This is a genomic window from Deltaproteobacteria bacterium (assembly GCA_013151235.1).
Taxonomy (GTDB): domain Bacteria; phylum CG2-30-53-67; class CG2-30-53-67; order CG2-30-53-67; family CG2-30-53-67; genus JAADIO01.
On the sequence record JAADIO010000033.1, the window covers coordinates 57,672 to 109,239 of the forward strand.

The following is a 51,568-nucleotide window of genomic DNA, read 5'->3' on the forward strand; positions in this document are numbered from 1 at the left end:
TCATGGATCGCCTCTTCATTTTCTTTTTCGGCCACGAGGAGCATTCTCTCCTGCGATTCGGAGAGCATGATCTCGTAGGGGATCATCCCCTCTTCCCGGCGGGGCACAAGCGACAGGTCGAGTTCCACCCCCGTCCCGGCCCGGCCGGCCATCTCGCAGGAGGAACTGGTCAGACCCGCTCCTCCCATGTCCTGGATACCGACGAGGAGATCCTTTTTCATGACCTCAAGACAGGCCTCAAGGAGCAGTTTCTCCATGAAGGGGTCGCCGACCTGGACGGTCGGTTTCTTCTGTTCCGAATCATCGACGAACTCCTCCGAGGCCATGGTCACCCCGTGGATGCCGTCCCGGCCGGTCCTGGATCCGACGTAGATCACCACGTTCCCGGGTCCGGAGGCATACCCCCGGAAGATCCCGTCCGATGCGGCGATCCCCAGCGTAAAGGCGTTGACGAGGCAGTTGCCGTTATAGCAGTCGGAGAAACAGATCTCCCCGCCGATCGTGGGAACCCCCATGCAGTTGCCATATCCGGCTATTCCGTCGACGACGCCGTCCAATAAATATTGGTTATGGGGTTCCGTCAGTTTTCCGAAACGGAGGGAATTCATGTTCGCCACGGGGCGCGCCCCCATGGTGAAGACGTCCCGCATGATCCCGCCGACACCGGTAGCGGCCCCCTGGTAAGGTTCAATGAAGGATGGGTGGTTATGGCTTTCCATTTTGAAGACCGCGGCGAGACCATCTCCGATATCGATGACGCCCGCATTCTCGCCCGGTCCTTCGATCACGTAAGGGGCTTCGGTCGGAAACTTCTTCAGGTGGAGACGGGAACTCTTGTAACTACAGTGTTCGCTCCACATCACGGAAAAAATCCCCAATTCCGTAAAGGTCGGCTTCCTTCCGAGGATCGACAGGATCCGCTCGTACTCCTCCGGAGAGAGTCCATGCTGCTGAACGATTTCTTCCGTGATGACAGGTTCCTGCATGACCGTTCCTTTGTTCCGGCGTTGTAAAAAGTCCGCCTGCGATCTTACTGAACGTGATGGAGGATCGACTCGAAAATTCCTCTTCCGTCTTCGTTGCCGAGAATCGCTTCGGCGCACCGTTCCGGGTGCGGCATCATCCCGAGGACATTCCGCTTCTCATTAACGATCCCGGCGATGTTCTCCCTGGAACCGTTGGGGTTGGCCGATGCATCGGTTTTTCCGTACGGATCGCTGTAACGGAAAAGGACACGGTCCTCTTCGTTCAACCGGGCCAGGGTTTCCGCATCGGCGTAATAGTTGCCGTCGGCATGGGCAATGGGAATCCGGAGGACCTCACCCGCCTCAAGTTGATTCGTAAAAGGAGTTTCTGAGCTTTCCGTACGTAACCATACGTCTTTACAGATAAATTTAAGGGATTCATTTCGCTTCATTGCGCCGGGAAGAAGGCCCGACTCCAGCAGGATCTGGAATCCGTTGCAGATCCCGAAGACCAGCCCGCCCCCTTCCGCAAAGTCCCGGACCGCCTTCATGACCGGCGAAAACTTTGCAATCGCCCCGGTACGCAGATAGTCTCCGTAGGAGAACCCTCCGGGGAGGATCAGACAGTCGATTCCGGTGATCTTCTCCTCCTTGTGCCAGATGAATTCCGCTTCCCCGCCCAGGACGTGCCGGGTCACATGATAGCAGTCGTGATCACAGTTGGAGCCGGGAAATACCACGATGCCGAATCTCATGCCTCGATCTCCACCCGGTAATCTTCGATCACGGTATTGGCGAGAAGCTTCTCGCACATCGAGTGTACGGCCTTCTCCGCATCTGCTGCGGACATCTCCCCGAGAGAGACCTCCATGTATTTACCGATCCGGACCTCCTGCACCCCCTCAAATCCGAGATTATCGAGGGCGTGCTTGACGGTCTTCCCCTGGGGATCAAGAACCCCCTCTTTCAGTGTCACATAGACCCTGGCCTTCAGCATCATTCGCCCCCTTCGCAGACAATCCCGCAGATCTCATTGTAGGCTTCTTCGACTCCGCCCAGGTCACGACGGAAACGGTCCTTGTCCATTTTCTTCAGGGTCTCCTTCTCCCAGAGCCGCATGGTATCCTGACAGATTTCATCGCCGAGGAGGATCTCTCCATGATGGCGCCCGAACTCAATCTTGAAATCAACGAGGATAAACCCCTTTTCATCGAAAAACCCGGAGAGCGTCGCATTCACCTTTTCCGTGTAACCGATGAGAAGGTCGATCTCCTCCCGTGCAGCCCAGCCGAGGGCCAGAACATGTTCGACCGTGATCAGCGGATCCCCCAGGTCATCGTTTTTGTAGGAAAATTCGATGACCGGCTGTTTCAGGAGGGTCCCCTCCTCCAGGCCGTACCGCCTTGCCATCGTGCCGGCCACCCGGTTACGAACGATCACCTCCAGGGGGAGGATCTCGAGACGTTTGACCAGCATCTCTCGATCGTTCAGCCGTTTCACAAAGTGGGTTTTGACCCCGGCCGCCTCGACCCGGCGGAAAAGCGCCTCGGAAATTTTGTTGTTTACGACACCTTTGTTGACGATGGTGCCCCGTTTCTGATTATTGAAGGCCGTGGCGTCATCCTTGAAATACTGGATCAGGTAATCGGGATCCTCCGTCTCGTAGAGGATCTTGGCCTTCCCTTCGTAGAGTTTCGCTCCCTTTTCCATTTGGTCTGCTCCCATCACGGACGTCCCGGAGACCGCCTGTCTTACTCCCCGAAGACCCGCTGAAAGATCGTATCCACATGGCGCAGGTAGAACTGCAGGTCGAAGCAGCCTTCGATCTCCTGCGCGTCAAGATGCTTCCTGACCCCCTCGTCGGAGAGAAGCAGGGCCTTGAAGTCCTCCCCTTCGTTCCAGGCCCGCATGGCGTTCCGCTGCACCAGGGCATAAGACTCCTCCCGCGAAACCCCCTTCGAGGCAAGGGCCAGAAGAACCCGCTGGGAAAAGACAAGCCCCCGTGTCCGCCCGATGTTCTCCTGCATCCGCTCCGGGTAGACGATCAGGTTTTCCACAACGCCGCAGAGCCGGTTCAGCATGTAATCGATCAGGATCGTACTGTCGGGGAAGATCACCCTCTCGACCGAAGAGTGGCTGATATCCCGCTCATGCCAGAGGGCGTTGTTCTCCATCGCAGCCAATGCATTGGAGCGGATCACACGGGCCAGCCCGCAGAGATTTTCCGAGGCGATCGGATTTCTCTTGTGCGGCATGGCGGAGGACCCTTTCTGTCCCTTCGAGAAATACTCTTCCGCCTCTCCAACCTCCGTCCGCTGGAGATGCCGGATCTCGAGGGCGATTTTTTCGATCATGGTGGCGATCAGCGCAAGGGCGTTCATATATTCGGCATGACGGTCCCGCTGGATGACCTGCGTGCTGACCCCGGCCGGTTTCAGCCCCGCCTTCTCGCAGACGTAGGCCTCAACGTCCGGGTCGATCTGGGCGAAGTTCCCCACGGCGCCGGAGATCATTCCGTAGGAGATGTTTTCCACGGCATGGTCGAAACGGCGGAGATTCCGCCCCGCCTCTTCATACCAGAGCGCCGGCTTGAGGCCGAAGGAGGTCGGCTCCGCATGGATGCCGTGGGAACGTCCGATCTGGACCGTATCTTTGTGTTCCAGGGCGCGCCGCTTCAGGATGTCCCGAAGGCGTGTCAGATCCTGACGGATGATCTGCGATGCCTCCCGGATCTGAAGAGCAAACCCGGTGTCGAGGATATCCGACGAGGTCATCCCCATGTGCATGTAGGCCGAGTCATCGCCGATATACTCGGCCACGCTGGTCAGGAAGGCGATCACGTCATGCTTGACGGTCTTCTCGATCTCAAGGATCCGGTCGACGTCGAAGGAGGCCTTCTTCCGGATCCGTTCCATTGCCTCCTGCGGGATACGTCCCTGTTTTGCATGGGCCTCACAGGCCAGCAGCTCCACTTCCAGCCATTTGGCATATTTGTTCTGCAGTACCCAGATTTTGCTCATTTCAGGTCGTGCATATCGGTCAATCATCTCTTGCGTAATATCCTTTATCTGCCGTGAGTGAGTCGGTTAACGAAAAAAGAGGGCATATTCACTGCCCTCATCTTCTCCTGGGTGATCCGAAAGTTATATAAAACACGATGGAAGGAAAGACTCTTTTCCCGGTGATCGTAGAGTACATAGGCGGCATCGGGATTCCCGTCACGGGACTGCCCCACGCTTCCGACGTTGACAATATAGCGGAACGTTTCATGAAATGTCAACAACCTTTCTTGGGTGATCGTGACTTTTTCCCCGTCCCATACGAAAGTCATCGGCCGGTGCGTGTGACCGCAAAGACAGATCGGAGTATCGAAGAAACCGAACTGTTCCGCAGCCCCGGTTTCCTCGACAACATAGTCCCAATCCGGTGGGGTACGGGGCGCTGCATGAACGAGGAAGAGGTCCTCCTCCCGCACGGTCATCGGCATGACGGAGAGCTTTTCCCGATTCGCAGCGGTCAGGACCGATCGGGTCCACCGGATTGCCTCCTGCGCCAGGGGATTGAAGGAGGAGAGATCACTCTCATTAAGCACCCCGGAATCGTGATTCCCCATGACAACAACATCCGCCGCTTCAAAGATTCGTTCCACACACGCATTCGGATCGGGACCATACCCGACGGCATCCCCGGCAAAAAGGATCCGGTCCGGCGCCTCCCGCCGGATTGCATCCAAAACGACGGTCAGGGCTTCAAGATTGCTGTGAACATCTGAAAAAACGGCGACACGCAACGATTCTGTTTCCTTCCGCTTTGTAATGATTTTTCGGCCTGCCTGCATACATGCGTCAGCGGAAATGCCGCCGGGGGCCTGCCGGTTTCAATCGGGGCAGAACCCTTTCGGCGTGGGTGCCGTCACCCCCTTCGGGTCGTACCCGCCGACTTCCGAATCAGGCGGTCCAGGAGCCCGTTGACAAAGGCACCTGAATCCTCCCCGCCGTACTGTTTGGCCATCTCAATCGCCTCGTCGACGGCGACCTTGTCGGGGATGTCGTCGCGGAAAAGGATTTCACAGACGGCAATCCGGAGAATCGACTTGTCGACCAGAGAAAGCCTGTTGATCTTCCAGTGAAGGGCCAGTTCCTCGATCGTCCCGTCGATCTCCTTTAAATGATTCAGCGTCTCCTTGAAAATCGACTCGGCATAATCGAGAATGTCGGGGTGAAGCTTCGGATGTTCCCCGCAAAACTCGGTCAAAAGTTCCGCCGCAGGCTCTTTCCGGATTTCGTACTGGTACAGCAGTTGCAGCACCAGAATGCGGCTCTTGCGTCGTTTTCCCATGATGTTTTCCGTTTCCGCACGTTAATAGATTGATCGACGGTTTTGCAGGAATTCCGACGGTTCTTTATTGGGTCATCCGTCGATAGAGATTCACCATCTCGATGGCACCGAGGGTCACGTCCGCCCCCTTGTTCCCGGCCTTGGTCCCGGCCCGTTCGATCGCCTGTTCAATGGAGTCGGTCGTGAGGATCCCGAACATGACCGGAATCGATGCCGACAGAGCCACCGCTGCAACCCCTTTGCTTGCCTCCGCTGCAACATAGTCAAAATGAGGGGTCGCACCCCGGATCACCGCACCGAGACAGATCACCGCATCGTAGCGCTTTTTTTTCGCCATAATCTTCGCTGCAAAGGGGATCTCGAAGGCCCCCGGGACCTTGACGATGTCGATATCCCCATCGGCGGCACCGTGCCGTTTCAGGACATCGAGCGCCCCCTCGACCAGTTTGGATGTAATGAAATCATTGAATCGACTGACGACGATCCCGAATTTGAACCCCTCGGCCTGCAAGGCCCCTTCAATAATGTTCGGCATGGTTCCTCCTATTGTTTTGACTGAATGCCGCCGGCGGCTGCTGAGAGCCGATCTTCATATCTGTTCCAGGAAATGGCCCATCTTCTCTTTCTTCGTTTTCAGATATTCAACATTGCATTTCCTCGACTTCATTTCAATGGGAACACGTTCCTGAATCTCCAGGTCATACCCTTTGAGACCGATGATTTTCTTCGGGTTGTTGGTTAACAGCCGGATTTTATGGACGCCTAAATCTACGAGAATCTGGGCTCCGATTCCATAGTCCCTGAGGTCGGCTTTGAATCCGAGCTTTTCGTTGGCCTCCACCGTATCGAGTCCTTCATCCTGCAGGGCATAGGCGCGGATCTTGTTGGCCAGCCCGATCCCCCTCCCCTCCTGCCGCATATAAAGGAGCACCCCCTTCCCTTCCTCGTCGATCCGCTCCATTGCGGCATGGAGCTGATCCCCGCAGTCGCAGCGTTTAGACCCGAGCACATCGCCGGTAAGACACTCCGAGTGGACCCGGACCAGGACCGCTTCGTCGGGTCTGATCTCCCCCTTCACGAGAGCAATATGTTCCTTGTTGTCGACATCGTTTTCGTAGACGATGACCCGGAAATCACCGCCGTAAACGGAGGGGAGAGCAGCCTCCGCTGCGCGACGTACGAAAGATTCATTCTGCATCCGGTAGGCGATCAGGTCCCGGATCGTGACGATCTTCAAATCATGTTCCCGTGCGAATTCGATCAGTTCCGGCATACGGGACATGGTGCCGTCCTCGTTCATGATTTCGCAGATCACCCCGGCCGGTTCCAGGCCGGCCAGCCTCGACAGATCGACGGAGCCCTCCGTCTGCCCGGCCCGCTGCAGAACACCGCCGGAGCGTGCCCGGAGGGGAAAGATATGACCGGGGCGGACCAGGTCGCAGGACCGGGCGTCCGGACTCGCCGCCGCCAGAATGGTCGTTGCCCGGTCGGCGGCGGAGATCCCCGTGGTTACGCCGTGCCGGGCCTCAATCGATACGGTAAAGGCCGTCCCGAAAGATGCCTCGTTTTCCCGTGTCATCTGCGGCAGATCAAGGGTCTCCACCTTCTCCGGCGTCAGCGAAAGACAGATCAGCCCCCGGCCGTATTTTGCCATGAAGTTGATCGCCTCGGGAGTCACCTTCCCGGCGGCCATCGTGAGATCCCCTTCGTTTTCCCGGTCTTCATCGTCCACGAGAATCACCATTTTTCCCTGGCGGATATCCTCGATCGCCTCTTCGATGGTATGGATATTCTTCTTCATCTCTGTTCCTTTCCTTTACATGATGGTCTCGTAAAAAGTCACAAAGCCCTTCGACAGGCTCAGGGCGAACGGTGTAAGTGATTGATGTTCCGTTCGTGGTGAGCTTGTCGAACCATGAACGGAATCCGGAAAACGACTTTTTACGACTTCATCTTACATAAACCCGTGTTCCGCAAGAAATCCCGAATCGATCCCCCGGCCCGCATCTTTGCTCCCTTCTTCCCGCAGATCCAGAAAACGGTAAACATATTTCCCGATCAGGTCCCCTTCGAGATTGACGCGGCTTCCAACCAATTTCTTCTCCAGTGTGGTTTTTCGAAGGGTGTGGGGAATAATCGAGACCGTAAACGTTTTTGCCTTGAGTTCATTCAACGTCAGGCTGACGCCGTCGATGGCGATCGATCCCTTCGGAATGGAAGAACGGAGGATCTCCTCCGGCGCCTGAAAGGTCATGATCACGGCATTGCCCACCGGCCTGCGGTCGGTCAGTCTTCCGATCCCGTCCACATGACCGCTGACCAGATGTCCACCAAACCGTCCGACGGCCGGTATGGCACGCTCCAGATTGACCCGATCCCCCGGCCGGAAATCCCCTAGGATCGTCGCAGAAAGGGTCTCCGGAGAAACATCCACAGTGAAAGAGGTTTTGTTGAACTGTACAACCGTCAGACAGGCCCCGCTCACGGCAATGCTGTCTCCCGGCCGCACGTCCTTCAGGACGGTTTTTGCCTTCACCGTCATACGGGCGCTCTCAGCACCAGTATGCAGCTCGGCGATCTCTCCGATCTCTTCGATGATGCCTGTAAACATTTCTCAGATCCGTTCCGATTTTTCCGTTTCCAGACCGACCGCCCGAAAAGGCGGGTCCGATACGGACGGGCGGAGATCCCCTTCCATCAAAAGATCTTCCCCGACCTTTTCAGTACGGACATTCCGGAGACGGATGACATCCTCCATCCGCTCGATCCCGATATCCCCGATGGCCTCCCGGCTCTCCCCACCCCCCATGATCTTCGGGGCGATAAAGAAGAGGAGATGATCGACAACCCCTTCCCGCAGGGCGGCGGCATGGATCGTTGCTCCCCCCTCGATGAGGAGACTGCTAAACTCCATCCGCCCCAGATCCTCCAGAACCTGGCCAAAGGAGATTCCGCCCGTCCCTTTACGGGCCACCATGACGGTCACATTCTTCTCCTGGTAGGCCCGCACCCGTTCCGGCGCCACATCGCTCCCCGCAAAGATGTAGGTCGGGGCCGCAGATTCATTGACGATGACCTTCGCATTCAACGGGGTTCGCAGATGGGTATCCAGGATAATCCGGACCGGGTCCTTCCCCTCTTCTCCCGGCAGCCGGGTTGTCAAACCCGGGTTGTCCGTGAGGACCGTATTGACACCGACGAGGATGGCATCTACACGGTCACGGATCTCATGCCCCCGGCGACGGGCGGGTTCACCGGTAATCCACCGGGAGGCCCCGGTCCGGGTGGCAATCCGTCCGTCGAGGGTAACGGCCGCCTTGAGAATCACATAAGGGGTCTTCGTCGAGATATATTTGATGAAAAATGTGTTCAGCTCACGGGCTTCCCGCTCCAGCAGACCGACCTCGACTCGGATCCCGGCCTCACGAAGTTTTTGAACCCCCTTGCCGTTCACGAGCGGATTGGGATCAAGCATGGCCACGACCACACGGGCAACGCGACTCCGGATAATGAAATCGGCGCAGGGAAGGGTCCGGCCCCGGTGACAGCAGGGTTCCAGCGTCACATAGAGGGTACTCCCGCGGGCCGCCATCCCGGCGTCGTTCAAGGCATGGATTTCGGCATGGGGGGTCCCGGCCTTCCGGTGATAGCCCCGGCCGATGATTTCTCCCTTCCGGACAACAACGGCGCCGACCATCGGATTGGGAGAAGTACGTCCCCTCCCTTTTGCAGCCAGTTCCAACGCCTGTTTCATAAAGGTGTGATCAAGCAGATCCATGACAAATTCCGTCAAACAGGTTTTCTGCACCTCAATGTGCCAAGGTATTCAATGAACTATGAATAACAAAAAACCCGAAGCACGGAAGCACTTCGGGCACACTTAACACAGAGAGATACACTCCAAGTGTAAACCTTCTCTCATCCAGACTTTCACTGTCGGCTCCTGATTTTCACAGGATCAGTCCCCGGCGGAACACCGGGGAGTCGCGGGCTTTGACCGCCGGTCGGGATTTTCACCCGGCCCCGAAGGTTTAACGATATTCAAATGCGTTTACAGGGTAATTTCCCACCCCGCAAAAGTCAAGCATTTTTTCCAACACGGATCCTGTGATGGAAATTAATCTTTGACGCCCTTTCGGGAATCCCCTATGATAGGCGCAAACTCGTCGCGGCTCAGGGATCTTCTCCAACTCCCGCAGGGCAGGAAGGGAGGAACGTCAAACCGGAGCCGTTACGAATCTCCAACCAAAAACGAGAAAACGGAAACTAATGCTGAATAAAAGAAAAGGATTTCTCTGCGCTCTTTTTGCGGTGAGCCTGGTATGGGCCGGGTCGGCTTCCGCAGACCGGGTCCGGGTCACGGTTCGCCAGGCGAATGTGCGCTCCGAACCGGGGAGCCGTCACCGGATCGTTGCCACCACAAAAGAGGGGGACCTGCTCTTTGTGGTCGATTCCGGAAAACGCTGGTGGAAGGTAAAGCTCCTCAATGGTAAGGAAGGATGGATCTACAAAAAAGCCGTCCACTATGAAAAAGACACCTATCAGACCCGAATCGAGTCCATGGTTGAATCGGTGCTTGGCCCCTATCTGAAATGGGCATCTCTCAACGAGGTTTATCTGGAACAAGAACAAACGATCCGTCTCGACATCATGGTTACATCGCAATGGAAACGGCTTTCACATGAGGAGCGAAAAGCGATGATGATCAAAACAGCGAAAGCACTGACGAAGCTCTGCCGGAAGGACGAACTCTTAAAAAAATACATCCGGAAGGCTCCTTACGCGGTCTTCTTCGACCGCTACAACACTCCCATCGGTCAGGCAAACGAAGTGGATGCAAGAATCATCCCGTGATCCGGAGACAATCCGTCCGGCTCTGGAAATTGTATATTACTCCTTGTCCGCCGGAATGTTCCATGCTATAAGTATCCGCTGAATCCATCCCGGAATCCATGGCAGGACAATCTTTACATGAAATCTTTCAGAAAAATTTTCTTTTCCTCCCCCTTTCCAGCCATAGCAGCGGTTTATCTTACGGTTTCTCTTCTCCTGCGCCTGGTCCTTTGGTGGTCCTTCGGACGGCCTTCGGGCATCGTTCCCGAACGCCTGCCGGTCATTCTCGGTCTCGGTGCCGTAAACGACCTCGCGGAACTTATCCGGCTCCTCGCACCGCTTGCTTTCTATCTCTTTCTGGTTCCCTCCCGTATTGTACGCACCAAATGGCACCACCGCCTGCTGGCCGGCGTCACCTATCTTTCCCTGGTGGGGATGCTTTACATTTCCGCTTCCGAATATTTCTTTTTCCAGGAGTTTGATTCCCGCTTTAACCTGGTGGCCGTCGATTATCTTGTCTATCCCCATGAGGTCTGGGGCAATATCCGGGCTTCCTATCCCGTGTTTCCCTTCCTGCTGGCCGCCTTTCTCCTGGCCTTGGCCTTCTATCAAACGGTCCGGCCGGGTTTGCGGGAATGGTTTCTCCACCCTCCCCGCTTCGCCAAGAGAAGCAAGGCTTTCCTCGCCTACCTTCTGGTAACGGCCCTGTTCTTTACGGGGTACTCCGACGATACTTTCGCTCGGTCCTCGAACCGGGTGGAAAACGAATTGACGGCAAACGGCATCAGCAGTTTTTTCCGGGCATTTGAAACCCATGAACTCGATTACCATCTTTACTATTCGACACTGAAACACGACCGGGCCTTCCGCATGATCCGGCGGCAGCTGGCCGGAGAGGGGGGAACTTTCACATCTACTACGGAAGAAAACCTCAACCGGGCCTTTCCCCCCGATCCCGCCGGACTCGGAAAAATGAACGTCGTCGTTATCGTGGAAGAGTCTTTCGGTGCGGGTTTCATCGGGGCTTACGGCGACCGACGGGGACTGACACCCGCGTTCGACAAACTGGCGGGAGAGGGTCTTCTCTTCCAAAACACCTATGCCACGGGGACCCGGACCGTGCGGGGACTGGAGGCGATCACGGCGTCCTTTCCCCCGATTCCGAGCGTTTCCATCCTCCGCAGGCCGGGAAATGAACGGATCGCAACCTGGGGAAAGGTGATGGCGGACAACGGTTATATCACGTCCTTCCTTTACGGCGGGTACGGCTATTTCGACAACATGAATCATTTCTACCGAAGCAACGGTTTCGCCATCAGCGATCGAAGGGAAATCCGGGAAGTTACATTTGCCAATATCTGGGGTGTCTGCGACGAGGACCTTTTTAACCATGCGCTCAAATATTTCGATGGGCCGGCACAACAAGGACGCCCCTTCTTCTCCATCATTATGACGACCTCCAACCATAAGCCGTTTACCTTTCCAAAAGGGATCCCCGGCATCCCCCCGAGTGGAGGGGGAAGAAAATCCGGTGTCCGCTATGCCGATTACGCACTGGGAAACTTTATCCGGAGAGCCTCGCAGCATCCCTGGTTCGGAAACACCCTCTTCGTCATCGTGGCGGACCACGATGCCCGTGTTTACGGACGGCTTCTGATCCCCGTCCGGCATTACCGGATCCCCCTGCTGATGTATGCCCCGGGGAAGCTCAAACCGAAAAGGATTCCCACCCCGACCAGTCAGATTGATATCGCTCCGACGGTACTGGGATTGCTTGGTCTGCCGTACAATGCTCCCTTCTACGGATGTAATATACTGAAGCTCCCTGCCGGGGAATCCCACCCCGTTTTCCTCAGCCATAATCTCGATGTCTCCCTCTTTGAAAACAACCGTCTGACCGTCTTGGGGATCGGAGCAAAACGGACGACCTTCCGCTATCTTCCCGAAAAACACCGCCTTCTTCCGGAACGAGGAAACCGGAAAATGGAGGAACTGACCACCGCCTATTACCAGACTGCGTTTGAACTCTTCAAGTCCCGCCGCTACCGGTAAGTAGAACAGCCTCCTCTACGTTGTGCTCCCTGCACCATCCCACAGGGGGTACGTCTCTCCGTCGCACGCCTTGATGAGACCGTCCTGCAACGCCTCGACGCGTCACGGCATTTACGAACAGGACCACGAAGACGGATCTGTAAAAGCATTTTCTTATTGACATATTCGGGATTGATCATTAGGATTACAGACCGGCTCCGGAAAAAGGGTGCCATGGACAGTCGGGTTGTTTGTCTCATTATTTCAAGTGGTTCACCGTATCGTACAACCCCACTTCGGATCTGCCCGTCTGCAAAAAAATCCCGCCGGGACAATTCAGAGACCAGAGGGTTTACTATGTGTCGATTAAGCGCAATCACGTCCGATCAATACTTTTCTCCCATGGAGAATATCCTTGCCCTGGAGACAATGAAGGAAGGGCACGACGGTTCCGGCCTCGGTCTCGTTCTGAAAGACCTGGGCGGAGAATTCGAGCATCTCAAGGAATATCCGATCCTTTCCGGAATCTGCTCAAACCGGGGGATGGAGACCCTGAATCGCTACATGGAAGAAGCGGGGTTCGTGGAAAAGTTCATGTGGGAACCTCATATCCGGGAGATCCCCGGTTCGGAGATCACCCGCCGGGATCACTACTTCGCCAAGGCCTATAAATATCCGGCAGACTTCCTGAATCGGGACCAGGAAGCAAAAGAGCAACTTCTTATGGAGACGCGGCTCGCTCTCCGGGACCTGGGAGAAGCCGACGAGTCGATCTTCGTCTTCTCCTTCTATCCTGATGTCCTGACGCTGAAATCGGTGGGTGACCCCCTGCAGGTAGGAGAATTCTTCGGCCTTGACAAGGGAACGCTCAAGGCGAAGATCGTTTTTGCACAGGGGCGGCAGAACACGAACTATGCCATCTATCTTTATGCCTGCCACCCCTTCTTTATCGAAGGCTATTGCACCATGACGAACGGGGAGAATACGGCCTTCGTCCCGATCCGGGAATTCCTGACAAGCCGCGGATTTCCGGGCTACCGGGGATACAACAGCGACAGCGAAGTTCTGACGCACATCCTTCATTATTGTCACAGGCAGCTCAAATACCCCCTCCCCTACTATAAGGATGTAATCACCCCGTTGAAGGAATCCGAGATCGAGAGACGTTCGGATGGGGACGCCATCCGCCTGATGAAAAAATCGCTGCGCCCCCTCTGCATTGACGGCCCGAACTGCATCATCGGGTTTACTCCCGACGGTAGGGTTTTCATGACCCAGGACGCCAAGAAACTCCGGCCCGGGATTGTCGGCGGCCTGCCCGGAAAATTTGCTCTCATGTCCGAGGAGTGCGGACTTGACCGGGCCGTCCCGGAACGAGACAGGACGCAGGACATCTGTCCGATGAAATATGACATGGTAGTGGTTTCTCCGGGAGCCACGGAGGTCACAAAATGGAATCAGCTGAACGGTTAGATCAAAATCATGAACTAACGCTCCATGAGTTTCCCTATATCATCCGCTGGAGGGAGGACCGTTGCACACGGTGCGGACGCTGTACCGCCGTCTGTCCGGTCCATGCCATTGAACCGACGGTCTTCTCTCGGCGGGTCGTAAAATCCGAAGGGAGCACCCCCACACCGAAAACGGAACGGCGTGTCCTGGAGGGGATCAGGCAGGTCACGGAGATCGACCGCTACTGTACCGGCTGCTCCACCTGCGCCCTCGTCTGCCCGAACGTGGCGATCGAGCCGGAATACAATCCCCGGCACAAGTTTCTCTTTTACAAGAACCGGGGAGGCGTTCCCTATAAGCGGGGCGGGCGGCGGAATGACCCGACCCCCTCGACGGTCGACCAGTTGAAATTCACCCGGATCTCCATGCTCACCGACCCGGCCCTTGATGCCGGACGTCATGAATTCCGCATCCGGACCCTCCTGGGCCGGAACCTTCCTCCGGAAAAACTCCCGCTGGAGACACGGGACGGCAAACTCTCGGTCCGAAAAGAAACCGGTTTCATCCCGCCGGTGCGGGAGATCTTTCCGATCCGGATCGGGAGCATGTCGATCGGAGCGCTCTCTCCCCATATGTGGGAGGGGCTGGCGATGGGGGTTGCCTATCTCAACGAGGTGGAAGGCCTCCCGGTCGTCATGTGCACCGGAGAAGGGGGGATCCCGCCGCGCCTTTTGAAGTCCCGGTTCGCCAAATATATGATTCTTCAGATTGCCTCGGGCTACTTCGGTTGGGACGAAATCGTCCATGCCATTCCGGAGATGACGGAAGACCCGGCGGCCATCGAAATCAAGTACGGACAGGGAGCCAAGCCCGGCGACGGCGGTCTCCTCATGGCCTACAAGGTCCTGAAACTGATCGCCAAAATCCGGGGTGTGCCGATGTACATTGATCTGGCCTCTCCCCCGACGCATCAGACGAAATATTCCATCGAGGAGGCCGTCGCGAAGATGATCCAGTCCATGTCGATGGCCTGGGGGTTCCGGGTTCCCGTTTACCCGAAGATCTCAGGAACCAAAACGGCCCAGGCGGTCCTGAATAATCTGGCCCGGAACCCTTATGCGGCGGCCCTCTGCATTGATGGTGAAGACGGCGGGACCGGTGCGGCCTACAACGTCTCCATGGACAAGATGGGACACCCCATCGCCTCCAATATCCGGGACTGCTACCTGGACCTGGTGAAGCAGGGGAAGCAGAACGAACTCCCCCTGATTGCCGCCGGCGGGATCGGCAAGGGAGGCAACCTCGCCGCCAATGCCGCTGCCATGATCATGTTAGGCGCCTCGGCGGTAGATATTGGGAAATATATTATGCAGGCAACCGCCGACTGCCTCGGCAACGAATACAACCGGTGCAATCTCTGTAACACGGGCCGCTGTCCGCGGGGGATCACTACCCAGGATCCCCGTCTCTACCGACGTCTCGATCCGGACCGTGTAGCGGAACGGGTCGTCGATGTCTTCAAGTCAGCCGATGTGGAACTGCGGAAAGTCTTCGCCCCCCTGGGAAGAAGCACGGAACTGCCCATTGGGATGTCCGACGCCTTGGGCGTAGCCAACAAGGAGATCGCCGACCGCTTGAAGATCAGCTATGTCTGTTAGACTGTAGCACCGGGGTTGATCCCAGGTGCGGACGAGACGACCGAGGGAAGGAAGCGGGAAACAGAATTAGGCACAACCGATCAACTGATATCGAGGATGAAATAGATGGTCATCAAAGGGAATATTAAAGGCAAACGGGTCCCCTCCCGCGAATTGGAAGAACAGATCCAACAGGCCGTCCGGGATGGGAAAAGAACCTTGTCCATCCAGGCCGACGGTCAGCACGGGATCGGCGGCCGGATCTGGCCGATGGGAAAAAAGGTTAAGATTACCGTTACCGGTCCCACGGGACAGCGACTCGGCAGCATGGGAATGGGAGGCACGGAGATCGTCGTCAAGGGAAATGCATCCGACGACGTCGGCTGGATCAATTGCGGTGCAAAGATCACGGTCTTGGGCGACGTCACGAACGGTGCCCACAACGCCGGCGCCCAGGGAATCCTCTACGTGCAGGGTGGCGGCGGCGCCCGTTGTGATACCATGACCAAGCATAATCCCCGTTTCGAACCGCTTCAGTCCTGGTACTTCCGGGATGTAGGTGACTCCTTTGCGGAATTCAAAGCGGGGGGAATTGCTGTTGTCTGCGGGGTCAACCCCCGAAACCCGGAGAACATCCTGGGTTATCGTCCCTGTGTCGGAATGGTGGGTGGAACCATCTATTTTAACGGGCCCATCCAGGGATTCAGCGACAAAGACGTCCGGCTGGCCGATCTGACTCCCCGGGACTGGGAGTGGTTGACGCTGAACATCAAACCTTATCTCAAGGCGATCGACCGGATGGAATATCTTGAGGAATTGACCCGATCGCCGGATGACTGGAAAAAACTGATCGCCTATACCCCGGCGGAAAAGACCGAACGCCGCGGCCGCAAGATCCCGATGACGGAGTTCCGCGAAGCGGTTTGGGAAAAAGGGACCGGAAAGGGGGGAATCTTTGGGGAATATCTCGAACATGAAGCGACGATTCTTCCCTATATCACGACCGGGCCGGACCGTCGGTTCCGGCCGGTCTGGAGTAACGACCGGTATCTTCCTCCCTGCGCCTACGCCTGTCCGTCCCGGATCCCATCACACAAACGAGCGAATCTGATCCGGCAGAACCGTCTGGAAGACGCCCTGGCCCTGGTCCTGCAGTACAGCCCCTTCCCGGCCTCCGTCTGCGGCCAGGTCTGTCCGAATCTCTGCATGGACGCCTGTACCCGGGGCCGGATCGACCAGCCGCTCGACATCAAGAGCCTCGGAAGTCTCAGCCTAGAACTACCGGCCCCGGAAAAGGCCCGTTCCACCGGCAATACCGTGGCGATTATCGGTGCCGGACCAGCGGGACTCTCCGCCGCCTGGCAGCTGGCCCTTCGGGGTCACACCGTGGATCTGTATGAGTCCACAGGGAAATTAGGCGGCAAGCTGGAGCTCTGTATTCCCAGGGAACGGCTCCCCCAGGAGATCCTGGCGAAAGAAATTTCACGGTTTGAGGAGATGGGCATCAATGTACACCTGAACCGGAAGATCACCCGGAACCTCTTCAAAAAACTCTATAAGGAACATGAAGTCGTCATCGTCGCCTGCGGCGCCCATGAGCCCAGAGTCCTCCGTTTTGAAGGGATGGAGGATGTCACTCCCGGAATCGAATTTCTCAAGGAGATTAACTACGGGGAGACGAAGAACCTGAAAGGAAAAGAGGTCGTCGTCATCGGCGCCGGCAACGTCGGCATGGACATCGCCTGCCAAGCCTATGCCTGCGGGGCGAAATCGGTAACGGCCGTCGATATCCAGCCCCCGGCCAGTTTCGGTAAGGAACAGGAGATGGCCCGGGAACGCGGGACAAAGATCCTCTATCCCAAAGTGACTAAAAAATACAGCAAACGGGCAAAGAAGATCACCTTCGATGACGGGACCTCTATTCACGCCGACGAGGTGATTATCTCCATCGGAGAAGTGCCGGTCCTTGATTTTCTCCCCCCAGAGATTCACACGGAGCGGGGTTATATCGTAGCCAACAAACTCGGTCAGAGTTCCGATGTCAAGGTCTTTGCCGTAGGAGATGCCACACAGCCGGGTCTCATTACCCACGCCATCGGCCAGGGGCGGATCGCCGCCGATGTGATTCATCATCAAATGATGAGCTATGATTATGTTCCCGAGGAGGAACAGGTCATTCCCTATGAACGGATCCGGACCGTTTACTACGAGAACTCCCATCCCGGGGAATTCGTCCCGGAAGAAGAAGCCAACCGCTGCATGTCCTGCGGTTCCTGCCGGGACTGCGGGATGTGTGAAACGAGCTGTTACTATAACGCCATTTCACGAGTGCAAGGGGAAGAAGGAAGTTTCGAGTACGTTGTAGATGACCGTCTTTGTATCGGCTGCGGTTTCTGTGCGGGAATCTGCCCATGTGGGGTCTGGGAGATGAAAGAAAACGTCTGATGGTTCGACAACCTCACCATGCACGGTCTGTTTTTATATAACGGACTTTTTTCATTTACTCCAAAGCCGGTCGGAGAAAAAATGGAAAGCCCCGGAACTCTACATTCCTAAACCGGCGAGCAGATCATCCACATCCTGTTGACTGCCAACACCTGCCCGGCAAACGCTTTCGCTTGATTCCTGGTCCTGCGCATAGAACTCCACGGCTAATTCCGGGTTCATCACACAAAGGATTTCTCGCAGGGTCCCCGTCAATGTGTTGATCTGCTGACTGACCTTGTCGGCAAACTGTAAACTCATCTCCGCTTCATCAATCCAGGGGAGGGCCTCTTCGGGAACCTGGTTCCGAAGCTTGTCCAGAATTTTCACAATCGTTTCGGTATTGCCGGCGATCCCCTCCCGGACATGCTGCGTCTTCTGGTTGAAATCCGAGGCATCGACGATCTCTTCCAGTTTCTCCAGAACGGAATTGTAGAGTCCCAGGGTTTTTTCCCGTTCCTCGATCCTGTGATAGCGATCGAGAAAGGCAACCAACTGGTTTTTGAAAAAGTGCACCAGATCAACGATCCGTCCGTCATCGATCGGTATCTTTTTTGTCGGCCGCACCTCTATGGAACCCACATAGTCGGCCTTGCTGAAAAAGACCCGGACCGAACCATTCTCACAGGTAAAATTTTTTTCGGCATTGCGGATTTCTTCCCGGAGTTTATTCCGTTTTTCCGGATCTTCCTCAAAATCGATCATGCACTCCATCCCCAGGTCACGGAAGGTATCGACGACCCGGTGGCAGGCCATTTCAAGATCGAGGGTCTCCTGAAGGTACTGACCGCAATGGACGAGCCCTGCCAGATCTTCATGCAACCGGGTCAGTGCCTCGGCATATTCTTCCGCAAGTTTTTTGGATACTTCCAGCGCATGATACTCCTCCCGTTTTTTCCACTGGGCCCGGCCCGATCTCGCCATCTGAAAAAGCATCAAGTCCGAGGCCTCTTTCGATCGAGGTTTCTCCATAAGCATGGCATCATCGGGCACCGTGAATCCATTGGTGATGGCCGGAATCATTTCGTCATCAACAACCACTGCACAGAGAATCCCCGGAAAGCGCCTGACGAGCCCGTCGAAGATCCAGAAGGCATCCCGGGTCGGAGGATCATGCAAAATGAGTATCGACGCCCTGGAACAGGTGGAGAGCAACTCCACCGCCTCCTCTTCCGTCTCCACAAAATGGGTCAAAACATTCTCAGCGATTCTCTCCTTCGAATGAGAAAAGGGGATCGCGCCCAGAGCAATCACATGCCATTCCCGGTCCATTAACACACTCACTTTTTTTATGGATTGAAGAAGAATATTATGTACACCAGAACTTTTCGGATATTGGAGAAAAATACTTGAGGATTTTTTTGTGGATTTTTCCTCCGCACGCTTCACCGGCCTGGAAAAAGGGGTTTACATCCGCCCCTGTTCAGGTTACTATTTTCTCAATTTGCATTCGGATTTCTCTGAAAAGACTTTATGAAAAGAATCCTGCCTCGTTATATTCAAAAAGAGATCCTGCCGCCTTTCGTTCTCTCTTTGGGTATCTTCACTCTTGTGCTTTTCATGCAGAATGCTCTGGAGCTTTCCAACCTGATCATCACAAAAGGCGTCGCCCTTTCGAACATCGCCCGGATCGTCCTCTATACGCTTCCCCCAACTCTCTGGTTCACCCTTCCGATTTCCTTTCTCACGGCAAATCTGACGGCCCTCAGCCGCCTTTCCGCCGACAATGAAGTTGTGGCCATGAATTCCCTCGGGATCGGAATGGGAAGCTTCGTCCGTCCGGTCATGACATTGGGAATTCTCTTGTTCTGCCTTACCTTTGCCGTCGGTGCCCTGGCCGTTCCCTGGGGACGTATATCCCTAAACCAACTCGTCTACCGGATCTTTCAGGAGAGCGCAACCGCCGGGATCGAACCCAGGGTCTTCAATGACAGTTTTACAGACCTGGTGATCTTTGCCGACGGGGTTGACCGGGAAAAGGATCAACTGCAACACGTCCTGATCACCGATTACCGGGGAGCACTGCCGGAGACCATCTATGCCCAATCCGGAATCATCCATTCCAACCCGGGCAAACTCACCCATACCTTAACGTTGCACAACGGTGCCGTACACCAATACGATGCACGAAAAGGGCGGTATCGGCTGATTCATTTCGAGGAGTACCAACTCTCCCTGGTCACTGATGTCGCACCGGTCGTCTATTCCATGAGCCTGGGGGAGAAGACCTACCATGAAATGTCGTTGGCGGAGCTCCGCCAGGCATCCCGGGCAGGGAACCCGGCAGAGAGGCGAGACTTCCAGCTCCACTACTATGAAAAATTTGCTCTCCCTTTTTCCTGTATCATTTTCGGGCTGGTCGCCCTTCCCTTCGGAACCCGTTTCCGGCGTTCGGGAAAGATGATCGGTTTTTCCTGGAGTCTGGTGATTGTCTTTGGTTACTACCTCCTCCTGGGCGCAGGACGTCATTTTGAAACAACCAATATGCTTTCTCCCATGATTGCGGTCTGGCTTCCCAACGTTGTTTTCGGGGGGATCGGGATCACCGCACTGATCCGGACCTCGCGCAGGATCCCGGAGGACCGGGGCTTCCTGGATGAAACGAACGGCCTGTGGCATACCTTCCTGCACACGACAAGAAGGATCTTGCGAAAACCGTCCGGGAAGTAACTGGAAACGAGATGAAAACCCTTTCAAAATATGTTGCCCGAGAATATATCAAGGTCCTGCTGATCTGCTTCAGCGCCGTTACGACCGTTTACCTGCTGGTCCATTTCCTCGGAAAACTGGATGAGTTTATTGAATTCAAGGCCTCCCTGTCGCTGATCCTCCGAATGATGCTGCTGAAAATCCCCCGGATTTTCTATGAGGTCCTGCCCATCGTTTCCCTCCTGTCCACCCTGATTACCCTGAGTCTTCTTTCCCGGCACAATGAAATCATCGCCATGCGTTCCTGCGGAATCCATCTGAGCAAGCTCCTCATGCCGATCCTCTTCGTCACCTTCCTCCTCTCCATGATGGCGCTGGCCGACGGGGAATGGCTCGTCCCCTACGCCAATCAGCGCCTCAGTTGGCTTGATGACGTCGCCCTCAAAAAAAAGCCCCACCTCCTGGCCCTGAAGAATAATCGGATCTGGTTCCGCACCGGCGCCCACGGATTTTGCAACATCCGAAAAGTCGATCCGGATCGTCGGATCCTGCATAACGTCACACTCTATGATTTCGATAATGACTTTAAATTAAGACACCGCCTCGATGCTCAGGTGGTCATCTGGAAGAATTCCGGCTGGATCACACGTAAAGGAACGGAATGGATTTTCTCGGGCGCCGGGGAAATTCTTAAGGAACGTGCCTTCCATGGGGCCTTCCCATTAAAGGAACCGCTCAAAGAAATCATCAAGGTGGAAAAACCCTCCGGTGCGATGGGCTATAAGGAACTCCGAACATATATCACCCTCCTGAAAAAGGACGGTTATCCCACGGCCGGCTACGAGGTTGACCTTTATGCCAAGATCTCCTATACCATGATCAGCTTCATTATGGTTCTTCTGGGAATCCCCTTCGCGCTGCACACCAACCGCAAGGGGGGCCTTGCTTTCAGTATCGGAATCAGCCTGGTGGTGGGATTCATCTATTGGCTGGCCTTTTCGGTCGGGCTCTCCTTCGGGCATGGGAGCCTGATGCCCCCCCTTCTTGCAGCGTGGATCGCCAACCTTTTCTTCGGAACGGCAGCGGGCTACCGGCTTGCCAGGGTACGATTCTGACCCCGGAGAAACCGATATACGACGGGAAAAAGGATCAGGAAGACGATTCAGGGGTCTCTTCTTCCCCGCCGGCAAGGCGGGCCAATTCCACCAACTGTTCCGGTTTCCCTACACAGATCAGACGGTCCCCCGCCTCCAGAATGGTCGAGGGAGCCAGGCTGGTATTCATGGTACCATCCTCCTTCTTAACGGCCACAATCAGGAGCCCTAATTCTTCCCGAATCCGGGAGTCTACGATTCGGACACCGTTGAAAGAAGAAGAACCGGAAATACGGATGGCATCAAGACGGAAGCCCATCTTGCCGTCTCGGCTGACCGCAGTCTCCAGAAAACTTGCGACATGGGGCCGGAAGATCGATTGGGCGATTTTGGAGGCCCCGATCAGGTAGGGAGAAACCACCATATCGGCCCCGGCCCGTTTGAACTTCTTTTCCGCCCCCTCCCCGCCGGCACGGGTAATAATCTTCAACTTTGCCTTGATTTCACGGGCGCTCAAAACCACATAGAGGTTTTCCGCATCGGAAGTCAAAACCGAGATTAGTCCTGTGGCCCGTTCAATCCCCGCCGACAGAAGGGTCTCATCCTGTGTTGCATCTCCCTGAATGACGACATGTCCCTTCTCATGAATCTCCGTAACCACCTCGGGGTCTTTCTCAATCACGACAAAGGGAAACATCGCCGCAGCAAATTCCGAGCAGATATGTTTCCCCATTCGGCCGTACCCGCAGATAATATAGTGTTCCTTTAACCGTTTAATTTTCTCGTTCACCTTCTTCCTCCCAAGCACTTCCCGGATCTCCCCTTCGAGGAGGATCCCGATGGCCGTTTTGAAAACATAGGCAACCGTCCCGACCCCAACGAGAATCAGGACAACCGTAAAGATTCTTCCTGCCGTATCCATCCGATGCACTTCCATAAAACCGATCGTGGAAAGGGTGATCACCGTCATGTAGAGTGCATCGGTTACTCCCCACCCCTCAATCATCATGTACCCCACGATTCCAAAGGCCATGATCCCTGCAAGGATCAGCAGTGAAACTTTCAGCTTTTTGATCGGATTGACCAATCGATCCTCCCGGACATGAAATTCAGATGCACAATCTCGAAAACTCTTAAGATATCAAACGCCTCGGAGAAAAGTTACGGAGTTGGAGAGCCCGCTGCCCCGGGCTGTATCGCCCTTTCTCTCTCTTCGGGCTCTCCATTGACTTCCGGGAAACGAAGAGGGAGCGTCACCAGGGAGAAGGGGTCAATTCGCACACCATTGAGCCGCGCCCCCCAGTGGAGATGGGGCCCCGTCACCCGTCCCGTGGCACCCACATGCCCCAGGACCGAACCTTGACGGACGATCTGCCCTTTCCGAACGGCAAAGTCTTCTAAATGCGCATAGAGGGTATAGAGCCCGCCTCCGTGATCGAGGATCACCGTGTTGCCGCTGAAGAAGAGATTGTCAGCCATGACCACCCGTCCGGCATCCGGGGCCTTCACCGGGGTTCCGGCGCCGGCAAGAAGGTCGGCTCCCGAATGGGGGCTCCGGGGTTCACCGTTGAAGATGCGGCGCAATCCGAAGGAACTCCCCCGTGCCGCCTCAACGGGAGCAGTGAATCCCCGCAACCAGAAGGCCTTCCGGCTGCGGATTTTGTAAAGCGCCGCCAGTCCCTTCTTCTCCCCGTGCACACGGGCAAGATCCTTGCGGGAAAGATCAACATACTTCTTCCGGACGGTAATCCGCTCCAGGGGAAAAATCTTCGGCAGAACGGTAATGTGAAAGACCCCTTCCGTTTTTTTGCCGTCCGGAAAATCGGCCCGGTACGTCAGGGAATGACTGCGAGGTGAAACGGTCAACCCCACGGCCGCCAAGGCAGACCATCGTCTCCCCTTCTCATTCGAAGTGAAGAGAAGTTTCTGTCCCAGAAAACTTCCTTTCACCCTGTCCAGTCTCGTGGCCGACACAATTCGTACCCAGACCGCCTGACCGGGGTAGATCTTTTTCGGAAGAACCCGGACCTGTATCTTGGTGGCCCACGCGCTGCCCGCACAGAGAAACCACACCATTAAAATCCACGACACGCGACAGATACCTTTCAGCACGAATCCTCCTCTCCCGGCCGCTTCCCCTGACGACAACGCATATATTCGATTTTGATGCAGCGGCCCATGACCACTTCCACCCCGGCCTCGTTCAATCTTTTCATCGCCTCATCATTCCGGATGCCCAACTGCATCCAGAAGACCCTGGCCCCGGATTGCACCGCTTCTTCCGCAATCGGCAGGATTGCATCGGAGCGCCGGAAGACATCGACGATTTCCAACGGTTCCGGAATGGAGCTCAGTGAGGGATAACAAATCTCCCCCAGGATCTTCCGTTGTCCCGGGTTGACGGGGATGATGCGGAAACCCTGTTCCTGCAGGTACCGTGCAACCCGATGGCTGTCCCGTTCCGGTTTCGGGGAGAGCCCCACGACGGCCACGGTACGGTATCGTTGCAGGAGATTACAAATCCGATCCGCCATGAGGGCTGTTCCTTTCCATGTTCTTCTCCACCCGGGGTGCAGGGATCATCGTCCCCCCGTCACTTCAATCCTGCCTGCCGTGCTGTGACGCAGGTGGAGCCCCGGCGGGAGAGAAGGTTGCGGAAGATTATACAAAATCCTGAAGATCGCCTGATCCTTCACGCAGGATTTCCACTTCATCCTCCAGCAGGGAGATCACACTGGAGGGTTGCACAGGAAGCAGACCGCACTCCAGGATCAGATCCACTTCCTTTCCGAAACATTTCTGCAGATCATCCGGATCCGTCATCACTTCCTCGTCACTCCGGTTTGCACTGGTACTGACAATCGGATTCCCCAGCGCCTCCACCAGGGCCTGAGGCACGGGGTGATTCGGGACCCGGATCCCTACGGTACGGCTTTTGCTCCGAAGGGTGCGGGGGGTCTCCCGGCCGGCCGGAAGGACAAAGGTATAGGCACCGGGGAGGTACCGTCTCAGGATGCGATAAGCAAAATTGGACACCATGGCATACCGGCTGATATGGGTCAGGTCGGCACAGACGAAGGAGAGCGGCTTCTTGGGGTCCCGTCCCTTGATACGAATGATCCGGTTCACCGCCTGAAGGCTGGTGATATCACAACCGAAACCGTAGATCGTGTCGGTGGGATAGATCATCACCCCGCCGGACTGCAGGACCGCCACGGCCTTCGCAATATGACGTCCCTGGGGGTTCTCCGGATGTATGGAAAGCATGGTGGCCATGGTTTTTCCTCCTTCCGAAAGAGGAGTATAACCGATGACGCAACGATTGGAAAGCTGAAATAAAGGTCCGTAGCGGGTGGGGTGCGGGAGTGGAATTCGTTCTCATTCTCTTTGCAACAACTTTTCTCGAAGAACTTGCAGCGGGGAAAGAATCAGGCCACTCCTTCGGAATGTGCTTCCACCGGCTGCAACACCCCCTGACGAACCATCCGGCATAGAAAGTTGCAAACCTCGAAATCGACGAGCGGCGTCCGGGCACAGATTTCGCTCACCGAATGTTCTCCGTCGATCAGACCGAGGATCAGCCCCTGGTCTTCCGTCAGCTGGGCACCCTCCACCGGGATCGTACCTTCTGAGGCATAATCCAGAACCACATCCAGCGAAGGAAGAACCGCACGCATATTCGCCCATTCATCTTCACGATGAGCTCCCTCCATTACAAGACTCATGACATCAAGCGAGAGCGTTTCATTCGGATCGACCGGAGGGGCTTCATTTACGAACTCGAAATGCCCTTCGGGAAAGGCCATCAGGGAATAGACGATCTCCTCCGCCTGGATCCGAAGTGCCTCCTGGAGTCCCCGGCGGTCAATGGCACCGATCTCGATCAAGGCCTGTCCTAAACGCATGGAAGGATTCTGCGCGCAGAGTACCAGCGCACGTCTTCGTTCACTTTTCGTGATCTTTCCGAGTTTGTAAAGCAGATAGCCCAGTTTGTTCTTCTTGTCCCTGTCTCTGCATGAGGCGGAACAAATCTTCCCCTCCCGGATAAAGAGAGATTTCTGTTCATGTTTGTTCTGCACCACAAGGGTCCCCGTATTCTCGCAGGAGGCGAGCAATTGAAGCAGGTCGGGGAAACGAATCTTTTTGAGTTCCCCCCGTATCTCCACCTGATCGCAGTCCGGAGAAGATCCTGCCGAGCGGTTCCCTCCGCCGCATTTTTTTTGAGGGTCGGATCTCCCGAAGTCAACAGCATGGGGGACGGAGGAACCCCCCATCCAGCCATAAAGTGTACGGCGAAAAACAATCGGCAAAAAAAGGAGAAAGAGGGCCAAAAGGAAGACGACCGCACCGAGAGAGAAGATACCGTAATAAAGTTGACTGCCGAAGAGGAACGCCACCCCGACCTTCATCGGCTCTCTTACATGAAACGTTCCGGCCTTAGGACTTTTCAAAGGGTTCCGCAGCAGCGTCTCTTCATACTCTGCAGCAAAATCGTTTAAGCGGCTCCCCGACTGCAGGAATTCGGTGATCCCTTGAACGGGCTTCTTCCGGCCCGCAACGCGCGCCGTAATGACGGGGTGCAAAGCAGAGTGTGATGGGAGCCGTCCTTGAGAAGATGCCGCAGGAAGACCGATGAAGAAACAAAGAAGAACCGCAACCAGGATGTTAACCCGCTTGACCATAACTGAACCGTCCATTTCCGGGAGTTCTGCCGGTTGATCCAGACAAGAATACACACTCCCGGTACTTTTCTCCAATCATTGGGCGAAAAAACGGTAAATCGGCTCAGTTTTCAGACGGCCTGCCCCGGACGGAAACAGGCACTTTCCAGTCCCCCTGATAATTTCAGTATCCCTTGAATAAGTCGGCCCTGTCAATCAGAAAAACATTATTTGCCGATGAAAGATCACAAGAGATTCATCATACAGAAAGACGGCAGACAAGATCCTGTTTCTGCGATGAGAATGGAAGAAAAAACCGGATGCCCAGACAAGACGGATTTGCCTGGACATCCGGAAGATATTGAGAGGATTATTTCTTTTTCTGGTGGGCCTTGCAGAACTTTGAGGGAGCCTTTGCCATATTCTTGCAGCGTTTCCCTGCTTTGGTCTTCGCCGCGCACCGCTTGGCGACCTTTTTCTTGACGACTTTCTTCTTTGCCACCTTCTTTTTGACGACTTTCTTGGCGACCTTCTTCGCGACTTTTTTCTTGACGACTTTCTTGTTTGCCACTTTCTTCTTCGAAGCGACCTTCTTTGTGACGGTCTTTTTCGTCGTTTTTTTGACCGCCTTCTTCGCCTTCTTCTTCACTGTTGCCATTTTTAGTCCTCCTTTGTGTGGTTGGTAAAAATGACCTTCTCCTAAAAACAGAGGGTTAATCACTGACCCCTCTTATAATAGCTTAAATAAAATCTCTAACTCAAAATAGCATAACGAAAAATAGATTGCAAGTAAAATAAGTCAACTTATTTGCAAATTAATCTGTCATTCCCATCTTTGAGCAATATACAAAATGAAAATTCAAAAGCAAAAACCTTTTGTCACAGGACCTCTTTTTGTGACAAAAAAACAGGACTGCACAAATCTACCTGGAGTTGAAAGAAAAGAAAATCGATCTGATTCCCAGCGGAAAAGTAGATCCTTCAGGGGAGCGTGCACTGATTGGCTATCGAGAGATAGGCGGGATAATCGAAGGCCGGACTGTGCTTGTCGTTATGGCATTTCCGACATACATCCTCGGGAACCCTTGCGGTCATTGCTCTTCTCCCAGGGTGCCCCTCTCCGGCCCCGTGACAGGACTCGCACTGCACGTTTTTAAACCCGGGGGTTTTTTCTGTATCGATGAATCCGCTGCGGGTTCCATAACCCAGAACATGGCAGACCACGCACTCCGGATCATACTCCTCACCCTTTTCCACAAGCGACCTGTATGCGTAGGCATGCGGGGTGTTTGACCATCGCTGATAGATCACGGGATGGCAGGGGGCGCAAGTTCCGGCGCCGACGTAGACAGGTCCATTTTTTTTCTTTGGAAGGAAAGAGACATCCTCGGAGAACCTTCCCTCACGCACCTGCCGTTGGAACCGGTCAACCTCTTTTTGCACACCGGGGTCAACCTGCACCCCTTCGTCTACCGGGATCATGGAGGAGACAAAGGAGAGAACCCTTCCCTTCACGTCCAGGTTCAGGGTAAGCCGGCCAAGCTTCTCACCGAGCGTACCGTCGGACACAATAACCGTATTCCCGACCTTCCGCGCCGATCCGGCGCCGACGTGGTGGCCGATGATCGCGACACCGATCTCCGGATTTGCCTTGAGGAATGCATCGGGATCGGTGAGGTTGAAGTGGAGCAGAGCGACGATCAGGTCACACCGTTTCCGGAGTCCCGGCAATACCTTCGCCGCCGCCTCAAAAGGGTCGGAGATCCGAAGGTTGTGAAGAGCGTTTCGGTATTGATTCGTCACGACGTGGTCATCCAGGAGGGCAACGACCCCGACGCGAAGTCCCGCCCGATGGAAGACACGAAACGGTTCAAAAACCGGTTTCCCCTGCGGTTTAAAAATATTGGCACAGAGGAAGGGAAAGTTCGCCTTCTTCACCGCCCGCAGAAGAAAATCCGCGCCCTCGGCGAAATCGTAGTCCCCGACGGCGCAGCCGTCATAACCGATCAGGTTCATGGCACGGATCATGGCCGCCGTCTTGACGGCATAGAAGGCGGGACTGCCCTCGAGTCCTTCAAAGGAGCCGAAGAAAACATCCCCGCTGTCCACCAGCAGGGTATTTCCGGAGCGGTATCTGTCGTACAGGGTCTTGCGCCGGGCCACGCCGCCCAACTGCTTTTCGGAACAGCCGCAACGCTTGAGCTCACCGGCCACGTTTCCGGTATGAAAGATCGAGATGGTGATCTGCCTGCTTGTTACCGCTGGTGAGGAACAAGCAAGGCAGAGCAGGACAGTCCCAGCGGCAATTATCATCTTGGCCATCATTCAGGCATCCTTCTCCATTGCGCCCACAAGATCCGCAATCACAGCAAACCCTTCATCGCGCATGTATTCCCTGATCCCTTCCACGATACGGACCGGGGCCATGGGATCCACGAAGTTCGCGGTCCCCAGGGCAACGGCGGAGGCGCCGGCAAGAAGAAAAGCAATCGCGTCCGAAGGATTCATGATCCCCCCCATACCGATGACCGGTACCTTCACGACCTGCGCCACCTGATAGACCATCCGCAAGGCAACGGGCAGGATGGCCGGACCGGAGAGACCTCCCGTCACGTTGGCCAGCCTGGGCCGGCGGGTCTTCACGTCAATCGCCATTCCGAGCAGCGTGTTGATGAGAGAGAGAACATCGGCCCCCTCCCCTTCGGCGATGCGAGCGAACTCCGTAATGTCCGTCACGTTCGGAGAAAGCTTGACGATCAAAGGCAGATGCGTGGTCCCGCGCACCAGGCCGACGACCTCTTTCGTCGCGGAAGGATCAGTCCCGAAGGCCATCCCCCCTTTCCGGACGTTGGGACAGGAGATGTTCAACTCGATACCGTCGACCCCTCCGGACTCGGTAAGCAGACGGGCCACCTCGGCATAGTCTTCCGCCCGATGGCCGTAGATGTTGGCGATAACCGCCACATCGAGTGTACGCAAACGCGGGAGTTTCCGGTCAATGAAAGCACGGACGCCGATATTCTGGAGCCCGATGGCATTGAGCATGCCGGCCGGAGTTTCGCAGACCCTCGGCGGGGGATTGCCCTCCTGCGGACCGATGGAAAGGCCCTTGACGGTCAACGCGCCCAGCTTCGACAGGTCGTAGATCTCGGCGATCTCTTCACCGTAGCCGGACGTCCCCGATGCCGTCATCACGGGGTTCTTCATCACAATCCCGCCGATATTGACCGACAGATCCGGTGTGACGTTCTTCGATTTCATAGAAGCTCCATCCTGTGCAGACTGCGGTGAATCGTCAGGCGCCTCACAATTTCATCTGTATCCCCAGTTCGAATACCTGCTCCGGTGAAATCCGGAAATACTTTGTCGCATCCCTTGCCGAACGGGAGAGATAAACGAAGAGGTGTTTCCGCCAGACGGGCATGGTTTCATCTTTCGTGACCAGCAGGTTTTCACGCCCCAGGAAAAAGATCGTATCTTCCACGCTGAAATTTTCCGTGCCGAAATCAATCTTTCCAAGCGCCCTCGGTATATCGGGATGTTCACTGAAACCGTAGTGTAAAGTCACGCGGAAGAATCCGTTTCCAAGTTCCCGGACGGACAGGCGTTCCGACGGCGAAACGTAGGGAATCTCTTCGGTCGTCACATGGAGAATCAATATCCTTTCGTGGAGGATTTTGTTATGCATGAAGTTGCTGACCAACGCCGTCGGCGTACCGACCGGGTTTCCGGTGAGAAAGGCCGCCGTCCCCGGGACACGGGTGATCCTACGGCTTGAGACTTCTTCAAGAAAGTCCTTCAGGGGGATCGTGACGGCATCGAGTTTGCGTTTGAGTATCTTGCGCCCCTGTCTCCAGGTAATCATGACGGAAAAAACCGCTGCAGCGACCAGCAGGGGCACCCAGCCTCCGGAGGTTACCTTGGTGATGTTCGAACTGAAAAAGGCCGCATCAATGCAAAGAAGAACGGAACATGCCGGAAGTACGGCAAAGAGCCTCCATTTCCAGCGGCGGCGGGCGACAAAGAACATGAGGATCGTCGTAATGACCATGGTCGCCGACACGGCGATCCCGTATGCCGCGGCCAGATTACCTGAATGACGAAACCCGATCACCAGGCAGACGGTGCCGGCCATCAGGATCCAGTTGATGAAGGGCACATAAATCTGTCCGATCTGTTCCGTGGATGTATGCAGGACCGCCAGGCGCGGAAAGTACCCCAACTGAACCGCCTGACGTGTCAGGGAAAAGGCGCCGGAGATCACCGCCTGAGAGGCAATCACCGTGGCGGCCGTCGCAAGCAGGATCAGGGGATACAGTGCCCATGCAGGTGCGAGTCTGTAAAACAGGTTGTCCACGGCACCGGGGTCTCCGATCAGCAGGGCTCCCTGACCGAAGTAGTTCAGGAGCAGTGAAGGAAAAACGATTGCAAACCAACCGGCCTGAATCGGGCCTTTGCCGAAGTGCCCCATATCCGCATACAACGCCTCCCCTCCGGTCACGACGAGGAAAACCGTTCCCAGTACCAGAAATGCTCTTAATCCGTTATGGGACATGACTTCCACGGCGTAGACGGGATTCAGAGCCGCCATCACCCCGGGATGATGCAGAATCGCCGCCAGGCCCATAAACCCCATCACTGCAAACCAGAGGAGCATGACCGGTCCGAAGACGGAACCGATACCGGAAGTGCCATGGTGCTGAAATGAAAAAAGCACGATCAGAATGAAAATTGCGATGGGAACCACAAAAGGCTTCAGGAGCGGAGTCGCCGCATTCAGCCCTTCAATCGCGCTCAAGACCGAGATGGCAGGGGTGATCATGCCGTCGCCGTAAAGCAGGGCCGCACCGAACAGGCCCAGCGTTCCAAGGACCAGAAACAGTACCGGGTTGATCCTGCGTATCTTTACAACAAGGGTTGTCAATGCCAGGATGCCGCCCTCCCCTTTGTTGTCGGCCTTCATGACAAAAAGAAGATATTTGAGCGAAATCACCAGGACAAGAGACCAGAAGATCAGGGAGAGGATCCCCAGTACATTCACGGCATTGACGGGAATTCCATCTTTCCGCCGGAAGCATTCTCTCATGGCATAAAGCGGACTCGTTCCGATGTCGCCATAGACAATGCCGAGCGCCGCGATAATTGAGCCGACAGGTCTTCGTATCAATTCAGAGGAGTTGTTTTTATTCATCGGATGTCGTGCAGCAGAAGCTCTCCGGCATCAAAGACCGGCCCTTCACGGCAGACCCGCCGGTAACCGCCGGTTGTCCTTATCACACACCCCATACAGGTCCCCAGCCCGCATGCCATCACAGACTCAAGGGAAACCTCACAGTCGATTCCGGCGCCGCGGGTCATTCGGGCGACTTCCAGGAGCATGGGGCGGGGACCACAGGCATAGACCTTCACGGATTCGGAAGGCGATGTCTTGCGTAAATGTTCCCGAAAGAGTTCCGTCACGGTCCCCGGTTCTCCGAGACTTCCGTCATCGGTCGCCGTCAGTACGGTCATGCCCGACGCGGCAAATTCGTCCAGGGGGACCAGCTCAGCCGCCGTCCGGGCGCCGTAGAAGAGGATTACCTTCACCCCGCGATCCCGTAATGTCCGGGCCAGGAACCGGAAGGGAGCGACCCCGACGCCGCCGGCGATCAGTACCGCCTTGCGTACGGGAGAGGTCACGTCGAATCCGGTACCGAGAGGGCCGGTCAGATTCAACCGCTCACCCGGTTTCCGTCTTGAAATCCATTCCGTGCCGCGCCCGGCCACACGATAGAGAATACTTAAACGTTGCGCCGCATAATCATGGACCGAAAAGGCCCGGCCGAGAAGAGGATCGAGGGACGAGGAGGCCCGAACCATGACAAAGCGTCCGGGAGCGCAGGAATAAAGATCCCCATCAAGAGAGAGGGTCAGCCGACGAATACCAAGAGCAACCTCCTCATTTTTAATAAGCTCGGAACTCAGGTTCCGGATCAGGAGCCGGGACATTGGATATCCAGTATTTCATAACCGATAATACCGCCGGGCGCCCGCACCTCAATCTCGTCTCCGACCTCCTTGCCGATCATGGCACGCGCGACCGGCGAAAAGACCGAGATTTTACCGGACTTGATGTCGGCTTCGTCTTCCCCGACGATTTGGTAGGTCACTTCTTCTTCCGTGGCCAGATTGACCAGCGTCACTTGCAGGCCGAAGCTGACCCGGTCCGTCTTGATCTTCGCAGGATCAATCACCTCGGCCCGCGCGAGTTTGGAATTCAGCTCGGCGATCTTCCCTTCGATGAAACCCTGCCGCTCCTTTGCCGCATGGTACTCCGCATTCTCACTCAGGTCACCATGAGCACGTGCCTCGGCGATATCACGGACATTCTTCGGACGTTCCACGGTTTTGAGATTTTTCAATTGCATTTGCAGTTGTTTATGCCCCTCGGGGGTCATGGGAACCTTCGTGTTCATGAAACTTTTTTCTCCTCTTAGATGTTGTGATAATCCTGAATCGGCAGGACATGCATTTCATTCTCCAGAATCGCCTCGATTCCATTTACCGCTTCCCGTGCACCGGCGACGGTCGTGAAATAGGGGACACCGTAGGTCAGGGCCGTACGCCGGATCGAAAAGGAATCCAGCTTGGCCGCCGCCGTACCGGTCGGGGTGTTGATCACCAGTGCGATCTCCCGGTTCTTGATCCGGTCCACGATGTGGGGCCTCCCCTCCTTCACCTTGTTCACAACCTCGCTGGGAATCCCGTGCCCTTGAAGATATTGCGCCGTACCCCGGGTGGCAATGATCATAAAACCGAGACGGATCAATTTTCGAGCCGTTCTCAGAAGCGGTTCCTTGTCCCGGTCCCGGACACTGATAAAAATATTTCCCTCATGGGGCAGATACGTACCAGACCCGATCTGCGCCTTGGCAAAGGCATTTCCGAACCGTCGGTCAATCCCCATGACCTCCCCCGTGGATTTCATCTCCGGGCTGAGGAGCGTATCAACCCCGGGGAACTTCAAAAACGGGAAGACCGCCTCTTTGACGCAAACATAATCAATCTTTTTTTCCTCGGTAAACCCGAGTTCGGACAAGGTCATACCGGCCATGACTTTTGCACCTAACTTCGCCAGGGGGACGCCGATCGCCTTGCTGACGAAGGGAATGGTGCGGGAGGCCCGTGGATTGACTTCCAGGACGAAGATCCGCCCCCCCTGCACGGCAAACTGGATATTCATCAGCCCCACGACATGGAGTTCCCGGGCCAGGGCGACGGTCTGCCGCCGGATCTCGTCGAGAAGACCCTTGTCGAGAGAGTACGGAGGAAGAGAACAGGCGGAATCGCCGGAATGAACGCCGGCCTCTTCGATATGTTCCATGATCCCGCCGATTACCACATCCTTTCCGTCGGAGACGGCATCGACATCGATTTCAATGGCATCCATGACAAACTTGTCAATCAGGACCGGATGTTTCGAGGAGGCCTGCACCGCCGAAGCCATATAGTTTCTCAACTCTTTTTCATTGTTGACGATCATCATCGCCCGCCCTCCCAAGACATAGGAAGGCCTGACCACCACGGGATAACCGATTATTTCGGCGATCGACCGGGCATCCTCCAGAGAACAGGCGGTTCCGTTTTGCGGCTGCTGCAAGCCGAGGGTTTGCAACAGTCTCTGAAAGCGTTCCCGGTCTTCCGCACGATCAATGGCATCCGGGGAAGTTCCGATAATCGGCACCCCCTCTTGCTCCAGCGGGACGGACAGTTTCAACGGTGTCTGACCGCCGTACTGAACAATCACACCGTCGGGCTTCTCCACCCGGACGATTTCCAAAACATGTTCCAGAGTCAGGGGCTCGAAATAGAGGCGGTCCGAAGTATCGTAATCGGTACTCACCGTTTCCGGGTTGCAGTTCACCATGATCGTCTCATAACCGATCTCCTGGAGCGCAAAGGAGGCATGGACACAGCAATAGTCAAACTCAATCCCCTGGCCGATTCGGTTCGGGCCGCCGCCCAGGATCATGATCTTCTTGCGGTCCGTGGGGACCGCCTCACACTCCGACTCATAGGTGGAATAAAAGTACGGCGTATAGGCTGTAAACTCGGCGGCACAGGTATCGACGGTTTTAAAGGTCGGCACAATCCCGAGGCTCCGGCGCAACGCCCGGACCTCCCCTTCCGGCATGCCCCGAAGAAGGGCCAGCCGACGATCGGAAAAACCGTACTCCTTGGCCTCCCGGAGCAAGTCTTTCAGCGCTGCGGCATTTCGAATCTCATCTTCAAAAGCGATCATCTCTTTCAAATTGTCGAGAAACCAGGGATCGATCTTCGTCAGCTCATGGATCTCCTCGATCGCCATTCCCTCCCGGAGGGCCTGGCCGACGGCCCAAAGCCGCTCGGCACAGGGAACACGGAGCGTCTCCCGCATCTTGTCGGCATCGGCATTCCATGATTCGAAGCCGTCACTATCAATTTCCATGGAGTAGATTGCCTTCTGCATCGCCTCCTTGAAGGTCCGCCCGATCGCCATCGCCTCCCCCACCGATTTCATCTGCGTTGTCAGGGTTGAATCCGCCTGGGGAAATTTCTCAAAGGTGAAGCGGGGAAACTTGACGACACAATAATCGAGAACCGGTTCGAAGGAGGCCGGGGTCTCCCGTGTAATATCGTTCTGAATCTCATCGAGGGTATACCCGACAGCCAGCTTGGCGGCAATCTTGGCAATCGGGAACCCGGTCGCCTTGGAGGCCAGGGCGGAGGAGCGGGAAACCCGCGGGTTCATCTCAATGATCACCAGGCGACCGTCTTCCGGATTCACGGCAAATTGAACATTGGATCCGCCCGTATCGACACCGATCTCCCGGATTACGGCAATCCCGGCATCCCGCATGATCTGGTATTCCTTGTCAGTCAGGGTCTGGGCCGGCGCCACGGTGATGCTGTCTCCGGTATGCACCCCCATGGGATCGAAGTTTTCAATGGAACAGATCATAACCACGTTGTCTTTACGATCGCGCATTACCTCCAGTTCAAACTCTTTCCAGCCGAGGACCGACTCTTCCACCAGAATCTGCCCAATCGGACTGGCATCAAGTCCCCATTCCACATAGGAGAGATACTCTTCCATATTATAGGCGATGTTGCCGCCGGTGCCGCCGAGCGTGAAGGAGGGACGGATGATGTTGGGGAACCCGATCTGGGCAACCACCTCCCGGGCCTGCTCCATCCCGTTGACGTAGGCGCTCTCCGGCAGGGAAAGACCGATCCGGGTCATGGCCTTCCGGAACTCGTCGCGGTCTTCGGCCTTGCGGATCGCCTCGATGTTCGCACCGATCAACTGCACCCCGTAGTGATCGAGGACCCCCGCCTCTGCCAGTTCCATCGCCAGGTTCAGTGCCGTCTGCCCTCCCATGGTCGGAAGGAGCGCATCGGGCCGTTCCGCCTCGATGATCATTTTGACGACCTGCGCCGTGATCGGTTCGATATAGGTCCGGTCGGCAAAATCGGGGTCGGTCATGATCGTCGCCGGGTTGCTGTTCACGAGGACCACCTCATAGCCCTCTTCTTTGAGGGCCTTGCAGGCCTGTGTTCCGGAATAATCGAACTCACAGGCCTGGCCGATAACAATCGGTCCGGACCCGATCAGCAGAATCTTATGAATATCGTCTCGTTTCGGCAATGGTTCTCCCCATTTTCTTTCTTATTCTTAATCGATCTTTTGTGACATTGAATATGATTAAGATTTAAGATGAAAAAGACTATTCCAACTCCTGTACCCACCCCTGCGTCAGTCCGTAACGTTCCATAATCGTCTTCGCCTCGTCATACTCTTCGGGCGTAATCCTTCGAGCGATCTCCGGAATCCCCGTCGCTTTGTAGGCGGGAAAATACTGGCTCATGAGACTGACATAGGTGCATGGAGAAAGATCCGCCGCCAGAAACCGCATGATCGCCTCCGTACCGGAGATTCCGCCGGGAAGCACAAGATGACGTATCAATAATCCCGTCCGGGCGATCCCCGCTTCGTCAAGTTTCAGATCCCCCACCTGCCGGTGCATCTCGATGACGGCCCGGCGGTTTACCTCCGGGTAATCGGACGCTCCGGAGTATCGCCGGGCATTGCCGCCGTCGCTGTAACGCATGTCCGTCAGGTAGATGTCGACGATCCCTTCCAATAGCTGAAGGGTCTCCACGTCATCATAGCCGCTGCTGTTATAGACAATGGGGATTGTAAGCCCCCCGGCCCTTGCCGGTCTGAGCCCGGCCAACAGGTGCGGGACTGCATGCGTGGGGGTCACCCAGTTAATATTGTGGGCGCCCTGCTCCTGCAGCCGAAGCATTATCTCCGCCAGGGCCGCCGGGTTTGTCTCCACACCGTTTCCGCTCTGGCTGATCGGATAATTCTGGCAATAGACACAGGCAAGATTGCAGTGCGTGACAAAGATCGTCCCCGAACCCCGCCGACCGGAGATCGGAGGTTCCTCACCAAAATGAAGATCGGCGCTTGCAATTCGTAACTGATCATCCGCTCCGCAGGCACCCGTTTCACCCGCCCGTCGGTCCACGCCGCATTTTTCAGGACAAAGACGACAGGCAGGCCCCATCAGCGCCCGGGCCTTTTCGATCCGTTCCAAAAAATCGGTTTCACTCAGCTCGCAATATCGGGCAGGGCTTTTTGTCATCGTCATGAGCCGGCCCCTTTTATTTCTGCTCCATCATTTCAAGAAAACGACCGAAGAGGTAGCGGGAGTCATGGGGACCGGGAGAAGATTCCGGATGATATTGCACGGAAAAGGCGGAATACGTCCGGTGCCTCAGACCTTCCACGGTCCGGTCATTCAGATTGATGTGGGTCAGCTCCACCTCTCCCCCCGCCGACTGCAACGATTCCACATCGACGGCAAATCCGTGATTCTGGGAAGTGATTTCGACCTTACGGGTGGACAGATCCATGACCGGCTGGTTCCCACCATGATGACCGAACTTCAGCTTGTAGGTTTTGCCCCCCAACGCCCTTCCGAGAAGTTGATGTCCCAGGCAGATCCCGAAGATCGGTTTCACGCCTATGAGTTCCCGGATCGTCTCCACGGCATAGGTCACCGGCTCCGGATCGCCGGGACCGTTGGATAGAAAGATCCCGTCCGGCGAAAGTGCCCTGACCTCGGCCGAGGACGTTGTTGCCGGAAGAACCGTGAGACGGCAGCCCAACCCCGAGAGGATACGGAGAATATTCCGTTTAATACCGAAGTCGAAAACCGCCACATGGAAACGGGCCGTCGGTGCGGAACGGTATCCCGTTTCCAGATCCCACTCCGCCTCCTGCCAGTCATAGGCTTCACGACAGGTCACTTTGCTCACAAGGTCCTGCCCCGCCATGGAAGGGAGTTTTCCGGCCCGTGCCGCCAGGGAGTTCCGGTCGAGATCCACCGTCGAGATGATCCCCTGCTGAGCGCCGCAATCACGGATGTGCCGGGTCAGCGCCCGGGTATCCACCCCCTGGATCCCGACGATCCCGTGGTCCGCAAGATAGGCATGGAGGGAACCTTCCGACCGCCAGTTACTGGAAATCCGGCTTCCCTCCTTCACCACAAACCCTGCGGCATAAGGCCTGCCGGACTCCGTATCTTCGGGATTGACCCCGACATTTCCGATCAAGGGATAGGTCATGGTCACGATCTGTCCCTCGTAGGAAGGATCGGTCAGGATCTCCTGATAACCCATCATGGAGGTATTGAAAATAATCTCTCCGGCAGTCTCTCCTTCGGCCCCGAAGGATCTGCCCGCGAAAACCCTTCCATCCGCCAGGGCTAACATTGCCTTCTTCATCGCCGCCCCTTCATGAGAGGATCCGAGTAAACTACCTTCCCCCGTACCAGCGTACAGACCGCTTTGCCTTTCAGCTTCCGGCCCGCAAAGGGGGTGTTGAAACTGAGCGAACGGAATCGGGCCGCATCCACGGTAAAGAGAAGATCGGGATCGATCAGGGTGACATCCGCAGCCCTCCCTTCACTCAGGGAACCTCCCTGCAGTTTGAGAATCCGGGCCGGTGCGACGGACATTCGGTCTACAAGTTGCGCCGGAGTCAACCACCCCTCATGAACCAGTTGCAACAAGAGCGGGAGAGAGGTTTCCAGACCGACCATACCAAAGGCCGCCCGGTCGAATTCCACTTCCTTTTCGGCGATATTATGGGGGGCGTGATCGGACGCAACGGCATCGATCGTTCCGTCCGCCAGACCTGCGATCAGCGCCTGCCGGTCTTTCTCACGGCGCAACGGCGGATTAACCTTCAGGTTCGTATCATAACCGGTGAGCGACTCATGGGTAAGACTCAGATGATGCGGCGTTACTTCAGCCGTCACCTTAACCCCCCGCGACTTGGCCTCACGGATCCTTTTCACCGTTCCCTCTGCACTGACGTGAGCCACATGAAGGACGGCGCCGGTCAACTCCGCCAGCAGGATATCCCGTTCCACCATACTCTCTTCCGACGCAGAAGGGATCCCCCGAAGTCCGAGACGGGTCGAGACCGCCCCCTCGTGCATCACACCGTCGGTGCAGATCGTAAGGTCCTCCGCATGGGTAATCACGGGGAGACCGAATGTGCCGGCATACTCCATGGCACAGCGCATGACCCGACCGTTCATCACCGGCCGGCCATCATCACTGAGCGCCACAATTCCCATCTCCGCCATGTCACCGATCTCGGCAAGTTCTTCCCCGTCCGACCTTCGAGTGATCGCACCCACTGGATGGACGGAAACAGCGGCGGATCGGGCACGGGTCAGTATAAAATCGGTGACCGATCCATTATCGTTGACCGGGTCAGTATTCGGCATACAGGCCACGGCCGTGAACCCGCCTGCAGCGGCGGAGCGACAACCCGTTTCAATCGTTTCCTTGTATTCGTATCCCGGCTCCCGAAAGTGGACATGCATATCAATCAGTCCCGGCACCACCCACAACCCTTCCGCGTCGATCGCATGATTCCCGGCAAGATCTTTCCCGATTTGCAGGATGCGGCCTTTGTCGATGACAAGATCGCCTTTTCCGTCTCTCCCGTTTGCCGGGTCGATAATTCTTCCACCCTTGATGATCAGACTCACCGTTTCGCTCCGGAATAGAGATAGAGGGTTGCCATCCGGACGGCAACTCCGTTGGTTACCTGGTCGAGGATGATTGAATAGGGTCCGTCGGCCACATCGGGGGCGATCTCCACCCCCCGGTTGATCGGTCCCGGGTGCATGATAATGAGGTCTTTCTTCGCCCCCCGGAGGCGCTGCCGGGTCAGGCCGAAGAACCGGGCGTACTCCCGGTCCGAAGGAAACAGGCTCTTCTCCTGCCGCTCCTTTTGGATTCGAAGCATCATGATCACGTCCACCCCGCAAATCGCCTCATCAAGGCTTCGGCAGACCTCCACATCCATCGACTCGATCCCCACGGGAATCATGGTCCCCGGCCCGGCGATCCGGACGGAGGCCCCTAATTTACGTAGGGCCAGAATGTTGGAACGGGCAACACGGCTGTGGGTAATATCTCCGACAATGGCGATCGTGAGACCGTCGAACTTCTTCTTCCGTTCCCGAATCGAAAAAAGATCCAACAGGGCCTGCGTCGGGTGTTCGTGGGCTCCGTCACCGGCATTGATCACGGAACAGTCGAGCATCCGGGAGAGGAAATGGGCCGTCCCGGCCGCTCCGTGGCGTACGATCAGGATATCGGCGTTCATCGCTTCGATATTCCAGGCCGTATCCTTGAGGCTCTCTCCTTTCAGAATACTGCTGCTCGAAGCGGAGATATTGATTACATCGGCGGAGAGCCTTTTGCCGGCAAGCTCAAAGGAGGTCCGGGTACGGGTGGAGGGTTCCAGAAAAAGATTGACCACGGTCACCCCCCGCAGGGCGGGGACCTTTTTGATCTCCCGGAGAGAGACATCCTTGAAGGACTCGGCCGTATCAAGGAGGGTCTCAATCTCTTCCCGGCTCAGGTCCTCTATGCCCAGCAGATCCTTTCGTTTACCCCAGGCCATCAGCGCCGCCTCTTCGTGCCCGGCCGGAACCTGCCGTCCCGGCCCGGAAACCCTTGAACCTCGTCCTCTTCCCGTTGCATCATATTACTTTCCGAGTTCCCGGAGGATCACACCATCCTCCTCCCCGTCCTCGGAAAAACGGACACGGATCGTCTGCTCCAGGGAGGTGGGAATATACTGCCCCGTATAGTTTGCCCGAATCGGGAGTTCCCGGTGTCCCCGGTCCACAAGGACGGCCAACTGGATCTTCCGGGCCCGTCCCAGATCCATGATCCCGTCAAGCGCCGCCCGAATCGTCCTCCCGGTGAAGAGAACATCGTCCACCAGAATAATATTGTGATCCTCCAGCGGACCGGGAATTTCCGTCCGGATCAGCTCCGGTTGGTCGATCCGGGATCTCAGGTCATCCCGGTACAGGCTGATATCGAGGATCCCGACGGGAAGAACCACCCCTGTCGTTTCCCGGATTCTCACGGCGATTCTGCCGGCCAGATGAGCGCCGCGGCTTCGGATCCCGACAAGTGTCACATCGGTGAGATCCGGGTTTTCCCGGACGATCCGTGCCGCCAGGTCCCGGATTAATTCGGCCATCCCCGCAGCATCGATGACCCGGGTTTCCGCCTGTTGATGTTTCCGTGAACCGGACATGGTCACAAACCATAAAAAAGGCCTCTTGCCCGATCAGCAAGAAGGCCGTAAATCCCCAACATCAAAGGAGTGCCTGAAAAGTACCCGCATATCCGCTCCTGAAACTAAATCTTGAGAATTGTAGCACAACAGAAGGCGTTGTCAAGAAAATAAAGGGACAAAACAAGAGCGGGACTTCCAGCGGAAGAGATCACGGCGAAAAATCCATCGGGGCCCCCTCAACGGAGGATCTTTCCGATACGGCCGAGACGGGGCCGCTTCGTCTCACGGTCCCAGGACCAGTAGATGATGAGGGCCTTGCCCAGGATCTCATCCTGTTTTACAAATCCCCAGAAGCGGCTGTCGTAGCTGCCGTCGCGGTTGTCCCCCATCATGAAATAGGAATGGGGCGGCACGGTAACGGGACCGAAGTTGTCCCGGTTGCCGGGGATAATTCTGCTGTTACGGTGTCGGTGTGCCACGTAAGGGTCCGGCAGCGGCTTCCCGTTGATATAAACGATCTTGTTGCGGACCTCAATGGTATCCCCCGGCACCCCGATCAACCGTTTGATAAAGTCCCGGCTTTCATCTCTTGGATACTTGAAAACAACAATATCCCCCCGTTGCGGTTTGCGTACCGGAAGGACGGAAATATCCGTAAAGGGAATATGGGTCCCGTAGATAAACTTGTTCACCAGAATATGATCGCCGATTTGCAGGGTTTCCAGCATGGACCCCGACGGGATCTTGAAAGCCTGAACGACAAAGGTCCGGATAAAGAGAGCCAGCACCACGGCAATAAGAATGGCCTCGATATTCTCACGCCAGAAGGATTTCGGCCGTACGTTCTTCTCTGCAACTTTTCTTTTCGACATGATTTCCTTCCTGTTTGAATAGGATTTCAACAAGCAAGCGGATTTATCATACGACTCCCATACAAGAAAAACAAGACGAAACCGGCGAACACAGCTATCCGTCCTTCTCCATTCTCAGAACGGACATGAAGGCCTCCTGGGGGATCTCCACCTTCCCCACGCTCTTCATCCGCTTCTTGCCTTCTTTCTGTTTTTCCAGGAGCTTCCGCTTGCGGGAGATGTCCCCGCCGTAACACTTGGCGGTCACATTCTTCCGGAGGGCCTTGATCGTTTCCCGGGCAATCACCTTGTTGCCGACGGCCGCCTGAATCACGACTTCATATAACTGGCGGTGAATAATTCGTTTCAGTTTCAGGGCCAGGTTCCGCCCGCGGTAGTAGGCCCGCTCCGTATGCACAATGACCGAAAGGGCGTCAACAAGTTCTCCGTTTATGAGGATGTCGAGACGGACCATCTTCGCCTCCCGATAACCGGAAAACTCGTAATCAAAAGAAGCATACCCGCGGGTCGCCGATTTCAGCCGGTCATAGAAATCGACGACGATCTCGTTGAGGGGCAACTCATATTGAATCGAGGCCCGGTGTGTACCGTGATATTCAATCCCCTTCTGGGTCCCCCGCCGTTCCTGGGCCAATGTGATGACGGCCCCCACATACTCCTTCGGCACCATAATCGTTGACAGAATCACCGGCTCCATGATCTTTTCAATCTTCTGAACGGGCGGAAGCTTCGAGGGATTTTCAATCAACAGCTCTTCTCCCGTGACCTCAATCACCCGGTAGATCACCGTGGGGGAGGTGGTAATCAGGGGGATCTCGAACTCCCGTTCCAGCCGCTCCTGAACGATCTCCATATGGAGAAGCCCCAAGAACCCGCAGCGGAACCCAAACCCCAGCGCGTTGGATGTCTCCGGATCATAGGAAAAGGAGGAGTCATTCAACTGCAGTTTGTCCATGGCATCGTTCAGCAATCGGTAATCCTTGCTATCGACCGGGTAGAGTCCGGCGAAGACCATCGGCTTCACCTGCTGGAAACCGGGGAGGGGCAGGGACGCCTGCCGTGCGGCATCGGTCACGGTATCCCCCACCTGGGTGTCCCGGACGTTCTTGATTCCGGCCATGAAGAAGCCGACATCTCCCACGGAGAGTTTTTTCATCGGCGTCGGACGGGGAGTGAAGACGCCCACCTGCTGCACCTCATACTCTTTGCCGGTGGCCATCATCCGGATCCGCATTCCCGGTGTGATCGAACCATCAATGATCCGGATCAGAGAGACCGTCCCGAGGTAGGGATCAAACCAGGAGTCAAAGAGGAGCGCTTTCAGGGGAGCCGCCGGATCTCCCGTGGGGGGCGGCACGTAATGAATGATCGCCTCCAGGACCTCGCCGATCCCCTGCCCGGTCTTGGCACTCACCGGGATGGACTGGGAGGCATCCAGTCCGATTACTTCCTCGATCTCCGCTTTGGTTCTCTCGATATCTGCACTGGGCAGATCGATTTTGTTCAGCACGGGGACCAATTCGAGATCGTGATCCAGGGCCAGGTAGACATTCCCCACCGTCTGGGCTTCGACCCCCTGGGCGGCATCCACAACTAAAAGCGCCCCCTCGCAGGCCGTCAGGCTTCGGGAGACCTCGTAGTTGAAATCGACATGCCCCGGAGTATCAATCAGGTTCAGACAATACTCCCGACCATCCTGCGCGCAATAGAGAAGACGGACCGTCTGTGCCTTGATGGTAATCCCCCGTTCACGCTCGATCTCCATCTGATCGAGGAACTGGTCTTTTTTCTCCCGGTCGCTCAAGGCCCCCGTAGCCTCCAGGATCCTGTCGGCCAGGGTCGATTTACCATGATCGATGTGGGCAATAATGGAAAAATTTCGAATCCGTTCAACCGCCGGCATGGTCGGGTCTGCTTTCCAAGGTCCACTGCATGAGAATCTGCTGAATTTGGAATAATAGGACAAGCATCCGTTCTTTGTCAAAAGAAATCGGATTCCGGTTCCGATCCGGAAAGATTGAAAGGATCAGGAGGCGGGAAGCGTCAGGGAAGGGAGGGCGACTTCCTGCCCTGCGGTCGGAGCTTCGTCCAGGACAGGAAGAACAACATGGAAGGTGACCCCTCCCCCGGGCCGGTTTTCAGCCCGAATCCGTCCGGCATGACCGTCAATGATCTCCTTGCAGATGGAAAGTCCCAGACCGGATCCGGTCACTTCATAGATTTCACCTTCGTGAAGCTGTGCATACTTTTCAAAAATATCTTCCAGATGCTCTTTTGGAATCCCGGGACCCGAATCCGATATCGCAACGGTCCATGCGGGAGGTTCCTCCGAATAAGATGCTTCGATCTTAATCTTCCCCCTGTCGGGAGTAAACTTGACTGCATTGCTCAACAGGTTGCTGATTACCTGAATCAGACGTCTTTTGTCACCCCGGAGAGAGATCTGTGACGGGACATTTTCTATGGAGATCTCAATATTCTTCTTCCGGCAGGCTCCCGAATAGACGGAGACGGAATGATCAATGATCTTCCGCAGATCGATGGGAAGAAAACGGTACTCCATCCGGCCCGATTCGATCCTGGAAAGGTCAAGGTAGTCGCTGATCAGATCGGAAAGACGCTGACTCTCATGAACGATCGTCTGCAGAAACTCGTTCCGGGTCTCTTCCGGTTCATCCTTGTACCGGAGGAGGAGATCAGCATAGGAGAGAATCGAGGTCAAAGGAGTCCGCAGGTCATGGGCCACGATTTCAAGAAACTTCGTCTTCCGAAGGTCCTCTTCCCGGAGCTTCTCATTCGCTTTTTGCAACTGGCCCGCCTGTTTCTCCAGGATAAACATCATGTCGTTGAAACTTTCCCCGAGCCGCTGCACCGGATCCCGGTGAGCAATCCGATAAATCTCGCATGCCTCACAGCCACAGTTATCCATCGTTTCCGGGAAGCGGCTGCAACAGTAGTCCCGGCCGAAATGCCAGCATCTCAGATGCGGCGACAGATAAGCCGGGCAGGCATGAAGGGCGCAATCCTTGATCTCCCAGCAGTTAATCAGATCGGGATTATCATACCGGACGGAGAGATCCCCGCCGGGCCGAACCTGGTCGATCAGACGGACGATCTCCCCATGTGCCTCCTCCAGCCGCATCTCTGCGATCATGATCCGGTCCCGTTCTTCCCGGAGTGCCCGATAGCTCTGCTTCACCCGTCCGTAATAGCAGATCAGGGTTCCCACAATCACCAGGACCACGGAATTCACGGCGCCGCTGACGGGCGAGATTACCTTCCAGAGAGTGCGATCCCCCATAAAAAGGAGCAGAGGCTGTATTAGATGCCCGAAAGATCGTGAAAGGGAAAAAACGGCGATCGCCAGGGAAACCCAGTAAAGATAGGCAAAAAGGGGATGATCCGGATGCTTTCGGGTCAACTTTTTCGAAGCGGATACGCAGGCAACCGCTATAATCAGAGAAAGGAGAGAACCGATAACATCGGTAACATAGATAGGCCACATGGGGAGAGTAAAATTCACGACAACTCCCCGTCATTATGGAGCATGAAACGGATTCCATAGAGAAGGCACAACAGCGCCGACAGAAAAAGAACATGATCGAAGCGACCGAAATAATAAAGAAGGGCCGGTAAGGAATGAACCTGAAAGCCGACGGCAAGGTTGTGTTCCAGCCCGGTAAACGCATAGGGGGACAAATATTCCCGGTAGACATGTACGTAAAAAGTCTGCACATTCCAGACGGCAAAGAGAAATGCGGACAGGAAGATCCAGGACCAGCCGGAATGGACGGAAGTCCTTCCCTGGTAAAGACGGAGACAGAGATAAATGAGAGATGCAAAAAAGATCAAATGGGCAATCAGGTGGGAGGTCAACCCCTCCCAGTTGCCGTGTACCTGTGTTGCTTCGGCCGATCCGGAGAGACAGAGAAAGAAGAGAACGGAGAAAGCAATTTTCCAATCAAGGTTTTTCATCATGATATGCCGTTTCCACAAGAAGCATATCGTCAGAAACCTGCAAGACCTTTACCGAAAAAATCAGGGGAAGTGACTTTTGAGGATGCGGGAGCAAAACTTTGAGATAATTGTTCGTCAGAAAGACCGGAGCACTCTTCCGGGATATTGCCGTTCCGGTGGCCACTGCCTGCAGGGTCCGGCCGACCATCCGTTCACGGAAACGTCGGTTCTTCGCACATCCCAGCTCACGGAGAAACTGGCAGCGTTCCTTTTTTACATCGCCGGGCACCCCCCCGTTCAGGTCCGCGGCAACAGTCCCCGACCGAACGGAATAGGGAAAAACATGAAAATGAGTTAGCGGCAGGGTCTCAAGAAATTGAAAGGACCGCTCGAAGGAGGCATCATCCTCCCCCGGAAAACCGGCGATCAAGTCGGTGCCGATGGCCATTGCCGGATCCCGTTCCCGGAGGCGCAAAACGAGATCTGCATATCGTTCCGTCCGGTAGGGCCGTTTCATTCGCGCCAGAATGGCGTCATCGCCGCATTGCAGGGGAATATGGAGGTGATTGCAGACCTTCTCCTCCCCCGTAACCAGATCGATCAGCGCGTCATCAACCTCCATCGGCTCCAGAGAAGAGAGGCGAATCCGGAAATCCCCCGGAATGCGGATCAACCGTGCCAGGAGTTTTGACAAACCACCCGGTTCCCGCCGGTCCACTCCGTAGGCCCCTAAATGAATGCCGGAAAGGACGATCTCCGGGTATCCGTTTTGCACAAAGGTCTCCACCTGGCGGATGACCTGCTCCGGGTCCTCACTTCGATACCGGCCCCGGGCGTAAGGAACAATGCAGTAGGAGCAGAAGGCTTCGCAACCGTCCTGAATCTTTACGAAGGCCCGCGACCGGTTTCCGAAACGTTCCAGGAGGGCCGATGGACGCGGAACGGAAACCTTTTCTTCCCGTTCCGCCCGGAGGGAAGCATCAATGAGAATCTCCGAAAGCCCCCCATTCCGCCCCTTCCCCACAACCCGGTCGATGCCGGGAACGGCCTTGATCGCCTCCGGATCGGTCTCGGCATAACAGCCGGTCACCACAATCCGGGCACCGGGATTCTCCCGGACAAGACGCCGAATCACCCGTCGGCATTCGGCGTCGGTGCGTGCCGTCACCGTACAGGTATTCAGGATACACAGATCGGCTTTTTCACCCTCCGATGCGGGGCAATACCCTTCTCTTTCGAGGTTTTCCGCAAGCTGTGCCGACTCGATCTGATTGACCTTGCAGCCAAGGGTTTTTATGAGATAACGCATGTTATTGACCAATTTTCACTTCAAGTAATTCATTATCCTCAACCAAGATGAAGTCGTAAAAAGTCGTTTTCCGGATTCCGTTCATGGTTCGACAGGCTCACCACGAACGGAATATCAATCACTTACACCGTTCGCTCGCCCTGAGCACGCCTGTCCTGAGCCGGTCGAAGGGTCGAAGGGCTTTGTGACTTTTTACGAGACCATCAACCAATACGGCTGTCGACACAAAAAACCTGTCCCGTAACCCCCTCCAATCGTACCAGGTTCCCGACAAAAAGGAAAACCTCCCGGGGATCACAGAACCGGTGCAGACAGCTCTCCCGCAATGCCCTCGCACGAACCTGATCGGGGAGCCGCTTTGTCATGTCGGTCTCCATGAAACCGGGGCTGACGGCGTTCACCCGGATATTCATCGGTCCTAATTCACGGGCCGCAGCGCGGGTCAGGCCGACCAATCCCGCCTTGGCGGCTGCATAATTCGCCTGACCGGTGCTCCCCCGCACCCCGGCAATGGAGACGATATTCACGATCCGGCCACCCCCCTGCTTTTCCATGACCGGCGTCACCCGGCGGATCAGGCGGAAGGGGGCGGAAAGGCAGGTTTCCATCACCGACGACCAGGCCCCCTCGGAGAGTGAGACCAACGGTCCGTCATGGATTTCTCCGGCATTGTTGATCAGGACATGCAGGCCGCCCCAGATATCGAGAACCCGGTCGACCATTCGTGCTGCACTTTCCGGCACCGAAAGATCGGCCGCCACGGAAACAGCTTTCCCGCCATTCTCCCGGATCCGGCGGACCGTCTCCTCCGCTGCATCACGATCCGACCGGAAATGAACCGCCACGCGATATCCGGAACGGGCGAAACCGATGGACAGAGTACGACCCAGTCCACGGGAACCGCCGGTAACCAGAACGACTTCCTTTTCTTCCCCTGCCGTCATCCGATCCTCACGCTCCCCTCCCGACCCGGTCAAGCGCTTTCTGCAGGGAGGAGACCACCCATGCCATTTCCTCCGGGGTGTGGGTCGCCATCACCGAAAAGCGGAGCCTCGACCTCCCTTCGGGAACGGTCGGAGGACGAATGGCCGGCGCAAAAATCCCCCGATCGAAAAGATCTCCGGCCACCCGAACCGCCTTTTCCGCCGGTCCGAGGATCACGGGAAAGATCGGCGTCTCCCGCGATACGGAGGAAAAACCTATCGATTCAAGCCCTTCCGCCAGAAACTCAATGTTCCGCCTGAGCCTCGCCCGAAGCTTTTCTCCCTCTTCTCCCTGAACGAGGGCAAGAGCCGCCGAGGAGGCCGCCAGGACCGCGGGGGGCAGGGCCGTGGAATAGATCAGCGGACGGGCCCTGTTGATCAGCATTTTGATCAGGTCCCTGCTTCCGGCAACGTAGGCGCCGAAGGAACCGAAGGCCTTGCCGAGTGTCCCCATACGGAGGGTAATGCCGCTCTCCAGATCGAAATAATCGACCGCTCCCCTCCCCTTCTTCCCCAACCAACCCGTGGCATGGGCCTCATCAAGATAGATGTGGGCATCATACCGTCCGGCGAGTTTCTCGATCGCGGGAAGCGGAGCAATATCGCCATCCATACTGAAGACACTCTCTGTGGCAATCCATCGAGCCCCACCACAAGTATTTGCTTTAAGTTTATTCTCCAACTCTTTGATATGTATATGTTTATACACAACGATACCGGATCGTGAAAGACGACACCCGTCGATGATAGAGGCATGATTCAGCGCATCGCTGAAGATCCGACCCCCCTCCCGGGTAAGAGCGGAGAGTACACCGGTATTTGCCGCATAACCGGAATTAAAGAGAAGGACCGCCTCACATCCCAAAAAGTCGGCGATCTCTTCCTCTAATTTCGCATGGAGCCGGGAGGTACCGGAAAGAAGACGCGAGGAACCACTGCCGGTCCCCCATTCGGCAATAGCCTCAGACGCTGCGGCTTTCAACACAGGATGCCCGGCCAGTCCCAGGTAATCATTGGAGGCGAGACAGATCAGGTCCCTCCCCCCGATCCGGATGCGGGAACCCTGGGGAGAATCGACCCTCTGCAGCCTTCGATAAAGCCCCTCGGTCTTCAACCAGGCAAGCGATTCTTTAAACACCGGGAACCTCCGTAATCAAACAGGGGACCGATTCCAGCTCCGTCACGATCGCCTTGATGGAAGCCGAGTCCTCAACAAAAAAAACCCGGCCGCCGAAAGTCTCCCCTTTTTCCTTAATTCGGGTGAGTCGAACATAGCCGACAGACCGGGAGGCGACATAACCCGTAGTGTAGTCAGGATCATCGGAACAGCAAAGCTCAGCCACTATGCCGGGGGCGGCGGCCACCTTGGAGGCCAGGACCGACGCTTCCATGACCCGGGGATGATAGATTTTCAGATTCCGCAACAGTCTTTCCAGATCATCCCTCGCCTTTTCCGTCAAGTCCATCCGGGTCACCCGGACCCCCCGTTCCCGGTCCGGTTCCAGACGGCGGCCGTTTCCGGCATGCATCAACATTGCCCCCCGCATGTTTCCGCCCGAAGGTGCGGCTCCCCGAGTAAGCTCATAAAAGGCCTGACTCACGGCTTCATGCGACACACCGCACTTACGGAGCAAACCGGAAACATTCATCGCCGCCTCCCGGGGGCCTTGATGTTTCAGGGTCCGTACAGGAAGCAGTGGAATCTTCCGGATTGATGATCGTTTGAGACGGTCCGCACCGAAGACAATGGAGGTCGGCTCTCCTCCCTTGTGCAACAGCGCACGCTCCGCCATCTTTGCCAACACCTGCGGAATGACTTCCCTTGCTACGATCCGTTCAGCGCCACAGAGATGCTCTTCCCCGATGGAAGCGTGCATCCGGAGGCTGAAGAGTTCTTCTCTACGCTTCATTATTCTCCCCCCTTCCCCGCCGCCGGACCTCCGGCAACCCGGAGCCCATGGGACGCAACCAGGACCCGGTCCTTTTCAGGCGCCGTCCCGGGCGTGGTCAGGTAATCCCCGGTCAGGAGTCCATCAATCCCGGCATCGAGCAATCTCCCCTGCTCTTTTCCGAGCTGGATTTCCCGTCCCGCACAGGCACGGATTTCGACTCCGGGATGGATCAGGCGGAAGAGGGCAACGGTTTTCAGGATCTCCTCCCGCCCCATCGACTGCACGTCGGCCAGGGGGGTGCCGGGGATGGGATGGAGAAAATTAAGGGGGATGGAATCAACCTTCAGGTCCCGGAGGGTCAGGGCCATCTCCATCCGCTGTGCCATCGTCTCTCCCATGCCGAGGATCCCGCCGCAGCAGACCTCAAGACCCGCAGCCTTGGCATTCCGGACCGTCTTCAAACGGCGGTCGAAGGAGTGGGTCGTGCAAACAGCTGCATAAAAGCTGCGGGCCGTCTCGATGTTGTGATGATACCGGAGCAGACCGGCCTCCTTCAATGCCTTCAGTTCCGGGAGGTCCAGCGTCCCCAGTGAGGCACAGGGACGGATCCGCCCCGCCGCCCGCATCTTCCGGAGCATGGCCTCGATCTTGCTCAGGTCCTCTCTCGTTGCCCTCCGACCACTGGTGACGATACAAAACAAATGCACCCCGTCACCTGCGGAACGATCGGCCCCTTCGAGGATTTGTTCTTCCGGAATCAGGGGATAGGTTGAAACCCCGGTTTTGTGATGAGCCGACTGTGCACAAAAGCGGCAATCCTCACCGCAGCGGCCCGACTTGGCATTGATGATGGCACAAAGGCTCACCGCATCCCCCCGGAACCGTTCCCGAACCCGGCAGGCCGCCGCCATCAGCTCGGGAAGATCCACCTGCACGAGGGCATTTGCCTCTTCCCAATTCAGGGAACCCCCCTCCTCGGCCTGTTGTATGAGTGTTCTGTATTTTTTCTGCATCAGGGTTTTCTCCGCTTCGATGGAATGAGGGAAGTGTATGACCTCTCCCACCGCTTGTCAATACGGAAGGAAAGCCGCTTGACAGAAATGGAAGGTACGGTAAACTGTGAACCAATCCTTTCACACGACCGGGAAGGACGCAAGCAGACGGACTTTTCAGGAAGCCGCCGAACCGAACCATTTCCAAAGGAGGCAACATGTCCATCACACTACCGGAACTACCCTATGCAAAAGATGCCCTGGAACCCCATATCAGTGCAAGGACCCTGGAGTTCCACTACGGAAAACACCACAATGCCTATGTGACGAATGCAAATAAGCTACTGGAAGGAACGGAGCTGGCCTCGGCATCCATCAAGGAGATCCTGCAGAAAACGGCCGGGGACAACTCCAAGGCAGGGATCTTCAACAATGTCGCCCAGGTCTTCAATCACTCCTTCTACTGGCAGTGCATGAAACCGGGCGGCGGCGGGACTCCCTCAGGCCCGATCGCGGACAGGATCCATGCCGCCTTTGGCAGCACCGAAAAATTCGTCGAGGAATTCAAAACCGCCGGGGCCACGCAGTTCGGCAGCGGCTGGGCCTGGCTGGTACTGAAAGAAGGGGAGCTTGCCGTCATTAAGACAGCCAATGCCGACACCCCCATTGCACACGGCATCACGCCCCTTCTGACGGTCGACGTCTGGGAACATGCCTATTATCTCGACTACCAGAACCGCAGGCCCGACTACCTGAGTACTTTTGTGGACAA

General features: G+C 56.0%; 45 protein-coding genes, 1 pseudogene and 1 riboswitch (1 of these 47 running past the window's edge). Of the genes and pseudogenes, 8 read left to right on the top strand and 38 right to left on the bottom strand.

What is annotated here, in order from left to right; genetic code table 11:
• From purL to ribD, 11 genes are all read right to left on the bottom strand, one after another.
• Nucleotides 1-986 carry the 5' portion of a phosphoribosylformylglycinamidine synthase subunit PurL gene (purL, locus tag GXP58_06495; protein NOY53256.1) on the bottom strand. 1,249 nt of this gene lie to the left of the window's left edge, so the window shows 986 of its 2,235 coding nt (coding positions 1-986); it begins with the start codon at nucleotides 984-986; its stop codon lies beyond the left edge, outside the window.
• A gap of 44 nt (nucleotides 987-1,030) precedes the next feature.
• On the bottom strand, nucleotides 1,031-1,720 hold the full coding sequence (gene purQ, locus GXP58_06500; GenBank protein NOY53257.1) for a phosphoribosylformylglycinamidine synthase subunit PurQ: 690 nt from the start codon (nucleotides 1,718-1,720) through the stop codon (nucleotides 1,031-1,033).
• Nucleotides 1,717-1,959, bottom strand: coding sequence for a phosphoribosylformylglycinamidine synthase subunit PurS (gene purS, locus GXP58_06505; protein NOY53258.1), 243 nt, complete (start codon nucleotides 1,957-1,959; stop codon nucleotides 1,717-1,719). Before purS ends, purQ begins: the two co-directional genes overlap by 4 nt.
• Nucleotides 1,960-1,961: 2 nt before the next feature.
• Entirely contained in the window at nucleotides 1,962-2,675 is a 714-nt protein-coding gene (locus tag GXP58_06510; protein ID NOY53259.1) for a phosphoribosylaminoimidazolesuccinocarboxamide synthase, read from the bottom strand.
• A gap of 41 nt (nucleotides 2,676-2,716) precedes the next feature.
• Nucleotides 2,717-4,012, bottom strand: coding sequence for an adenylosuccinate lyase (locus tag GXP58_06515; protein NOY53260.1), 1,296 nt, complete (start codon nucleotides 4,010-4,012; stop codon nucleotides 2,717-2,719).
• A 17-nt stretch (nucleotides 4,013-4,029) separates the two neighbouring features.
• Complete coding sequence (locus GXP58_06520) at nucleotides 4,030-4,755, bottom strand: metallophosphoesterase family protein (GenBank protein NOY53261.1); 726 nt, start codon at nucleotides 4,753-4,755, stop codon at nucleotides 4,030-4,032.
• A 122-nt stretch (nucleotides 4,756-4,877) separates the two neighbouring features.
• Nucleotides 4,878-5,303 (bottom strand): transcription antitermination factor NusB, encoded by a 426-nt coding sequence (gene nusB / locus GXP58_06525; protein NOY53262.1) that lies wholly within the window; start codon nucleotides 5,301-5,303, stop codon nucleotides 4,878-4,880.
• Nucleotides 5,304-5,367: 64 nt separating this feature from the next.
• A complete protein-coding gene (locus GXP58_06530) occupies nucleotides 5,368-5,838 on the bottom strand; it encodes a 6,7-dimethyl-8-ribityllumazine synthase (protein NOY53263.1) in 471 nt (156 codons plus the stop codon).
• 54 nt (nucleotides 5,839-5,892) lie between these two features.
• Nucleotides 5,893-7,104, bottom strand: coding sequence for a bifunctional 3,4-dihydroxy-2-butanone-4-phosphate synthase/GTP cyclohydrolase II (locus tag GXP58_06535; protein NOY53264.1), 1,212 nt, complete (start codon nucleotides 7,102-7,104; stop codon nucleotides 5,893-5,895).
• Between the two features lie 153 nt (nucleotides 7,105-7,257).
• Entirely contained in the window at nucleotides 7,258-7,914 is a 657-nt protein-coding gene (locus tag GXP58_06540; protein ID NOY53265.1) for a riboflavin synthase, read from the bottom strand.
• A 3-nt stretch (nucleotides 7,915-7,917) separates the two neighbouring features.
• Nucleotides 7,918-9,081 carry a bifunctional diaminohydroxyphosphoribosylaminopyrimidine deaminase/5-amino-6-(5-phosphoribosylamino)uracil reductase RibD gene (gene ribD, locus GXP58_06545; protein ID NOY53266.1) on the bottom strand — a complete coding sequence of 388 codons (1,164 nt, stop codon included), beginning with the start codon at nucleotides 9,079-9,081 and terminating at the stop codon, nucleotides 7,918-7,920.
• Nucleotides 9,082-9,209: 128 nt separating this feature from the next.
• Nucleotides 9,210-9,338, bottom strand: a riboswitch (FMN riboswitch).
• Nucleotides 9,339-9,572: 234 nt separating this feature from the next.
• Here ribD and GXP58_06550 point away from each other — a divergent pair.
• From GXP58_06550 to GXP58_06570, 5 genes are all read left to right on the top strand, one after another.
• Entirely contained in the window at nucleotides 9,573-10,157 is a 585-nt protein-coding gene (locus GXP58_06550; GenBank protein NOY53267.1) for an SH3 domain-containing protein, read from the top strand.
• A gap of 117 nt (nucleotides 10,158-10,274) precedes the next feature.
• Nucleotides 10,275-12,188, top strand: coding sequence for a sulfatase-like hydrolase/transferase (locus GXP58_06555; GenBank protein ID NOY53268.1), 1,914 nt, complete (start codon nucleotides 10,275-10,277; stop codon nucleotides 12,186-12,188).
• Nucleotides 12,189-12,524: 336 nt separating this feature from the next.
• Complete coding sequence (locus GXP58_06560) at nucleotides 12,525-13,640, top strand: glutamate synthase (GenBank protein NOY53269.1); 1,116 nt, start codon at nucleotides 12,525-12,527, stop codon at nucleotides 13,638-13,640.
• Nucleotides 13,619-15,277 carry a 4Fe-4S dicluster domain-containing protein gene (locus GXP58_06565; GenBank protein ID NOY53270.1) on the top strand — a complete coding sequence of 553 codons (1,659 nt, stop codon included), beginning with the start codon at nucleotides 13,619-13,621 and terminating at the stop codon, nucleotides 15,275-15,277. Before GXP58_06560 ends, GXP58_06565 begins: the two co-directional genes overlap by 22 nt.
• A 105-nt stretch (nucleotides 15,278-15,382) precedes the next feature.
• Nucleotides 15,383-17,701, top strand: coding sequence for an FAD-dependent oxidoreductase (locus GXP58_06570; GenBank protein ID NOY53271.1), 2,319 nt, complete (start codon nucleotides 15,383-15,385; stop codon nucleotides 17,699-17,701).
• Nucleotides 17,702-17,800: 99 nt separating this feature from the next.
• Here the strand turns inward: GXP58_06570 and GXP58_06575 are convergent, their stop codons facing one another.
• Nucleotides 17,801-19,012, bottom strand: coding sequence for a hypothetical protein (locus tag GXP58_06575; GenBank protein NOY53272.1), 1,212 nt, complete (start codon nucleotides 19,010-19,012; stop codon nucleotides 17,801-17,803).
• A gap of 201 nt (nucleotides 19,013-19,213) precedes the next feature.
• Here GXP58_06575 and lptF point away from each other — a divergent pair, with 201 nt between their 5' ends.
• A complete protein-coding gene (gene lptF, locus GXP58_06580) occupies nucleotides 19,214-20,410 on the top strand; it encodes an LPS export ABC transporter permease LptF (protein NOY53273.1) in 1,197 nt (398 codons plus the stop codon).
• 11 nt (nucleotides 20,411-20,421) lie between these two features.
• Complete coding sequence (lptG, locus tag GXP58_06585; protein ID NOY53274.1) at nucleotides 20,422-21,504, top strand: LPS export ABC transporter permease LptG; 1,083 nt, start codon at nucleotides 20,422-20,424, stop codon at nucleotides 21,502-21,504.
• A 34-nt stretch (nucleotides 21,505-21,538) separates the two neighbouring features.
• Here lptG and GXP58_06590 read toward each other — a convergent pair whose 3' ends face one another.
• The 26 genes and pseudogenes from GXP58_06590 to bioB form a co-directional block, all read right to left on the bottom strand.
• Nucleotides 21,539-22,570, bottom strand: a complete 1,032-nt coding sequence (locus tag GXP58_06590) for a potassium channel protein (protein NOY53275.1) — start codon at nucleotides 22,568-22,570, stop codon at nucleotides 21,539-21,541.
• Nucleotides 22,571-22,644: 74 nt separating this feature from the next.
• Nucleotides 22,645-23,574: a M23 family metallopeptidase gene (locus GXP58_06595; GenBank protein NOY53276.1), complete on the bottom strand. Its 930-nt coding sequence runs from the start codon at nucleotides 23,572-23,574 to the stop codon at nucleotides 22,645-22,647.
• A 14-nt stretch (nucleotides 23,575-23,588) separates the two neighbouring features.
• A complete protein-coding gene (locus GXP58_06600) occupies nucleotides 23,589-24,017 on the bottom strand; it encodes a CoA-binding protein (GenBank protein ID NOY53277.1) in 429 nt (142 codons plus the stop codon).
• A gap of 127 nt (nucleotides 24,018-24,144) precedes the next feature.
• Complete coding sequence (locus GXP58_06605) at nucleotides 24,145-24,759, bottom strand: threonylcarbamoyl-AMP synthase (protein NOY53278.1); 615 nt, start codon at nucleotides 24,757-24,759, stop codon at nucleotides 24,145-24,147.
• A 152-nt stretch (nucleotides 24,760-24,911) separates the two neighbouring features.
• Nucleotides 24,912-26,180, bottom strand: a complete 1,269-nt coding sequence (locus GXP58_06610; GenBank protein ID NOY53279.1) for a DUF4388 domain-containing protein — start codon at nucleotides 26,178-26,180, stop codon at nucleotides 24,912-24,914.
• A 439-nt stretch (nucleotides 26,181-26,619) separates the two neighbouring features.
• Nucleotides 26,620-26,802: pseudogene (locus GXP58_06615) on the bottom strand (histone protein).
• 323 nt (nucleotides 26,803-27,125) lie between these two features.
• Complete coding sequence (locus tag GXP58_06620; protein NOY53280.1) at nucleotides 27,126-28,469, bottom strand: hypothetical protein; 1,344 nt, start codon at nucleotides 28,467-28,469, stop codon at nucleotides 27,126-27,128.
• Nucleotides 28,470-29,405: a dihydroorotate dehydrogenase gene (locus GXP58_06625; protein ID NOY53281.1), complete on the bottom strand. Its 936-nt coding sequence runs from the start codon at nucleotides 29,403-29,405 to the stop codon at nucleotides 28,470-28,472.
• 43 nt (nucleotides 29,406-29,448) lie between these two features.
• Entirely contained in the window at nucleotides 29,449-31,335 is a 1,887-nt protein-coding gene (locus GXP58_06630; protein NOY53282.1) for a potassium transporter Kup, read from the bottom strand.
• Nucleotides 31,332-32,132, bottom strand: coding sequence for a dihydroorotate dehydrogenase electron transfer subunit (locus GXP58_06635; GenBank protein NOY53283.1), 801 nt, complete (start codon nucleotides 32,130-32,132; stop codon nucleotides 31,332-31,334). Before GXP58_06635 ends, GXP58_06630 begins: the two co-directional genes overlap by 4 nt.
• Nucleotides 32,117-32,599 carry a transcription elongation factor GreA gene (greA, locus tag GXP58_06640; GenBank protein ID NOY53284.1) on the bottom strand — a complete coding sequence of 161 codons (483 nt, stop codon included), beginning with the start codon at nucleotides 32,597-32,599 and terminating at the stop codon, nucleotides 32,117-32,119. Before greA ends, GXP58_06635 begins: the two co-directional genes overlap by 16 nt.
• A gap of 17 nt (nucleotides 32,600-32,616) precedes the next feature.
• A complete protein-coding gene (carB, locus tag GXP58_06645) occupies nucleotides 32,617-35,811 on the bottom strand; it encodes a carbamoyl-phosphate synthase large subunit (protein NOY53285.1) in 3,195 nt (1,064 codons plus the stop codon).
• A 79-nt stretch (nucleotides 35,812-35,890) separates the two neighbouring features.
• Complete coding sequence (locus GXP58_06650) at nucleotides 35,891-36,814, bottom strand: radical SAM protein (protein NOY53286.1); 924 nt, start codon at nucleotides 36,812-36,814, stop codon at nucleotides 35,891-35,893.
• A gap of 19 nt (nucleotides 36,815-36,833) precedes the next feature.
• Nucleotides 36,834-37,958, bottom strand: a complete 1,125-nt coding sequence (gene carA, locus GXP58_06655; GenBank protein NOY53287.1) for a glutamine-hydrolyzing carbamoyl-phosphate synthase small subunit — start codon at nucleotides 37,956-37,958, stop codon at nucleotides 36,834-36,836.
• Complete coding sequence (locus GXP58_06660) at nucleotides 37,955-39,238, bottom strand: dihydroorotase (GenBank protein NOY53288.1); 1,284 nt, start codon at nucleotides 39,236-39,238, stop codon at nucleotides 37,955-37,957. Before GXP58_06660 ends, carA begins: the two co-directional genes overlap by 4 nt.
• Nucleotides 39,235-40,161, bottom strand: a complete 927-nt coding sequence (locus tag GXP58_06665) for an aspartate carbamoyltransferase catalytic subunit (GenBank protein ID NOY53289.1) — start codon at nucleotides 40,159-40,161, stop codon at nucleotides 39,235-39,237. Before GXP58_06665 ends, GXP58_06660 begins: the two co-directional genes overlap by 4 nt.
• A gap of 84 nt (nucleotides 40,162-40,245) precedes the next feature.
• Nucleotides 40,246-40,809, bottom strand: a complete 564-nt coding sequence (gene pyrR / locus GXP58_06670; GenBank protein NOY53290.1) for a bifunctional pyr operon transcriptional regulator/uracil phosphoribosyltransferase PyrR — start codon at nucleotides 40,807-40,809, stop codon at nucleotides 40,246-40,248.
• Nucleotides 40,810-41,027: 218 nt separating this feature from the next.
• Complete coding sequence (gene lepB / locus GXP58_06675) at nucleotides 41,028-41,663, bottom strand: signal peptidase I (protein ID NOY53291.1); 636 nt, start codon at nucleotides 41,661-41,663, stop codon at nucleotides 41,028-41,030.
• A gap of 94 nt (nucleotides 41,664-41,757) precedes the next feature.
• On the bottom strand, nucleotides 41,758-43,566 hold the full coding sequence (gene lepA / locus GXP58_06680; protein ID NOY53292.1) for an elongation factor 4: 1,809 nt from the start codon (nucleotides 43,564-43,566) through the stop codon (nucleotides 41,758-41,760).
• Nucleotides 43,567-43,689: 123 nt separating this feature from the next.
• Nucleotides 43,690-45,186, bottom strand: a complete 1,497-nt coding sequence (locus GXP58_06685) for a HAMP domain-containing histidine kinase (protein ID NOY53293.1) — start codon at nucleotides 45,184-45,186, stop codon at nucleotides 43,690-43,692.
• Nucleotides 45,183-45,641 carry a hypothetical protein gene (locus GXP58_06690; GenBank protein ID NOY53294.1) on the bottom strand — a complete coding sequence of 153 codons (459 nt, stop codon included), beginning with the start codon at nucleotides 45,639-45,641 and terminating at the stop codon, nucleotides 45,183-45,185. Before GXP58_06690 ends, GXP58_06685 begins: the two co-directional genes overlap by 4 nt.
• Entirely contained in the window at nucleotides 45,625-46,929 is a 1,305-nt protein-coding gene (mtaB, locus tag GXP58_06695) for a tRNA (N(6)-L-threonylcarbamoyladenosine(37)-C(2))-methylthiotransferase MtaB (GenBank protein ID NOY53295.1), read from the bottom strand. The genes GXP58_06690 and mtaB overlap by 17 nt, the downstream gene beginning before the upstream one ends.
• Nucleotides 46,930-47,132: 203 nt before the next feature.
• Nucleotides 47,133-47,873 (bottom strand): SDR family NAD(P)-dependent oxidoreductase, encoded by a 741-nt coding sequence (locus tag GXP58_06700; GenBank protein NOY53296.1) that lies wholly within the window; start codon nucleotides 47,871-47,873, stop codon nucleotides 47,133-47,135.
• 7 nt (nucleotides 47,874-47,880) lie between these two features.
• Nucleotides 47,881-49,050, bottom strand: a complete 1,170-nt coding sequence (gene bioF / locus GXP58_06705) for an 8-amino-7-oxononanoate synthase (protein NOY53297.1) — start codon at nucleotides 49,048-49,050, stop codon at nucleotides 47,881-47,883.
• Nucleotides 49,043-49,822, bottom strand: a complete 780-nt coding sequence (locus GXP58_06710) for a 6-carboxyhexanoate--CoA ligase (protein NOY53298.1) — start codon at nucleotides 49,820-49,822, stop codon at nucleotides 49,043-49,045. Before GXP58_06710 ends, bioF begins: the two co-directional genes overlap by 8 nt.
• A complete protein-coding gene (gene bioB / locus GXP58_06715; GenBank protein ID NOY53299.1) occupies nucleotides 49,822-50,817 on the bottom strand; it encodes a biotin synthase BioB in 996 nt (331 codons plus the stop codon). The genes GXP58_06710 and bioB overlap by 1 nt, the downstream gene beginning before the upstream one ends.
• 197 nt (nucleotides 50,818-51,014) lie before the next feature.
• Here bioB and GXP58_06720 point away from each other — a divergent pair.
• The coding region (locus tag GXP58_06720) for a superoxide dismutase (protein NOY53300.1) at nucleotides 51,015-51,568 on the top strand (554 nt) is incomplete at its 3' end.

Excerpts from the sequence above, each read along its gene's own strand:
- GXP58_06710 (NOY53298.1), bottom strand. The coding sequence starts at position 49,822 with ATGAAGCGTAGAGAAGAACTCTTCAGCCTCCGGATGCACGCTTCCATC.
- GXP58_06535 (NOY53264.1), bottom strand. The coding sequence starts at position 7,104 with ATGAAGAAGAATATCCATACCATCGAAGAGGCGATCGAGGATATCCGC.
- GXP58_06540 (NOY53265.1), bottom strand. The coding sequence starts at position 7,914 with ATGTTTACAGGCATCATCGAAGAGATCGGAGAGATCGCCGAGCTGCAT.
- lepA (NOY53292.1), bottom strand. The coding sequence starts at position 43,566 with ATGCCGGCGGTTGAACGGATTCGAAATTTTTCCATTATTGCCCACATC.
- greA (NOY53284.1), bottom strand. The coding sequence starts at position 32,599 with ATGAACACGAAGGTTCCCATGACCCCCGAGGGGCATAAACAACTGCAA.
- GXP58_06610 (NOY53279.1), bottom strand. The coding sequence starts at position 26,180 with ATGGACGGTTCAGTTATGGTCAAGCGGGTTAACATCCTGGTTGCGGTT.
- mtaB (NOY53295.1), bottom strand. The coding sequence starts at position 46,929 with ATGCGTTATCTCATAAAAACCCTTGGCTGCAAGGTCAATCAGATCGAG.
- GXP58_06690 (NOY53294.1), bottom strand. The coding sequence starts at position 45,641 with ATGATGAAAAACCTTGATTGGAAAATTGCTTTCTCCGTTCTCTTCTTT.
- ribD (NOY53266.1), bottom strand. The coding sequence starts at position 9,081 with ATGGATCTGCTTGATCACACCTTTATGAAACAGGCGTTGGAACTGGCT.
- GXP58_06605 (NOY53278.1), bottom strand. The coding sequence starts at position 24,759 with ATGGCCACCATGCTTTCCATACATCCGGAGAACCCCCAGGGACGTCAT.
- GXP58_06600 (NOY53277.1), bottom strand. The coding sequence starts at position 24,017 with ATGGCGGATCGGATTTGTAATCTCCTGCAACGATACCGTACCGTGGCC.
- nusB (NOY53262.1), bottom strand. The coding sequence starts at position 5,303 with ATGGGAAAACGACGCAAGAGCCGCATTCTGGTGCTGCAACTGCTGTAC.
- GXP58_06575 (NOY53272.1), bottom strand. The coding sequence starts at position 19,012 with ATGGACCGGGAATGGCATGTGATTGCTCTGGGCGCGATCCCCTTTTCT.
- lepB (NOY53291.1), bottom strand. The coding sequence starts at position 41,663 with ATGTCGAAAAGAAAAGTTGCAGAGAAGAACGTACGGCCGAAATCCTTC.
- GXP58_06555 (NOY53268.1), top strand. The coding sequence starts at position 10,275 with ATGAAATCTTTCAGAAAAATTTTCTTTTCCTCCCCCTTTCCAGCCATA.
- GXP58_06650 (NOY53286.1), bottom strand. The coding sequence starts at position 36,814 with ATGACAAAAAGCCCTGCCCGATATTGCGAGCTGAGTGAAACCGATTTT.
- GXP58_06560 (NOY53269.1), top strand. The coding sequence starts at position 12,525 with ATGTGTCGATTAAGCGCAATCACGTCCGATCAATACTTTTCTCCCATG.
- GXP58_06620 (NOY53280.1), bottom strand. The coding sequence starts at position 28,469 with ATGATGGCCAAGATGATAATTGCCGCTGGGACTGTCCTGCTCTGCCTT.
- carA (NOY53287.1), bottom strand. The coding sequence starts at position 37,958 with ATGAAGAAGGCAATGTTAGCCCTGGCGGATGGAAGGGTTTTCGCGGGC.
- purQ (NOY53257.1), bottom strand. The coding sequence starts at position 1,720 with ATGAGATTCGGCATCGTGGTATTTCCCGGCTCCAACTGTGATCACGAC.
- GXP58_06570 (NOY53271.1), top strand. The coding sequence starts at position 15,383 with ATGGTCATCAAAGGGAATATTAAAGGCAAACGGGTCCCCTCCCGCGAA.
- GXP58_06510 (NOY53259.1), bottom strand. The coding sequence starts at position 2,675 with ATGGAAAAGGGAGCGAAACTCTACGAAGGGAAGGCCAAGATCCTCTAC.
- lptF (NOY53273.1), top strand. The coding sequence starts at position 19,214 with ATGAAAAGAATCCTGCCTCGTTATATTCAAAAAGAGATCCTGCCGCCT.
- GXP58_06665 (NOY53289.1), bottom strand. The coding sequence starts at position 40,161 with ATGGCCTGGGGTAAACGAAAGGATCTGCTGGGCATAGAGGACCTGAGC.
- GXP58_06565 (NOY53270.1), top strand. The coding sequence starts at position 13,619 with ATGGAATCAGCTGAACGGTTAGATCAAAATCATGAACTAACGCTCCAT.
- GXP58_06530 (NOY53263.1), bottom strand. The coding sequence starts at position 5,838 with ATGCCGAACATTATTGAAGGGGCCTTGCAGGCCGAGGGGTTCAAATTC.
- pyrR (NOY53290.1), bottom strand. The coding sequence starts at position 40,809 with ATGTCCGGTTCACGGAAACATCAACAGGCGGAAACCCGGGTCATCGAT.
- bioB (NOY53299.1), bottom strand. The coding sequence starts at position 50,817 with ATGCAGAAAAAATACAGAACACTCATACAACAGGCCGAGGAGGGGGGT.
- GXP58_06700 (NOY53296.1), bottom strand. The coding sequence starts at position 47,873 with ATGACGGCAGGGGAAGAAAAGGAAGTCGTTCTGGTTACCGGCGGTTCC.
- GXP58_06625 (NOY53281.1), bottom strand. The coding sequence starts at position 29,405 with ATGAAATCGAAGAACGTCACACCGGATCTGTCGGTCAATATCGGCGGG.
- GXP58_06630 (NOY53282.1), bottom strand. The coding sequence starts at position 31,335 with ATGAATAAAAACAACTCCTCTGAATTGATACGAAGACCTGTCGGCTCA.
- lptG (NOY53274.1), top strand. The coding sequence starts at position 20,422 with ATGAAAACCCTTTCAAAATATGTTGCCCGAGAATATATCAAGGTCCTG.
- GXP58_06550 (NOY53267.1), top strand. The coding sequence starts at position 9,573 with ATGCTGAATAAAAGAAAAGGATTTCTCTGCGCTCTTTTTGCGGTGAGC.
- GXP58_06635 (NOY53283.1), bottom strand. The coding sequence starts at position 32,132 with ATGTCCCGGCTCCTGATCCGGAACCTGAGTTCCGAGCTTATTAAAAAT.
- GXP58_06515 (NOY53260.1), bottom strand. The coding sequence starts at position 4,012 with ATGATTGACCGATATGCACGACCTGAAATGAGCAAAATCTGGGTACTG.